General features: G+C 46.7%; 64 protein-coding genes and 4 pseudogenes (2 of these 68 only partly in view). 52 read left to right on the top strand and 16 right to left on the bottom strand.

The features are described 5' to 3' along the window. The 5 genes from AB447_RS08935 to AB447_RS08915 all read left to right on the top strand — a co-directional run. A protein-coding gene (locus AB447_RS08935) for an SIS domain-containing protein (RefSeq protein WP_048353204.1) crosses the window boundary here: on the top strand, nucleotides 1-19 show its 3' end. Its footprint begins 992 nt before the window's first position; the window shows 19 of its 1,011 coding nt (coding positions 993-1,011); its start codon lies beyond the left edge, outside the window; the stop codon is at nucleotides 17-19. 94 nt (nucleotides 20-113) lie between these two features. Then, the gene (locus AB447_RS08930) at nucleotides 114-1,376 is read left to right on the top strand and encodes an ABC transporter substrate-binding protein (protein WP_048353203.1); all 1,263 of its coding nucleotides are present in this window, start codon (nucleotides 114-116) and stop codon (nucleotides 1,374-1,376) included. A 14-nt stretch (nucleotides 1,377-1,390) separates the two neighbouring features. Next, nucleotides 1,391-2,269, top strand: coding sequence for a carbohydrate ABC transporter permease (locus AB447_RS08925; RefSeq protein ID WP_048353319.1), 879 nt, complete (start codon nucleotides 1,391-1,393; stop codon nucleotides 2,267-2,269). Between the two features lie 6 nt (nucleotides 2,270-2,275). Continuing rightward, a complete protein-coding gene (locus AB447_RS08920; protein WP_048353202.1) occupies nucleotides 2,276-3,172 on the top strand; it encodes a carbohydrate ABC transporter permease in 897 nt (298 codons plus the stop codon). A gap of 13 nt (nucleotides 3,173-3,185) precedes the next feature. Then, nucleotides 3,186-4,016: a PfkB family carbohydrate kinase gene (locus AB447_RS08915; RefSeq protein WP_048353201.1), complete on the top strand. Its 831-nt coding sequence runs from the start codon at nucleotides 3,186-3,188 to the stop codon at nucleotides 4,014-4,016. On the opposite strand, the gene AB447_RS08910 is transcribed toward AB447_RS08915, so the two are convergent. Then, a complete protein-coding gene (locus AB447_RS08910) occupies nucleotides 4,007-4,735 on the bottom strand; it encodes a transcriptional regulator FrlR (RefSeq protein WP_048353200.1) in 729 nt (242 codons plus the stop codon). The two genes, AB447_RS08915 and AB447_RS08910, sit on opposite strands and share 10 nt — an antisense overlap. A gap of 110 nt (nucleotides 4,736-4,845) precedes the next feature. Between AB447_RS08910 and AB447_RS08905 the strand changes: the two genes are divergently transcribed. Then, complete coding sequence (locus AB447_RS08905; protein WP_048353199.1) at nucleotides 4,846-5,937, top strand: ABC transporter ATP-binding protein; 1,092 nt, start codon at nucleotides 4,846-4,848, stop codon at nucleotides 5,935-5,937. A gap of 46 nt (nucleotides 5,938-5,983) precedes the next feature. Here the strand turns inward: AB447_RS08905 and AB447_RS08900 are convergent. Then, nucleotides 5,984-6,800: pseudogene (locus tag AB447_RS08900) on the bottom strand (endonuclease I family protein). Nucleotides 6,801-7,222: 422 nt separating this feature from the next. Here AB447_RS08900 and AB447_RS08895 point away from each other — a divergent pair. Then, nucleotides 7,223-8,419, top strand: a complete 1,197-nt coding sequence (locus AB447_RS08895; protein WP_057957526.1) for an MFS transporter — start codon at nucleotides 7,223-7,225, stop codon at nucleotides 8,417-8,419. 146 nt (nucleotides 8,420-8,565) lie between these two features. Here AB447_RS08895 and AB447_RS08890 read toward each other — a convergent pair whose 3' ends face one another. After that, nucleotides 8,566-9,189 carry a TetR/AcrR family transcriptional regulator gene (locus tag AB447_RS08890; RefSeq protein WP_232517708.1) on the bottom strand — a complete coding sequence of 208 codons (624 nt, stop codon included), beginning with the start codon at nucleotides 9,187-9,189 and terminating at the stop codon, nucleotides 8,566-8,568. Between the two features lie 53 nt (nucleotides 9,190-9,242). Here AB447_RS08890 and AB447_RS08885 point away from each other — a divergent pair, with 53 nt between their 5' ends. From AB447_RS08885 to yunB, 6 genes are all read left to right on the top strand, one after another. Beyond that, on the top strand, nucleotides 9,243-9,776 hold the full coding sequence (locus tag AB447_RS08885; RefSeq protein WP_048353198.1) for a hypothetical protein: 534 nt from the start codon (nucleotides 9,243-9,245) through the stop codon (nucleotides 9,774-9,776). A gap of 124 nt (nucleotides 9,777-9,900) precedes the next feature. Beyond that, the gene (locus AB447_RS08880) at nucleotides 9,901-10,752 is read left to right on the top strand and encodes a DUF72 domain-containing protein (RefSeq protein WP_048353197.1); all 852 of its coding nucleotides are present in this window, start codon (nucleotides 9,901-9,903) and stop codon (nucleotides 10,750-10,752) included. Between the two features lie 18 nt (nucleotides 10,753-10,770). Beyond that, entirely contained in the window at nucleotides 10,771-11,589 is an 819-nt protein-coding gene (locus tag AB447_RS08875) for a sulfite exporter TauE/SafE family protein (RefSeq protein WP_048353196.1), read from the top strand. A gap of 24 nt (nucleotides 11,590-11,613) precedes the next feature. Continuing rightward, nucleotides 11,614-12,984, top strand: a complete 1,371-nt coding sequence (locus AB447_RS08870; protein ID WP_048353195.1) for a bifunctional metallophosphatase/5'-nucleotidase — start codon at nucleotides 11,614-11,616, stop codon at nucleotides 12,982-12,984. A 74-nt stretch (nucleotides 12,985-13,058) separates the two neighbouring features. After that, nucleotides 13,059-13,364, top strand: coding sequence for a YunC family protein (locus AB447_RS08865; RefSeq protein ID WP_048353194.1), 306 nt, complete (start codon nucleotides 13,059-13,061; stop codon nucleotides 13,362-13,364). Nucleotides 13,365-13,434: 70 nt separating this feature from the next. Further along, nucleotides 13,435-14,196, top strand: a complete 762-nt coding sequence (gene yunB, locus AB447_RS08860; RefSeq protein WP_048353193.1) for a sporulation protein YunB — start codon at nucleotides 13,435-13,437, stop codon at nucleotides 14,194-14,196. A gap of 27 nt (nucleotides 14,197-14,223) precedes the next feature. On the opposite strand, the gene AB447_RS08855 is transcribed toward yunB, so the two are convergent. Beyond that, complete coding sequence (locus tag AB447_RS08855) at nucleotides 14,224-15,207, bottom strand: M23 family metallopeptidase (RefSeq protein WP_048353192.1); 984 nt, start codon at nucleotides 15,205-15,207, stop codon at nucleotides 14,224-14,226. A 256-nt stretch (nucleotides 15,208-15,463) separates the two neighbouring features. Here AB447_RS08855 and lipA point away from each other — a divergent pair, with 256 nt between their 5' ends. Then, on the top strand, nucleotides 15,464-16,360 hold the full coding sequence (gene lipA, locus AB447_RS08850) for a lipoyl synthase (RefSeq protein WP_046131646.1): 897 nt from the start codon (nucleotides 15,464-15,466) through the stop codon (nucleotides 16,358-16,360). Nucleotides 16,361-16,412: 52 nt separating this feature from the next. On the opposite strand, the gene AB447_RS08845 is transcribed toward lipA, so the two are convergent. Continuing rightward, a complete protein-coding gene (locus AB447_RS08845; RefSeq protein ID WP_048353191.1) occupies nucleotides 16,413-17,012 on the bottom strand; it encodes a YhcN/YlaJ family sporulation lipoprotein in 600 nt (199 codons plus the stop codon). Nucleotides 17,013-17,115: 103 nt separating this feature from the next. Here AB447_RS08845 and AB447_RS08840 point away from each other — a divergent pair, with 103 nt between their 5' ends. From AB447_RS08840 to AB447_RS08830, 3 genes are read left to right on the top strand one after another with little or no spacing between them, the layout of a single operon-like run. Then, nucleotides 17,116-17,391 (top strand): YutD family protein, encoded by a 276-nt coding sequence (locus AB447_RS08840; protein WP_048353190.1) that lies wholly within the window; start codon nucleotides 17,116-17,118, stop codon nucleotides 17,389-17,391. A gap of 24 nt (nucleotides 17,392-17,415) precedes the next feature. After that, nucleotides 17,416-17,856, top strand: a complete 441-nt coding sequence (locus tag AB447_RS08835; RefSeq protein ID WP_046131644.1) for a DUF86 domain-containing protein — start codon at nucleotides 17,416-17,418, stop codon at nucleotides 17,854-17,856. An 18-nt stretch (nucleotides 17,857-17,874) separates the two neighbouring features. Then, nucleotides 17,875-18,645 (top strand): TIGR01457 family HAD-type hydrolase, encoded by a 771-nt coding sequence (locus AB447_RS08830; protein WP_048353189.1) that lies wholly within the window; start codon nucleotides 17,875-17,877, stop codon nucleotides 18,643-18,645. Between the two features lie 45 nt (nucleotides 18,646-18,690). Here AB447_RS08830 and AB447_RS08825 read toward each other — a convergent pair whose 3' ends face one another. Then, entirely contained in the window at nucleotides 18,691-19,191 is a 501-nt protein-coding gene (locus AB447_RS08825; RefSeq protein ID WP_046131642.1) for a phosphatidylglycerophosphatase A family protein, read from the bottom strand. A gap of 135 nt (nucleotides 19,192-19,326) precedes the next feature. On the opposite strand from AB447_RS08825, the gene yutH reads away from it, so the two are divergent. The 6 genes from yutH to AB447_RS08795 all read left to right on the top strand — a co-directional run bounded on the left by yutH (nucleotide 19,327) and on the right by AB447_RS08795 (nucleotide 26,987). Continuing rightward, nucleotides 19,327-20,334 carry a spore coat putative kinase YutH gene (gene yutH, locus AB447_RS08820; RefSeq protein WP_048353188.1) on the top strand — a complete coding sequence of 336 codons (1,008 nt, stop codon included), beginning with the start codon at nucleotides 19,327-19,329 and terminating at the stop codon, nucleotides 20,332-20,334. Between the two features lie 98 nt (nucleotides 20,335-20,432). Further along, nucleotides 20,433-21,395, top strand: coding sequence for a 2-hydroxyacid dehydrogenase (locus tag AB447_RS08815; protein ID WP_048353187.1), 963 nt, complete (start codon nucleotides 20,433-20,435; stop codon nucleotides 21,393-21,395). A 228-nt stretch (nucleotides 21,396-21,623) separates the two neighbouring features. After that, on the top strand, nucleotides 21,624-22,925 hold the full coding sequence (locus AB447_RS08810; protein WP_048353186.1) for a homoserine dehydrogenase: 1,302 nt from the start codon (nucleotides 21,624-21,626) through the stop codon (nucleotides 22,923-22,925). Beyond that, nucleotides 22,925-23,983, top strand: coding sequence for a threonine synthase (gene thrC, locus AB447_RS08805; RefSeq protein WP_048353317.1), 1,059 nt, complete (start codon nucleotides 22,925-22,927; stop codon nucleotides 23,981-23,983). Before AB447_RS08810 ends, thrC begins: the two co-directional genes overlap by 1 nt. Then, a complete protein-coding gene (gene thrB / locus AB447_RS08800) occupies nucleotides 23,980-24,912 on the top strand; it encodes a homoserine kinase (protein WP_048353185.1) in 933 nt (310 codons plus the stop codon). Before thrC ends, thrB begins: the two co-directional genes overlap by 4 nt. A 104-nt stretch (nucleotides 24,913-25,016) precedes the next feature. Further along, nucleotides 25,017-26,987 carry a S9 family peptidase gene (locus AB447_RS08795; RefSeq protein ID WP_048353184.1) on the top strand — a complete coding sequence of 657 codons (1,971 nt, stop codon included), beginning with the start codon at nucleotides 25,017-25,019 and terminating at the stop codon, nucleotides 26,985-26,987. Nucleotides 26,988-27,028: 41 nt separating this feature from the next. Here the strand turns inward: AB447_RS08795 and AB447_RS08790 are convergent. Continuing rightward, nucleotides 27,029-27,291: pseudogene (locus AB447_RS08790) on the bottom strand (NifU family protein). A gap of 158 nt (nucleotides 27,292-27,449) precedes the next feature. Here AB447_RS08790 and AB447_RS08785 point away from each other — a divergent pair. Next, nucleotides 27,450-27,779 (top strand): YuzD family protein, encoded by a 330-nt coding sequence (locus AB447_RS08785; protein ID WP_046131636.1) that lies wholly within the window; start codon nucleotides 27,450-27,452, stop codon nucleotides 27,777-27,779. 94 nt (nucleotides 27,780-27,873) lie between these two features. Further along, nucleotides 27,874-28,146 (top strand): hypothetical protein, encoded by a 273-nt coding sequence (locus AB447_RS08780; protein ID WP_046131661.1) that lies wholly within the window; start codon nucleotides 27,874-27,876, stop codon nucleotides 28,144-28,146. Nucleotides 28,147-28,167: 21 nt separating this feature from the next. Here AB447_RS08780 and AB447_RS08775 read toward each other — a convergent pair whose 3' ends face one another. Further along, entirely contained in the window at nucleotides 28,168-28,656 is a 489-nt protein-coding gene (locus AB447_RS08775; RefSeq protein ID WP_065894769.1) for a phenolic acid decarboxylase, read from the bottom strand. A 244-nt stretch (nucleotides 28,657-28,900) separates the two neighbouring features. On the opposite strand from AB447_RS08775, the pseudogene AB447_RS27400 reads away from it, so the two are divergent. The 3 genes and pseudogenes from AB447_RS27400 (at nucleotide 28,901) to AB447_RS08760 (ending at nucleotide 30,801) form a co-directional block, all read left to right on the top strand. After that, nucleotides 28,901-29,921, top strand: a pseudogene (locus AB447_RS27400) (response regulator aspartate phosphatase). Between the two features lie 5 nt (nucleotides 29,922-29,926). Next, nucleotides 29,927-30,145 carry a hypothetical protein gene (locus AB447_RS08765; protein ID WP_232517726.1) on the top strand — a complete coding sequence of 73 codons (219 nt, stop codon included), beginning with the start codon at nucleotides 29,927-29,929 and terminating at the stop codon, nucleotides 30,143-30,145. 62 nt (nucleotides 30,146-30,207) lie between these two features. Continuing rightward, on the top strand, nucleotides 30,208-30,801 hold the full coding sequence (locus AB447_RS08760) for a dienelactone hydrolase family protein (RefSeq protein ID WP_057957525.1): 594 nt from the start codon (nucleotides 30,208-30,210) through the stop codon (nucleotides 30,799-30,801). A 192-nt stretch (nucleotides 30,802-30,993) separates the two neighbouring features. Here AB447_RS08760 and AB447_RS08755 read toward each other — a convergent pair whose 3' ends face one another. After that, a complete protein-coding gene (locus AB447_RS08755) occupies nucleotides 30,994-32,061 on the bottom strand; it encodes an NAD(P)/FAD-dependent oxidoreductase (protein ID WP_048353181.1) in 1,068 nt (355 codons plus the stop codon). Nucleotides 32,062-32,333: 272 nt separating this feature from the next. Between AB447_RS08755 and AB447_RS08750 the strand changes: the two genes are divergently transcribed. From AB447_RS08750 to AB447_RS08730, 5 genes are all read left to right on the top strand, one after another. Next, nucleotides 32,334-32,570: a YuzB family protein gene (locus AB447_RS08750; RefSeq protein ID WP_048353180.1), complete on the top strand. Its 237-nt coding sequence runs from the start codon at nucleotides 32,334-32,336 to the stop codon at nucleotides 32,568-32,570. Nucleotides 32,571-32,735: 165 nt separating this feature from the next. Continuing rightward, entirely contained in the window at nucleotides 32,736-33,590 is an 855-nt protein-coding gene (gene dapF, locus AB447_RS08745) for a diaminopimelate epimerase (RefSeq protein ID WP_048353316.1), read from the top strand. A gap of 76 nt (nucleotides 33,591-33,666) precedes the next feature. Next, nucleotides 33,667-34,032, top strand: a complete 366-nt coding sequence (locus AB447_RS08740; protein WP_048406980.1) for a HesB/IscA family protein — start codon at nucleotides 33,667-33,669, stop codon at nucleotides 34,030-34,032. 230 nt (nucleotides 34,033-34,262) lie between these two features. After that, nucleotides 34,263-35,294: a tyrosine-type recombinase/integrase gene (locus AB447_RS08735; protein ID WP_048353179.1), complete on the top strand. Its 1,032-nt coding sequence runs from the start codon at nucleotides 34,263-34,265 to the stop codon at nucleotides 35,292-35,294. Nucleotides 35,295-35,453: 159 nt separating this feature from the next. Further along, a complete protein-coding gene (locus tag AB447_RS08730) occupies nucleotides 35,454-36,188 on the top strand; it encodes a helix-turn-helix domain-containing protein (protein ID WP_048353178.1) in 735 nt (244 codons plus the stop codon). A 1,303-nt stretch (nucleotides 36,189-37,491) separates the two neighbouring features. Here the strand turns inward: AB447_RS08730 and AB447_RS08725 are convergent. Both AB447_RS08725 and AB447_RS08720 read right to left on the bottom strand, forming a co-directional pair. Continuing rightward, nucleotides 37,492-37,803 (bottom strand): hypothetical protein, encoded by a 312-nt coding sequence (locus tag AB447_RS08725; RefSeq protein ID WP_048353177.1) that lies wholly within the window; start codon nucleotides 37,801-37,803, stop codon nucleotides 37,492-37,494. Nucleotides 37,804-37,814: 11 nt separating this feature from the next. After that, nucleotides 37,815-39,242, bottom strand: coding sequence for a lipase (locus AB447_RS08720; RefSeq protein ID WP_057957524.1), 1,428 nt, complete (start codon nucleotides 39,240-39,242; stop codon nucleotides 37,815-37,817). A 50-nt stretch (nucleotides 39,243-39,292) separates the two neighbouring features. On the opposite strand from AB447_RS08720, the gene AB447_RS08715 reads away from it, so the two are divergent. Next, nucleotides 39,293-39,634 (top strand): DUF1433 domain-containing protein, encoded by a 342-nt coding sequence (locus tag AB447_RS08715; protein WP_048353176.1) that lies wholly within the window; start codon nucleotides 39,293-39,295, stop codon nucleotides 39,632-39,634. 202 nt (nucleotides 39,635-39,836) lie between these two features. On the opposite strand, the gene AB447_RS08710 is transcribed toward AB447_RS08715, so the two are convergent. Further along, nucleotides 39,837-40,067: a helix-turn-helix domain-containing protein gene (locus AB447_RS08710; RefSeq protein WP_048353175.1), complete on the bottom strand. Its 231-nt coding sequence runs from the start codon at nucleotides 40,065-40,067 to the stop codon at nucleotides 39,837-39,839. Nucleotides 40,068-40,174: 107 nt separating this feature from the next. Here AB447_RS08710 and AB447_RS08705 point away from each other — a divergent pair, with 107 nt between their 5' ends. From AB447_RS08705 to AB447_RS25115, 15 genes and pseudogenes are all read left to right on the top strand, one after another. Continuing rightward, entirely contained in the window at nucleotides 40,175-40,375 is a 201-nt protein-coding gene (locus AB447_RS08705) for a hypothetical protein (RefSeq protein ID WP_048353174.1), read from the top strand. Further along, nucleotides 40,372-40,698 carry a hypothetical protein gene (locus AB447_RS08700; RefSeq protein ID WP_048353173.1) on the top strand — a complete coding sequence of 109 codons (327 nt, stop codon included), beginning with the start codon at nucleotides 40,372-40,374 and terminating at the stop codon, nucleotides 40,696-40,698. The genes AB447_RS08705 and AB447_RS08700 overlap by 4 nt, the downstream gene beginning before the upstream one ends. Nucleotides 40,699-40,712: 14 nt before the next feature. Further along, nucleotides 40,713-41,255, top strand: coding sequence for a hypothetical protein (locus AB447_RS08695; protein WP_048353172.1), 543 nt, complete (start codon nucleotides 40,713-40,715; stop codon nucleotides 41,253-41,255). 1,143 nt (nucleotides 41,256-42,398) lie between these two features. Beyond that, entirely contained in the window at nucleotides 42,399-42,638 is a 240-nt protein-coding gene (locus AB447_RS08685; RefSeq protein WP_241494761.1) for a helix-turn-helix transcriptional regulator, read from the top strand. After that, nucleotides 42,619-43,545, top strand: a complete 927-nt coding sequence (locus tag AB447_RS08680; protein WP_057957523.1) for a hypothetical protein — start codon at nucleotides 42,619-42,621, stop codon at nucleotides 43,543-43,545. The genes AB447_RS08685 and AB447_RS08680 overlap by 20 nt, the downstream gene beginning before the upstream one ends. A 72-nt stretch (nucleotides 43,546-43,617) precedes the next feature. Then, entirely contained in the window at nucleotides 43,618-43,836 is a 219-nt protein-coding gene (locus AB447_RS08675; protein WP_048353169.1) for a hypothetical protein, read from the top strand. Nucleotides 43,837-43,966: 130 nt separating this feature from the next. Next, nucleotides 43,967-44,161 (top strand): hypothetical protein, encoded by a 195-nt coding sequence (locus AB447_RS08670; RefSeq protein WP_048353168.1) that lies wholly within the window; start codon nucleotides 43,967-43,969, stop codon nucleotides 44,159-44,161. Further along, complete coding sequence (locus tag AB447_RS08665) at nucleotides 44,146-44,532, top strand: hypothetical protein (protein ID WP_048353167.1); 387 nt, start codon at nucleotides 44,146-44,148, stop codon at nucleotides 44,530-44,532. The genes AB447_RS08670 and AB447_RS08665 overlap by 16 nt, the downstream gene beginning before the upstream one ends. Next, nucleotides 44,529-44,879 carry a hypothetical protein gene (locus AB447_RS08660; protein WP_048353166.1) on the top strand — a complete coding sequence of 117 codons (351 nt, stop codon included), beginning with the start codon at nucleotides 44,529-44,531 and terminating at the stop codon, nucleotides 44,877-44,879. Before AB447_RS08665 ends, AB447_RS08660 begins: the two co-directional genes overlap by 4 nt. Beyond that, nucleotides 44,876-45,361 (top strand): hypothetical protein, encoded by a 486-nt coding sequence (locus AB447_RS08655; RefSeq protein WP_048353165.1) that lies wholly within the window; start codon nucleotides 44,876-44,878, stop codon nucleotides 45,359-45,361. Before AB447_RS08660 ends, AB447_RS08655 begins: the two co-directional genes overlap by 4 nt. 12 nt (nucleotides 45,362-45,373) lie before the next feature. Then, nucleotides 45,374-46,000 carry a hypothetical protein gene (locus AB447_RS08650; protein WP_048353164.1) on the top strand — a complete coding sequence of 209 codons (627 nt, stop codon included), beginning with the start codon at nucleotides 45,374-45,376 and terminating at the stop codon, nucleotides 45,998-46,000. A gap of 57 nt (nucleotides 46,001-46,057) precedes the next feature. Then, nucleotides 46,058-46,393: a hypothetical protein gene (locus tag AB447_RS08645; protein ID WP_048353163.1), complete on the top strand. Its 336-nt coding sequence runs from the start codon at nucleotides 46,058-46,060 to the stop codon at nucleotides 46,391-46,393. After that, entirely contained in the window at nucleotides 46,393-49,491 is a 3,099-nt protein-coding gene (locus AB447_RS08640) for a phage tail tape measure protein (RefSeq protein WP_048353162.1), read from the top strand. The genes AB447_RS08645 and AB447_RS08640 overlap by 1 nt, the downstream gene beginning before the upstream one ends. Nucleotides 49,492-49,617: 126 nt before the next feature. Further along, nucleotides 49,618-50,073: an SHOCT domain-containing protein gene (locus tag AB447_RS08635; protein ID WP_048353161.1), complete on the top strand. Its 456-nt coding sequence runs from the start codon at nucleotides 49,618-49,620 to the stop codon at nucleotides 50,071-50,073. A 218-nt stretch (nucleotides 50,074-50,291) separates the two neighbouring features. Further along, nucleotides 50,292-50,384: pseudogene (locus AB447_RS25115) on the top strand (iron-sulfur cluster assembly accessory protein); the annotation flags it as partial. A 39-nt stretch (nucleotides 50,385-50,423) separates the two neighbouring features. On the opposite strand, the gene AB447_RS08630 reads toward AB447_RS25115, so the two are convergent. Together AB447_RS08630 and AB447_RS08625 are read right to left on the bottom strand one after the other, a co-directional pair. Further along, complete coding sequence (locus AB447_RS08630; RefSeq protein WP_048353160.1) at nucleotides 50,424-50,735, bottom strand: hypothetical protein; 312 nt, start codon at nucleotides 50,733-50,735, stop codon at nucleotides 50,424-50,426. A gap of 11 nt (nucleotides 50,736-50,746) precedes the next feature. Then, nucleotides 50,747-52,174 (bottom strand): lipase, encoded by a 1,428-nt coding sequence (locus AB447_RS08625; protein ID WP_057957522.1) that lies wholly within the window; start codon nucleotides 52,172-52,174, stop codon nucleotides 50,747-50,749. Nucleotides 52,175-52,284: 110 nt separating this feature from the next. On the opposite strand from AB447_RS08625, the gene AB447_RS08620 reads away from it, so the two are divergent. Beyond that, nucleotides 52,285-52,572 carry a DUF1433 domain-containing protein gene (locus tag AB447_RS08620; protein WP_082142495.1) on the top strand — a complete coding sequence of 96 codons (288 nt, stop codon included), beginning with the start codon at nucleotides 52,285-52,287 and terminating at the stop codon, nucleotides 52,570-52,572. A gap of 512 nt (nucleotides 52,573-53,084) precedes the next feature. Here AB447_RS08620 and AB447_RS25110 read toward each other — a convergent pair. Further along, nucleotides 53,085-53,309: a cold-shock protein gene (locus AB447_RS25110; protein ID WP_082142492.1), complete on the bottom strand. Its 225-nt coding sequence runs from the start codon at nucleotides 53,307-53,309 to the stop codon at nucleotides 53,085-53,087. 144 nt (nucleotides 53,310-53,453) lie between these two features. Between AB447_RS25110 and AB447_RS08610 the strand changes: the two genes are divergently transcribed. Continuing rightward, the gene (locus tag AB447_RS08610) at nucleotides 53,454-53,660 is read left to right on the top strand and encodes a hypothetical protein (RefSeq protein ID WP_046131627.1); all 207 of its coding nucleotides are present in this window, start codon (nucleotides 53,454-53,456) and stop codon (nucleotides 53,658-53,660) included. Between the two features lie 29 nt (nucleotides 53,661-53,689). Here the strand turns inward: AB447_RS08610 and yumC are convergent, their stop codons facing one another. After that, nucleotides 53,690-54,688 carry a ferredoxin--NADP reductase 2 gene (gene yumC / locus AB447_RS08605; RefSeq protein WP_048406722.1) on the bottom strand — a complete coding sequence of 333 codons (999 nt, stop codon included), beginning with the start codon at nucleotides 54,686-54,688 and terminating at the stop codon, nucleotides 53,690-53,692. A 369-nt stretch (nucleotides 54,689-55,057) separates the two neighbouring features. On the opposite strand from yumC, the gene AB447_RS08595 reads away from it, so the two are divergent. Next, a protein-coding gene (locus tag AB447_RS08595) for an NAD(P)/FAD-dependent oxidoreductase (protein ID WP_172796334.1) crosses the window boundary here: on the top strand, nucleotides 55,058-55,573 show its 5' end (the start). 702 nt of this gene lie beyond the right edge of the window; the window shows 516 of its 1,218 coding nt (coding positions 1-516); the start codon lies at nucleotides 55,058-55,060; its stop codon lies off the right edge, out of view.

The raw sequence follows: 55,573 nt of genomic DNA, 5'->3' as shown, positions 1-55,573 counted from the left end.
GTGGAAAGTTGAGTATTGATATAACATTATATAACATCATGAATTTTCCTAAACGGCGTGGCGGCTCCGCGGGTGCCGTCCCGCCTTATCTGTACAAAAGGAGGGGTTTTCATTTGAAAAAGAGGTATGTATTTGTTATCGCCGCTGTCGCTGCCATGCTGCTTGCAAGCGGCTGCTCGGGTTTTCAAAGTTCGGGCTCCGAGTCGGGGAAAGTCACCTTAAAACTGTTTCACCGCTGGCCGAAAGAGCCGGAAAAAAGCTTCTTCGAAGAAGCCGTCAAAGAATATGAAGACAGCCATCCCGGTGTTTCGATACAAACGGAAGCGGTGCTGAACGATTCTTACAAGGATAAGATCAAAGTCATGCTCGGGACAAGCCAGCCTCCGGATATTTATTTTGCCTGGAGCGATGAATTCGCCAGAAAAATCATCAAAGGGGACAGGGCGCTTGATCTCACCTCATATTATAAAGAGGATCAGAAGTGGTCCGGGCAGCTCCTGCAATCACAGATCGAGCCGTTTTCCGCCGGGGGCAAGACATACGGCGTCCCATGGCAGATGGCTTCCAAAGAATTTTTTTATAACAAAGACATTTTCAAAAAGCTGAACCTTTCTCCTCCAAAAACGTGGGACGAGCTCATTCGCGCATCGAAGGTGTTGAAAGAAAACGGCTATATGCCGATCGCATTCGGCGCAAAAGCGACATGGGCGATATCCCATTATATCGGAACGTTGAACCAGAGGCTTGTCGATGCAAAAACGAGAGAGACAGACTATCATACGGAAAATGCCAGTTTTACAGATCAAGGATATGTCGATGCGCTGGCCAAATTGCAGGAGCTCCTTCCTTACTTTACGAAACATGTAAATTCCGTCGATCACGAATATGTGAGACAGCAGTTTAAGAGCGGAAAGGCGGGAATGATCTACGCGGAGACTTCGGAAATTAAGCTTGTCAATGGCAGCGTCAATCTCGGCTTGTTTTCATTTCCCGATATTTCCGGGCAAAAAGGGAGCTCTGATATGTTAGCGGGAGCGCCGGAAGGCTTTATGATCTCATCGAAAACAAAACATCCGAAAGAAGCGATGGCGTTTTTGAAATTTTTGACGTCGAAAAAAATGGGGGAAAAACTAGTGAAAGACGTCGGAAAGTTCAGCCCTGTGAAAGGAACCGCCAATAAGGACAACGCAGATGCGAACCAGCTCGAGGCCGTCGACAGCCTCAATAAGGCAAAGGGGATGGTCGCATGGTTTGACATGGATGTTGACGCGGAAATCGCAGATGCTTATTTAACGAACGTTCAAAAGATGCTCGGGGGCGATATGAGGCCTGAGGAAGTCATGAAAGAGGTGCAAAAAGCGGCAAAATCTAAATGAATGGGGTGAAGTGCTTGGTTAATCGGAGTCGGTGGCTACCCTTTGTCTTTTTGTTTCCGGCTTTGCTGTTTCTTTTGTTCGTTTATATTCCGATATTGCAAAACATTGTGTTGAGCTTTTTTCAATGGAGCACGTTTGAGCCGCAAAAGGCGTTCATCGGTTTCGGCAACTACATCCAGCTGTTTCAAGATCCGGTATTTTTTCAAGCGCTGAAAAACAATGCCCTGTATGCCGCCGTATCCATCGTATTTCAAGTAGGCGGCGGATTGATCACGGCCGCCATCCTTGAGGACCGGCTGCTGAGAAGGAGCTCTCCTTTTTTCAGAACGGTTTTTTTCCTTCCTGTCGTCATTTCCATGACGGTTATCGCTTTATTATTCGATTTCATCTATAACCCCGATACTGGTTTGCTGAATCAGTTCTTGCAGGCCGTCGGACTCGATCAGTGGACGAGAGCCTGGCTCGGTGACAGAGAAACCGCGATGCTCTCCGTCATTTTCGTTTCCCAATGGCAGTCTGTCGGCTATATCGCCATGCTTTATATTGTGGCCATTCAGAAAATCCCGTCCGAGCTTTACGAAGCGGCGCTTCTTGACGGTGCAGGGAAAGTCAGGACGTTTTTTGCGATCACCGTGCCGGGGACGAAAGAGATGTCATTTGTCGCCGTCGTGATGACGCTGACGGGTGCTTTTACCGTATTTAACGAGCCGTATATTTTGACGGGCGGGGGCCCTGGAAATGCCTCAGAGGTGCTAAGCACGTTTTTGTATAAAGCGGCATTTTCAAAAGACATGATGGGCTATGCCTCAGCGATTGCGACCGTGATTTTATTGATAACGCTCAGCCTTTCCATCATCCAGATGAGGCTGTTCAAAACGGGAAAGGGGGACTAAAAAATCATGCTGTCAGAAAAAACGGAGCCGTTTGTTCCTGAAGCTGAGCCGAACAGGGGCGTGAAGACGGGCAGCCGGAGGAAAAAGCGGCATGCCGGAGTGCCCGCCGTATACTTATATTTGCTGCTGTATACGGCAGCCGTCAGCTATCCGTTATTGTGGATGGTGATGAGCTCGCTGAAAAGCTCTGATGATATTTTTGAGCACAGCTGGTCCCTTCCGAAAGAATGGCATTTTGAAAATTATGCGGCCGCCTGGAATCAGGGGATATCGGCTTATTTTATGAACAGCGTCATCGTGACGTTTTTGACATGCGTGATCACCGTATTTGTCAGCGCATGGGCCGCCTACGGTCTCGCGTGGTTTGAATTTAAAGGAAAAACAGCGGTTTTTATTCTTTGTCTCGGCGGGCTGATGCTGACGCCCCAGATCAGCATCGTTCCCCTTTATTCGATCATTCAATCGCTCGGGCTCTACAATACGTATTGGGCGCTGATATTGCCGTATGCGGCGTACCGGATTCCGTTTACGGTCATTTTGATTCGTTCGTATTTTTTGTCGATCCCGAAAGAACTTGAAGAAGCGGCTTATATTGACGGCTGCACAAGCTTCGGCGTATTTTTTAAAATTTTCTTGCCGATGGGTCTGCCGATTATGCTGACATCGGGTATTTTGACGGCTTATCATACATGGAACGAATTTATGTTTGCGATTATTTTTATTGATGATGAGAACTTTAAGACGATCCCTGCCGGACTCATGCAATTCAGGGATGCTCTTTCGACGGATTGGGGCGTGCTGCTCGCCGGGCTGACGATTTCAGCTGCACCGATCGTCATTCTGTTTTTGTTCATGCAAAAGTATTTCGTCCGCGGCATTGCCGGCGGAAGCATAAAAGGCTAAGGGAGGAATGGATGTGCAGCTGCTTGCGATTGGTGACAATGTCGTCGATTATTACGAAGATCAGGATATGTTCTATCCCGGAGGAAATGCGCTAAATGTCGCCGTCCTTTCAAAACGGGCGGGGGCCCGTGCTTCATATATCGGCATCCTTGGCAATGATGAAGCGGGAGATCATGTATTACAGGTTTTGAAGCAGGAGGGAATCAACATCAGCAGAATCCGGCGCGCACACGGACAAAACGGAATGGCCGTCGTCAAGCTGAACGAACACGGCGACAGGGTGTTCGTCCGTTCAAACAAAGGCGGCATCCAGTCTGAGCTCGGTCTGATATTGACCGCAGAAGACGCCGCTTTCATCGCGCGCCACGATGTCGTGCACACGAGCGTGTACAGCCGGATCGAGCACGCGCTTCCCGAACTTTACCGGCTTGCTGCCGTTTCATTCGATTTTTCGACAACGCATGACAGGGAGTACATGAAACGGGTTTGCCCTCATTTGACATATGCTTTCTTCTCGGGGAGCGGTTTGACAAAGGAGGAATGCCTTCTCCTGCTTGAAGACGCAAGCCGGTTTGGCGCTGAGACGGTATGCGTGACAAGGGGAGAAGAGGGCGCTGTTTTGCGCCGGGGAGGAGATATCGCCGAACAGCCTGTCGTTCCGGTGCAGGCGATTGACACGCTCGGGGCGGGGGATTCCTTTATCGCAGGTTTTTTGACGGCTTATATGAACGGGAGCAGCCTGGAAAAGGCTCTTGGCAGAGCAGCCGAAGCCGCGGCAGACACATGTCTGACATACGGGGCTTTCGGCTGCGGACGCCCTTTTTCATTGAAGGATCATGCCTGAGAGCTGTTGATCGTGAATGTGACGCGGTTCGTATGCATCAGAAACAACGAGCAATAAATGGGGGCGTCTTCTGCGCCGTAGGCGACTTTATCAATTTCAAACAGCGCATCCCCGATGTCGCATGCCAAATGCTTGCTGTCTTCCGCTTTGGCAAAGACGACGTTTAACAGCTTTGTATTGTAAGCAGGGCTTACTTGATATACGGTTTTTAAGATGTGGTGCATGGACACGGAGTCGCTGATGAAACGGTCGATATCGGGAAACCGGCTGAGCGGATAGTGCGTGATATCAAATGTGAACGGCATGTCATCGTTGAACAAAATCCGCTTCAGCTCGAGCACAGGACTTTCCGGCGGTAATTGAAGCCTTTTCGCAATGTGCCGGGGGGCTGCTTTTTTCTCAGCGGAAATGACTTTATGCCTCGGAGTTTTCCCGGTTGACATCATATATTCGGAATAGCCGTTTACGGCAACCAGCTCCCGTTTCATTTTCGGGCTTTTTACGAAAGTCCCTTTTCCTTGCTGCCGTGTTAGATAGCCTTCTTCGACAAGATCGGAAATCGCTTTTCTGACGGTAATGCGGCTGACATTATAGATTTCGCAAAGTTCATTTTCAGCGGGCAGCTTTTCCGACGGCGAATAGATGCCCCGCTTGATATCGTCTGATATGATTTGTTTGAGCTGAACATACAGAGGTTTGGAACTATCGTTATTTAACAAAATGAACGTCCTCCTTCACGTATTCACCAATATTATAATGTATTATTACGTTATAATACAATTCGCTGATGACAGAGACGTAAAAATTGCTGCAAAAGGAGAGGGTATACATGGCTTCACTAACGTTTCGCCACGTCCATAAGAAATACGGGCCAGAGCATTACGCTTTAAAAGATTTTCATTTAGAAGTAAAGGATAAAGAATTTCTCGTCATCGTCGGTCCCTCCGGATGCGGAAAATCGACGGCGCTCAGAATGACGGCCGGATTGGAAAAGCTGACAGAAGGAGAGCTTTACCTCGGGAAAGAGCTGATGAATGACGTGCACCCGAAAGACCGCGATATTGCGATGGTCTTCCAAAATTATGCCCTGTATCCGCACATGACCGTGTTTGACAATATGGCGTTCGGCCTGAAGCTGAGGAAGTTTTCAAAAAAGCAAATCGAAAAGCGCGTTAATGAGGCTGCTGAGATCCTGGAGATCGGCCATTTGCTAAAAAGGAAGCCGAAAGCCTTGTCAGGCGGCCAGAGACAACGGGTTGCACTCGGCAGGTCGATCGTCCGCGAGCCCCAGGTATTTTTAATGGATGAGCCCCTGTCCAATTTGGATGCCAAACTGAGAACGGCAATGAGAACGGAAATCAGCAAGCTCCATCAGCGGCTTGAAACAACGGTCATCTATGTTACCCATGATCAGACAGAAGCGATGACGATGGGCGACCGGATTGTCGTGATGTACAACGGGGAAATCCAGCAGGTGGCAACTCCGCACGACATTTATCACCATCCGGCCAATCAGTTTGTCGCAGGCTTTATCGGCTCGCCCGGCATCAATTTTCTAAAGGGAGTCATCGATGAGCAGAACGGTGAGTTGTTTTTCGCCAATTCGGAAATTCGTCTTCATATCCCGAAAGAAAAAAGCGGTCGGTTAAAAAGAAAAGGCTACATCCGGAAGGAAGCGGTTCTCGGTATCCGGCCTGAACATATAAAAGAAGGGCAACCGGACGGGACAGGCTTTCAAGCGAAGGTCGAGTTAAGCGAAAATATGGGGCCTGAACAATTTCTGCACGCCGCAATCGGAGAAGCGCAGTTTGTTGCAAGGCTTGACGGAGAAAGAAGCCTTGCCCCCGGAGAGGTGATCTGTCTGTCCGTCAGCATGGAGCATGCCGTCTTTTTTGATCCCGAAACAGAGGCGTCCATCTAAAAAAGGCGCCGGAAAAGCGCCTTCGTTTGTTCCAAAGCATGCTGCTTTACGCCCCTGGCCCCCAGATTGCTTCGGCCCACTCCGGGTGGTCAATGAACGGATTGCGGTTATGCTGGTAGCGCTCATAGATGATATCGTTTCTTCTCCTTTCCAGGTTATCAACAGGGTCTTCTTTATGCCATTTCAGCAGGACGGCCATTTTGCCGTGGTACGGATTAGAGCCGTTGTTCGTCCTGTCGTTCATTTCCAAGGTTGGGATATCCGTCATCGCCTTCATAGCGGACGTCCATATAAAAAATCATTCTGGCGACATCGCCTTTCACGCGGCTGTTCGGTTCCCATGAATCCCCGTCATAATAATTTCCGGGGGCATCGCGATACTCCGCGCCGCCTTCGTCAAAGTCAAGGTTCCCCCGCGCTGAATTCACTTGTACGTCGCTCGGCCTGATATGGTGCAGGTCTGTTCCGGGACCTTTAGATGTTCCAAATTCGCCGTGCGATTTAGCCCAGACGTGCTCCCGGTTCCAATCCCCCGTACTTCCCCCGCTTTCGTTTTTGGAGCGGGAATCCCCGGAATACAATAAAAGAACGTTGTTCGGGTTGGCCGGATCTTCATCGGTCGTTTTCAGCGCGTCCCATACTTGGCTGTACGTAAGCTGTGTATGATCGTCGATTGCATCGTGAAGCGCCTGTTTCAACGCTTTCCCGGTTTTTCCTTCCGCATCCTCGTAATAATCTTGCGGAGCGGAGGAGCTGTAAGACAATGGTTTCAGCGGAAGCAGGGAAAAAGCCTTCGCCTGTCCGGCAGGCATGCAAAGGAATGACAGCATCAGCATAAACGGCAGCACAGACATTCTGATCATCGAGCGAAAACCTCCTTTTCGTTTCTTTTATTATCCAAATATTTCGTGAAAAAGAAATGTCATTATGTTTACGGTTTTCTTACTGTCTTGTAAATGATATCTAAATCTGTTTTCCCTTGAAGCCGGCGTTCGGCGATCCGGACACTTTTTCGATCGCCGGATTATGCCCGAAAGGCACACTCTCTCTTTTGTTTTTCCGCCGGCTTTCCGAGTTGCCTGCGGCCGCGATAAACTTAACGCCCTCCCTTTATTCCTGAATTCAAAAAAATTAATTATGCATTCATTTGTAAAGAAAAAATATACAAAATAAATAAAATATGAAAAAACTAGACTTTAAACCCACCGCTGGATATACTGATTGAGTAGCAGTTTGACCGTAAATAAAAAGTCCTGTTTTCAAACGAAAAGGAAGGGGTATGCGCATGAAAAATATGGCCAGATTATATATCCTTATGCTGAACGTATTTATCGTCATGCTCGGCATCGGGCTGATCATTCCGCTCATGCCTACATTTATAGAAAAATTCGGCGCCTCGGGAGGGACGCTCGGCCTGTTAATCGCGGCATCCGGTATTACGCAATTGCTGTTTTCGCCTGTCGCAGGGGAAATGACGGATAAATACGGCAGGCGGAAAATGATCATACTCGGCATCGGAGCGTTTGCCGTTTCACAGCTCATTTTTGCCTGGGCCGGCCAGATGTGGCTTCTGTTTGTTTCGCGCCTTTTGGGCGGAGCGGGGGCGGCCTTTTTGGTTCCGGCGATGTTTGCCTATATCGCGGACATCACCTCAGAAAAGGACCGCAGCAAAGGGATGGGGCTGATCAGTGCGGCGATGTCACTCGGATTTGTCATCGGCCCCGGAGCAGGCGGCTATTTGGTGGCGTACGGGCTCGCTTTTCCGTTTTACGTGTCAGCCGGTTTAGCCTGCGTGGCAACAGTACTGTCGCTTTTCGTGCTCCCGGAAACGCTCAGCGAAGAAAAGATGCTTGAAAAGCGGCGGTCCGGCGAGCGGCGCGAACCCCTGCTGAAGCAAATGACGCGGGCGCTGAAATCGCCGTATGCGTTTCTGCTCATTTTGGTGTTTGTTTTGAACTTCGGCATCATGAATTTTGAAGCCGTCTTCAGTTTGTATGTCGATCACAAGCACGGGTTTACACCGGGGGACATCGCGTTTGTCATCACGGCGGCAAGCTTGATCGGCGTGTTTGTGCAAGCCGTCGCCCTTGGGATGCTCACGAACCGCTTCGGTGAAAAGCGTCTGATGAACATCACATTGATCGGCTCGGCTGCAGCGCTCGTCGTCTGTTCGCTGGCCGGATCGTATTGGCTTGTGTTCGGCGCGACGATCGTCTTCTTTATGCTGACATCTATCCTCCGCCCGGCAATCAATACGCTCATTTCGAAAATGGCCGGAGATGAGCAGGGCTTTGCCGCGGGAATGAACAATGCCTTCATGAGCCTTGCCAACATTGTCGGACCTGCCGTTGCGGGGCTGCTGTTCGACGTGAACATCGAAATTCCATACGTGTTTGGCGCGGCTGTTCTTGTATTAAGCTTTTTGGCGGCGGTCGGCTGGGGACGGAAAAAGCAAACCGCTGCAATTCCGGAAAAGGTATAAAGAGGCAGCCTGGGCCATTCCCATTCATGCGCAGCCGCTTTTTATGAAAATCTGTTTAACGATAAGGACGAGGAAAAATCCGGCTTGATTCAACCGCCGGAACGAAAGAAAACAGCCTGAATCCACCATCAGGCTGTTTTTTTTTGTTACATGGCCAAGGACTTTAAATGGCTTGTCAGCACGGAATCGATCACTTCTTGCGACACTTGTCCGGGCTCCAGGACCGAGTGGAGCGCAAGTCCGTCGATAAGGGCGTACAGCCGCTCCGTTTCCATCGGCACATCAATATCCGGATTTCCGGCGGATTGCGCCAGCGCTTCAACAGCCTTTTGGCAGGCTGAATAAATTCCTTCGTTCATCTCCTTTCGTAACGGCCGGAGCTCCGGATCGCTGAGCGATTTCGCCGTAAATGACAGCCATGCTTCCATTTCCAGCTTTCTTTCTTCATCTACGGGCAAAAACTGAAGCAGAAGCTGCTTTACATCGTCGGCAGGCGTTCCCGTCCATGTCATCCGTTCGATGCGGGCCTTCACCCGGTTTGTGACCAGCTGCATAGAATAGATGAACAGCTGGGACTGATTCGGGAAGTAATGGCGCATGGCTCCAGCGGAAAGCCCCGCCTCCTCCGCGATTTTTCTGACGGTGCAATGGTCAAGTCCTTCTCTTTGGATCACCTTCCAGACGACCTCGGCAATTTTTTCTTTTTGTTTTTCGTGATCAACGATTTTTGGCATATATTCATTATAACACACTTGTGCTACTTCATACATCTGTGTTATTATCTTTTTAGCACAAATGTATTAAAAAGGAGCGGGAAACATAGATGATCGGATTGCTGATTATTGCTTGTGAAATCGGATTTTGGGTGTTTATTCTGTTAGGTCTGTTTTTTCGATATATTGCCGGTATGAAAAAAATCGGCTTGTTGTTTCTAGCCGCAACGCCTGTACTCGATTTGCTGCTGCTTATAGCGACGGCCGCCGATTTGTACAATGGGGCAAAAGCGGATACTCTGCATGCGCTGGCTGCCGTCTACATCGGGGTCAGCGTCGCATTCGGCAGCCGGATGATCAAATGGGCGGATGTCCGGTTCGCCCATCGCTTTGCCGGAGGTCCGAAGCCTGACAAAAGGCCGCTGTACGGAAAGGTACACGCCAAAAAAGAGCGGGCAGGCTGGCTTCGTCATTTTGCCGCCTGGGCGATCGGGGCGGCGCTTTTAGGTGGATTGCACTTGTTTATCGGTGATTTTGACAGAACCGAAGCTTTAATCCGTACTGCTGCTTTATGGTCCGTCATTCTCGCCATCGATTTTCTCTATAGCTTCAGCTTTACCTTTTTTCCGAAGAAAACGCCTTAAGGAGCCGGCTGTGCCGGCTTCTTTTTTATGATAAAGATTCGGGAGAAGGAAATGCTAACATGCAGGCCGAAATAAAGGATTCTCGAAAAAACCTGTGATAAACTAAAAAGAGAGGTGAACGAGATTGATTTATATCGGATTAACCGGATGGGGGGATCATGACAGCCTGTATCCGCCCAAGACAAACAGCCAAAAAAAGCTGATACACTATTCGTCCCATTTTCCGATCGTCGAGCTTGATGCAAGCTTTTACGCAATCCAGCCGAAAAAAAACAACGAAAAATGGGTAAAAGAAACGCCGGAGTCCTTTCAATTTATCATAAAAGCCTATCAGGGAATGACCGGCCATCAGCGCGGCGACATTCCCTTTGATTCAAAGGATGAGATGTTTGACGCCTTTAAACTGTCGCTCGCCCCTTACATAAAGGCTGGAAAGCTAGCGATGGTTCTCTTCCAGTTTCCGCCCTGGTTTGACTGCAGAAAAGAAAACGTCAATTACTTAAGGTGGTGCAGGGAGAAAATGGGGGACGTCCCGTGTGCGCTTGAATTCAGGCACAGGTCATGGTTCATGCCCCAATTTCACGATAAGACGCTTGCCTTTATGAAAGAACAAGGCTGGATACACAGCATTTGCGATGAACCGCAGATCGGGGAAGGGAGCGTTCCGACCGTTCTTCATGCGACAGACAGCGAAAAGACGCTCGTCCGTTTTCACGGCCGCAATAAGGAAGGCTGGGCTCGTCCGTCTTCAGGGCAAAACTGGCGGGAAGTCAGGTATTTGTATTTATATAATGAACAGGAATTGAAAGATTGGACGAAAAACCTGGAACTTTTAAAGCGGCAGTCGAAAGACCTTTACGTGCTGTTCAACAACAATTCAGGCGGCGACGCGGCCGCGAACGGAAAACAAATGATGGAGCTGCTCGGCCTTGAATATCAAGGGCTTACGCCAAGGCAGCTCGATTTATTCAGCTAATGAAAGAAGGACTTATTCATGGAATATTTTATACTGATCATACTCGGTTTGATCGCGGGAACCATCGGCAGTCTCGTCGGCCTTGGAGGCGGGATCGTCATCGTTCCTTCTTTGCTTTTTTTATCGGGCTTTACGGGGCTATTTCACCACGTTACACCGCAAATGGCGGTGGGCACTTCGCTTTTTGTCATCATATTTACGGGCCTGTCTTCAACGATCGCTTATATGAAATACAAAACCGTCGATTATAAGAGCGGGCTTATTTTTTTTATCGGGTCCGGGCCGGGAAGCCTTATCGGCGCCCATGTGTCAAAATATTTCAGCACGGATTCGTTTTCCCTCTGGTTTGGAATATTTATGATTTTGATATCTTTGTCGCTCATGATCAAGAAAAAAGCGAAGCAGTTGGACAAAAAGCACACCGGCATCATCAGAACGTTTAAAGATGACGAGGGGAACGATTACACGTATTCCTACCAGCCTTGGGCAGGAATCGCAATCGCGTGTTTCGTCGGCTTCCTTGGCGGTTTATTCGGGATCGGCGGAGGCTCTTTAATGGTGCCGGCGATGATGCTCCTGTTTTTATTTCCGACGCGGGTCGCAGTCGCCACATCGATGTTTATCATTTTCCTTTCTTCGATTGCAGGATCTGTCGGCCACGTTGTGAGCGGCCATGTCAACTGGCTTTATGCTTTGGCGCTCATACCGGGCGCCTGGTTCGGGGGGCAGCTCGGCGCTTTTATCAATAAAAAGATGCAATCGAAAACGATCGTTTTCATCATGAGGCTCGTTCTGATTCTGGTCGGACTCAGACTCATCTATCAAAGCGCATTTTAGTTTATACGTTAGGGAGAGATTTGCATGCGGGAAAAGCTCCATATCTATCATACAAATGATCTGCACAGCCATTTTGAAAACTGGCCGGCCATCGTTGATTACATCGGGAAACAAAGGCAAAAACACACAGCGGAAGATGAGGAAGTGCTTCTGTTTGATATCGGCGACCATGTCGACAGGTTTCACCCGATATCTGAAGCGACCTTCGGAAAAGCGAATGTGGAGCTCTTGAATCGTCTGCGCTATGACGCGGTCACGATTGGCAACAACGAAGGAATCACGCTCCCGCACGAAGAGCTCGATGCGCTCTATCGTCAAGCGGAATTTCCGGTCATCGTTTCCAACCTGTTTGATACAAGCGGAATCAGACCGTCATGGGCAGAGCCGTATTGGATCAAAACGCTAAAAAGCGGCATCACGATCGCCGTACTCGGCGTAACGGTCCCGTATTATCCGATCTATGCACAGCTCGATTGGAAGGTAACCGACGCCTTTGAAAGCATCGCCCGGGTGCTGAAAGAAGTCAAAGGAAAAGCCGACATCACGATCCTTCTTTCTCATTTGGGCATCCTGGACGATCAAAAGGCAGCGGAGCGGTTTCCCGAAATCGATTTGATCCTCGGTTCCCACACGCACCATTTGCTGGAGGACGGCATGATGAAAAACGGCGTTTTGCTCGCTTGCGCCGAAAAGTATGGAAACTATGCCAGCCATGTCGAACTGACTTTTGATCTTGACAGGAGGACCGTTTCCGAAAAAAAAGCGAGTGTACAGAAGACTTCAGATTGGAACGGAGAATCGGAGGAAACATCTGCTTTCCTCATGGAAAAAATGGAGCAGGCCCGGGCTGTGCTTCGGGAGGAAGTGGCTCAATTGGATCATCCGCTTACAGCCGAATGGTTCCAAGCTTCAGCTCTGCCTCAAATGCTGGCCGATGCGCTAAAGAAATGGTGTGATGCCGATATCGGCATGGTCAATGCCGGAATTCTGCTCGGCTCCCTTTCAGCCGGACCGGTGACAAGAGGCGACATCCACCGCATCTGTCCGCACCCGATCAACCCGGTCAAAGTAAAACTGACGGGAGATGAGTTGAAGGAAATCGTCCTCCAGGCTTCAGCTGAGGAAATGGAGCAGCTTCATATCAAAGGGCTCGGCTTCCGGGGAAAGGTGATGGGAAAAATGATGTACTCCGCTCTTGATGCAGAAAAGCTCACAGTCGCCGGAGCCGAAATCGAGCCGGGCCGCACGTATACGCTCGCAACCATTGACATGTTTACGCTCGGAACCCTTTTCCCGGCGATTCGTGATGCCGGTGACATTGAATATTTCATGCCGGAATTCCTGCGGGATCTGTTGGCCTGGAAGCTGGAACAGACATGCCGGGCCGATCGTTGAGAAAGCTTCTTCTGGTAAACGGGAACAAGTCCCCCGCTTTTGCCATACATTAATGGTAAAGGGGGGATTTGAAAGTGGTGAATGTAACTCCGATTATGATAGAAGACCGGCCGTTCATCGCTGTGACCGTCAAACTGCCGAAAACGAACTTTATGGCGGTAACGAACGATCATGGATATATTATGTGCGGAGCGCTTGATGTCGCCCTGCTGAATGATAAATTAAAGGAACGGAAAATCGTCGCCGCAAGAGCGGTCGGGGTCCGAACGATCGACGAGCTTCTCAGCGCCCCGCTCGAATCGGTTACAGACGCGGCCAAAGAACTCGGCATAAACGCCGGCATGAGCGGCAAAGAGGCGCTTTTAAAAATGGCGGAGTAAAAGTTGTCTGTTTGAAGCGTATATCCTCTCTTACAAGCATACACATTGTGATGTAAGGGGGGATTTTGCATTGCGGAGATTTCGCGGCCCTCTTTCTAAAAGAGGACCTTTGCCTTTTCGGTATGTCATGCTCCTTTCTTTTGTGATATTTATATTTTCAACAACGGTCAGCTTATTGATCATCAACTCCTCGATCAAGCCGACGCTTTTGAACATTGCGGAAATGGAAACGAACAGAATTGCAACGCATGTCATCCAGGAAGCGGTCGAAAGCTATATTAGCAAAGACAAAAATGTACAGAACATGATCGAGATGAAAACAAGCGAAAACGGAAAAGTAACGACGGTCGATTTTAATTCACACGTTGTCACGGATATGAAAAATAAAATTACACATGCGCTTCACGACAATCTGAAAGAAACCGAAACGGAAGAATTTAATTCTTCTGCAAAAACGACAGAAGGCCGGGATGACGGCGTCATTTATCAAATTCCCCTCGGCCAGACCACCGGCAACTCGCTGCTCGGAAACCTCGGTCCAAAAATTCCCGTGCGCCTCAACATCGTCGGCGACGTCTTTACAGATGTGAAAGAAAGCGTCAAGCCTTACGGGATTAATAACGCCTTAATTAACATCGGCGTGCTTGTCGAAGTAAAGGTGCGGGTCGTCATTCCGTTTGCGACAAAGACGGCGGTTGTCAAAAATACGATACCGGCGACGATTCAGGCGATACACGGAGATGTGCCCGATTTCTACAGCGGCAGCGGAAGCCGGACGTCCCCGTCGATCCAAATTCCGTCCAAAGACGAAAAAGCCGAAGAAAAAGAGTAAAAACATCCCGGGGGAAACGGGATGTTTTTATTTTTTCTTCTGCCTGAGCTCTTTTCGCTCCCATGCTTTTAAATAAGGATACGGATCAAATGACCACTCGCTTCTGCCGTTGTCCTTGTACATGCCATAGTGGAGATGGGGCGGAAATTTTCCCGACGTGCCCGGAGGCCCGTATCCGGTGTTTCCGACGGAGCCGATCACCTGGCCGGGCTCGACGATCTGCCCGACTTTTAAACCTTTGCTGAATCCGTTCAGATGGGCGAAGTAGTGATACGTATTATGGATGTCCCTGATTCCGATTCTCCAGCCGCCAAAGCGGTTCCAGCCTTTCATTTCGATGATTCCGTAGCATGTCGACCGAACAGGAACTCCGTGATGGGCAAACAGGTCGGTTCCTTCGTGAATGCGTCTGCCCCCGAAGCCGCGGGCGTCTCCCCATGTGCTTCTGTAGCTGTAATCCGACCGGATGGGGAGGGGAAACGCGTGCGCGCCTAAATCAATGTGGCCGTATTTGCGAAAAAGTTTGATAAATCCCGTAATGATGCCGACCGACTGATCCCTTTCGTAAAACTCCCAAAGCCCGATGCGGATGTTTGCAAGATCGTTTCCATATGTCGTTAAATATTTGCCGAACGTATACAGGACATCGTCGTCATTATCAGCTTCCGCCCGGCCGTCTCCATTGCCGTCCATTCCGATTCCGTCAAACACCTTAATGCTGAGCGGAGATGTATCATTTTGGTTTGGATTTTCAGGACCGCTCCAGATGTCCTGCGGAATGTAGATCCCGGTATATCCCTTTTTTTTCGGCAGGTCTTTGCGGTTCTTGCGAATGTTGATTTCGTATTGATCAACGGCAGCGAAAACGTACCAGGGGATTTGGGTCGCAGCTTCCGCCCTATGGTAAAGCGCCATCCTTTTTTTTAGAACTGACGCTGTATGTTCCTTTCCCAAAGCGCAAGGCTGAACGATGGCTAAAAGGAGAATGAGAACGGATAATACGACTTTCACAATATCATTGGCTCCTTTCCGTTTAATTGTGTATAGTGTGCGACAAACGGTAGAAACGATAATAAGAAAATGTTAGCAATTCTATATTGAAAAAAACCAATGTCTTGTCCGCAAATCTGTCGTATGTTAAAGTGACTAAAGACAAGTTTTTAAGTTTTTTAAGCGGTTCCAACAGGCAAGGGACGAAATCCATCGCCTAAGTCCTTACATTTTCGTAGCAAAACATGATTACTATCCACGAGTGGAGTTGATGGAATTGGCAAAGAAAGACGAGCACCTCAGAAAGCCCGAATGGCTGAAAATAAAGCTTAATACGAATAAAAACTATACGGGCCTAAAGAAATTAATGAGAGAAAACAACCTGCATACGGTGTGCGAAGAGGCGAAATGTCCGAATATTCATGAATGCTGGGCGGTCAGACGGACTGCAACGTTTATGATTCTCGGATCCGTCTGTACGAGAGCCTGCCGCTTCTGTGCGGTGAAAACCGGCTTGCCGACAGAGCTTGATTTGCAAGAACCGGAACGCGTCGCGGATTCCGTCAGCCTCATGAATCTGAAGCATGCGGTCATTACAGCCGTCGCCCGGGACGATTTGAAGGACGGAGGAGCTGGCGTTTTCGCAGAAACCGTGCGCGCCGTCCGGAGAAAAAATCCTTTTACGACAATTGAAGTTCTTCCTTCCGATATGGGCGGAGACTACGATAATTTAAAAATGCTTATGGATGCCCGGCCGGACATTTTGAACCACAACATTGAGACGGTCCGCAGGCTGACGCCGAGAGTCCGTGCAAGAGCTACATATGAACGTTCTTTGGAATTTTTGCGCCGCGCCAAAGAAATGCAGCCTGATATCCCGACGAAATCGAGCATCATGATCGGCCTTGGCGAAACAAAAGAAGAAATCATTGAAACGATGGATGACCTGCTGGCCAACAACGTCGACATTATGGCAATCGGCCAATATTTGCAGCCGTCCAAAAAGCATTTGAAAGTGCAGAAATACTACCACCCTGATGAATTTGCCGAACTGAAAGAGATCGCCATGGAAAAAGGCTTCAGCCACTGTGAGGCAGGGCCTCTTGTCCGTTCTTCCTACCATGCCGATGAACAGGTCAATGAAGCGTCCAAAAAACGGCAGGCCAATGCCTGATTGCCGAAGGACAAATTGAAAACGCCAGAATGTCTGGCGTTTTTTTCGTGTCCTAGAATTCGGTTTTTTTTCCCTTTCCGTCCGTCGAAACGTTTCCTTGAGGTGATTTTTTCATTTCCTCGATCGTATCGGCCATCAGCTGATCGACGTTTCTTGAATTGGAGCCGAGCGAGCTGAAGTTGGCGATGGACTGCATTAAATTCGGATTATCCGATATATAGATATGGTAGTACCTCGGAACGACGGAGGCCGCCGTTTTTTTCACCTGATCAGCGGTTTCCTCACGCTGCTTCGAACCTGTCCGGTAGACGACAAGCGCCTCTTCATCCGTTACAAGCGCCGAGGCATCTTGAATATTGGGAAGCTGAACCGTTAAACTAGATATAATATGAGCCATTTCTTCCCGGTTGATTTTTGGGGCCTGTGTTTTATCTTTGTTTTTAACAGGGGTTGCCTGATGGCGCGCATAACCGAACCTGCCTTTTCGATCATCGTTTCTGAAGCTTTGGTTGTACTGGCGGTTCCGATCTGCGACGTGGACGGTATTGCCGTCTTCATCATAAATATCATTGTGATTCTTATCGTTTAAAGCCTGCTGGCATCCGGACAGCGGAGCCAGCAGCAAAATAGTTAAAAGCATTTTTGTTTTCATCCTGCATTTCCTCCTTATCTATAGCTTTTCCAAAGAGGAAGATTTATTCTTAGCAATTGATGGCGGCTGGTGTTTGAATTATCATATAAAAGAGGTGAAAAGAATGATTGTCGTTCAGAACGCTGCATTTGAAGTCGTCAAAGATGTGAAAAACGGATTTAATGAAGACGCGTTTAAAGCAAGATACTCTGATATTTTAAATAAATACGACTACATTGTCGGGGACTGGGGGTACAGCCAGCTGAGGCTGAAAGGCTTTTTTGATGATCAAAATCAAAAGGCGACCTTTGATACAAAAATCAGCACCCTTGATGAATATATTTACGAATACTGCAATTTCGGCTGCGCGTATTTTGTGTTAAAACGCTTGCGAAAATAATCGGTCATAAAAGGGGATGCCGCTATGTATTTTGTCGATCGAAACAAAATTGAAAACACGCTGAATTTTTTTGAAGAACAGCTCCGGCTGTTTCACAAGCAGACTGAATGGGCGTCAGACATCGAAAAAAAGGCGCTTGAGAGGATCGGCCATACGCTGATCGAAAGTATATTGGACGTAGGAAACGATATGATTGACGGCTTCATTATGAGAGATCCGGGAAGCTATGACGACATCATGGATATACTGGCTGATGAGAAGGTCGTCAGCCAAACGGAAGGCGAAGATCTGAAACAGCTGATCGCCTGCCGGAAAGCGCTCGTTCAGGATTATTTAAATGTCAGCCACGGGGAATTGGAAAACTTGCTGAAAACGCACGCGGAAGCGCTTGAGGCATTTCCCGTCCGGATCCGCGATTATTTAAACAATGAGCTCGGTCCTGTATCCGCATTTAAACCGCATTAATAAACTGGAGTGTAACACATGAAAACATACAAAGGATATTTAATCGACTTAGACGGAACAATGTACAAAGGAACGGAAAAAATCGAAGAAGCCTGCGAATTCGTGAAAAAGCTGAAGGAGCGGAACATTCCATACTTATTCGTGACGAACAATTCTTCGCGCACGCCGAAGCAGGTGGCGGACAAGCTTGTATCTTTTGATATTCCGGCAACGGAAGAGCAGGTGTTTACGACAAGCATGGCGACGGCAAACTTCATCGCCGAGAAAAAGCCGGGTGCTTCCGTATATGTGATCGGAGAAGAAGGAATCCGCAGGGCCATTGAAGAAAAAGGCCTGACGTTCGGCGGGGAAAACGCCGACTTTGTCGTCGTCGGCATCGACCGCGGCATTACATACGAAAAGCTTGCCGTCGGCTGTCTGGCGATTCGGAATGGAGCGACGTTTATTTCGACGAACGGCGATATCGCGATTCCGACCGAAAGAGGCCTTTTGCCTGGAAACGGGTCATTGACGTCAGTATTGACCGTGTCAACGCGCACAGAGCCGATTTTTATCGGAAAGCCTGAGCCGATCATTATGGAGCAGGCGATGAAGGTTCTCGGAACTGACATCAGCGAGACGCTGATGGTGGGCGACAACTATGATACCGATATTATGGCCGGCGTGAATGCCGGAATGGATACGCTTCTTGTCCACACAGGAGTGACGAAAAAAGAACACCTTGAAGCTTACGCCAAAAAGCCGACTTACACGATCGATTCGCTGACAGAATGGATGGACCGCATCTAAAAACGAAAACACTTGCCCCCGCGTGAAGGCAAGTGTTTTTTTGCTTTATTCGGCGTCTTTCGCCCGGTGCGCGAGCCTGCTTGAGGCCGCGGCTGCAATGGCGCCGACGATGTCGTCCAAAAAGGTATGGCATTCCCCGGTTGATTTATCGTTTAAGCGGGCGAGCACCCCGGGCTTTATTTTATCGATATAGCCGTAATTGGTATAACCGATCGAGCCGTACAAATTGATGATCGAAAATGACAGAATTTCATCGACGCCATAAAGGCTTTCATCTGTCTCAATTAAGGATTGCAGAGGCTCCAACAGCTTTTTCTGCTCTCCCAGCATATCGAGCTGAATACCGGTAAGCACGGCGTTTTGAACCTCGCGCTTCTTCAAGACCCGGCTGACATTCGCTTCACATTCTTCTTTTGTAATGTCAGGATGATATTTCTTTTGTAAAAGGTAGACAAGATCCGCAATCTCGGAAATCTTGACGCCCCGTTTTTCCAGCCACTCTTTTGCTGCCGATTCTATTTTGTGCATGCTGTTGTTTTCCGGCATCGTATTCACCCAATCTTTTTTACTTAGTGTATACAAACGTCCTGCAAAACGTAACGATTTTAGAACGTTTTCACTCATAAATGGCTTCTTGATGGATTACGATGTGTAGAAGGCCATTTTTTAAAGGAGTGTTGTATGGTGAAGGATTTGATCAAAGAAAAATTCGGAATCTACATTCGCGAACTTTCGTCATATCTCTCCTACCAGACCTTTCAAACACCCAACTCCATGTTTTTGATCGCCCCGGTTTCCCATTTAAGCCAAGCCGAACTCGCGGAGCTGTATTACATGAGTCAGTATTTGCAAGAACAGCGCGACCCATACGTTTCCTCTTTTTTGTTCACAAAGGACGGGGAGATGACTTTTAGGGACGGAAAAACGGCATATGTGCTGCTTCAGGCGGTGCCCCGTTTTACGAACCGGTCTTTTCCGTTCGGTACGGAGCTCGCCGAATTTCATCAAAAGGGGAGAGGCTATCCTTATGAAGTAAAAGAAACGACAAGGATCGGCCAGTGGAAAGAATTGTGGGGGAAACGCCTCGACCAGCTCGAGCAGTTCTGGATTCAAAAATCGCAGTCACAGCCATTGCAGCCTTTTGAAAAACGGTTTATCGAATCGTTCCCTTATTATCTCGGCTTAACGGAAAACGCTATTCAATATTTGGCAGATACCGAATTGGATGATCAGCCCCAGGCTGCTGATTCCGGGACGATCTGCCAGCAGCGCCTCACCTGTGAGACATGGAAGCAGGAGCCTTTGGTCAAGGTTCCCGTAGAATGGGTGTTTGATCATGCTGCGCGCGATCTCGCAGAATACGCCAGAAGCCTGTTTCAGCAAAAAGGCGATCTCAATGAGGTGATGTTATTTCTTCAGCAATATGAACAGGTCAGCCCGCTTTCTTCCTTTTCAAAGCGGCTCATGTACAGCAGGCTCCTGTTTCCGCTTCATTACTTTGAAACGGTTGAAGGCTATTATATCTCTCCGGAATCAGAGCACCATTATTATGAGAACAAACTCGACCATCTATTGTCCCAGGTACCGGCGTATGAACGGTTTCTGAGCGGATTTCAGGAGATGGTCAGCATAAGATCAGGAGGATTGGCTGTCATGCCTTCTGTCAATTGGCTGAAAAGGACACCTTAAGGCCTGGGTGTTCTTTCTTAGTCGCATGAGGCTCTTAACTTTTGCCACTTTTTTCGATATGCTAAAAGAAATCAGCTCTTAGAAAGGAATGTGGCACAATGGACAAACCGTTTGTATACGTGACGAGGAAATTATCCGAAGAACAGCTTTCTCCATTAAAAGAACTGGCTGATATCGAGATGTGGGAAAAAGAGGATGAGCCGTGTCCGAGGGACGTCCTGCTTGAAAAAGCAAAAACGGCCGACGGGCTTTTGACCATGCTGTCGGACCGGATCGATGCGGAGCTATTGCAAAAAGCCACCCGCTTAAAAGCGGTCGCCAACTTGGCGGTCGGATTTGACAATATCGATGTGGAAGCCGCAAGAAAACAGGGCGTGATCTGCTGCAATACGCCGGATGTATTGACGGAGTCCACCGCCGATTTAACCTTTGCATTGTTGCTTGCGGCAGCGCGCAGAATCATTGAGGCGAGCGAATGGATCAAGCAGGGGAAATGGACGGGCTGGGGACCGCTTTTGCTGGCAGGCGCCGATGTGCATCATAAAACGATCGGCATCGTCGGCATGGGAAGCATCGGACGGGCTGTGGCAAGGCGGGCAAAAGGCTTTGGCATGAATATTTTGTACCACAACCGGAAACGAAATCCCGAAGCTGAAAAAGAACTGGGCGCTTCCTACGCATCGTTTGATGACCTCATTGGACAAGCCGACTTTGTCGTGTGCCTGACGCCGCTGACAGAGGAAACGAAACACCTGTTTAACCGTTCAGCTTTTCAAAAGATGAAGAAAAGCGCAATTTTCATCAATGTTTCAAGAGGACGGGTCGTCGATGAACGGGATCTGTATGACGCGCTTGTTCACAACGAAATCGCCGGTGCAGGCCTTGATGTCTTTGCCGAAGAGCCGATTTCAAAGGAACATCCGCTCGCCGGTCTCCCGCAGGTGACCGCACTTCCTCACATCGGAAGCGCAAGCAGAGAAACGAGGGAAGAAATGATGAGGCTTTGTGCGGAAAATATTGCGCTCGTCCTGAGCGGCAAACCGGCGAAAACGGAGATTTAGCCCTCCGCTTCCGGCCTTTTTAGTCCGGAAGATTTTCTTACAAAAATATTTCTGAATTTATAGAATCTTATTATATCAACAACTCAAGCGTTTACAATCGCTTTTTTCAGCAATCGTCATCTTGTCAAAACAAAAATCCCCCATTATAATGTTTGTAACTTAAATGTCTGCGTTATGTTTACAAATGTCCTTTCGTAATGGACGATCAGATAGAAAGGTGGAATTTTAGTGAAGGCAATACGAGTCGGGCTTCTAGGTTTAGGAACAGTCGGGAGCGGAGTGGTGAAAATCATCCAGGATCATCAGGACAAACTGGTGCATCAGGTCGGATGCCCTGTCACCATCCAAAAAGTGCTAGTTAAAGATAAAGATAAAAAAAGAGATGTCGAGCTTCCCAGAGAGGCTTTGACGACGGAAGCCTATGACGTGATAGAAGATCCGGAAGTGGATGTCATCATCGAGGTCATCGGGGGCATCGAACAGACGAGGCGGTATTTGCTTGACGCTCTCCGCGCAAAAAAACACGTCGTGACGGCGAATAAGGATTTGATTGCCCTTTACGGGTCAGAGCTTTTAGCCGCGGCAAAGGAAAACGGCTGCGATCTTTATTTTGAGGCGAGCGTTGCCGGAGGAATCCCGATTTTACGGACGCTTGAAGACGGCCTTGCTTCAGACAGAATCACAAAAATGATGGGAATCGTCAACGGAACAACCAACTTCATCCTGACGAAGATGAACAAAGAAAAGGCCCCGTACGAAGAGGTGCTGAAGGAAGCGCAGCGGCTCGGCTTCGCGGAAGCTGATCCGACCGCCGATGTGGAAGGCCTTGATGCCGCAAGGAAAATGGCAATTTTGGCAAGGCTCGGCTTTTCCATGAATGTCGACCTTGAAGACGTGAAAGTAAAGGGGATTTCCCAGGTATCTGATGAAGACATCAACTTCAGCAAACGGCTGGGCTATACGATGAAGCTGATCGGCATCGCCCAGCGCGACGGCCAAAAAGTCGAAGTCAGCGTTCAGCCGACATTGCTTCCTGATCATCACCCGCTGTCATCGGTTCACAACGAATTCAATGCGGTCTACGTATACGGGGAAGCTGTCGGAGAGACGATGTTTTACGGACCGGGGGCGGGCAGCATGCCGACTGCAACCGCCGTTGTCTCAGATTTGGTGTCCGTCATGAAAAACATGCGCCTCGGTGTGAACGGCCGCAGCTTTGTCGATCCGCAGTTTGAGAAAAAAATGAAGTCGCCCGCTGAAGTTTTTGCCCAGCAATTTTTAAGAATCCATGTCAAAGATCAGGTCGGCTCATTTTCAAGAATCACCGCGATTTTTTCGGAAAGAGGCGTCAGCTTTGAAAAGATCCTGCAGCTTCCGATCAAAGACAATGACGACCTGGCTGAAATCGTCATCGTCACGCATCATACGTCTGAAGAAGATTTCGCAGACATTTTGAAAAAGCTGGACGATCTTGAAGTCGTTCATCAGGTCAAAAGCACTTATCGAGTAGAAGGGAACGGTTGGAGCTAATGTGGAAAGGACTCATTCACCAATATAAAGACTATCTGCCTGTAACAGACAAGACGCCGGAGCTGACATTGAACGAAGGAAACACGCCGCTCATTCACTTGAAAAACTTATCTGCAAAGCTCGGCATCGAGCTTTATGTGAAAACCGAAGGCGTCAACCCGACAGGTTCCTTCAAAGACCGCGGGATGGTGATGGCTGTTGCTAAAGCGAAGGAAGAGGGCAATGATACGATCATGTGCGCCTCGACGGGAAACACGTCAGCTGCCGCTGCGGCGTATGCGGCCCGCGCCAATATGAAGTGCATCGTCATCATTCCGGACGGAAAAATCGCCTTTGGAAAATTGGCTCAAGCCGTCATGTACGGGGCTGAAATCATCGCGATCGACGGTAACTTTGACGATGCCTTGAAAATGGTCCGCAGCATTTGTGAAAAAGAGCCGATTGCATTGGTGAACTCCGTAAACCCTTACCGGATCGAAGGGCAAAAAACGGCTTCGTTCGAAATCTGCGAGCAGCTTGGCGCCGCCCCTGATATCCTTGCGATTCCGGTGGGGAATGCGGGAAATATTACGGCATACTGGAAAGGTTTTAAAGAATACCATGAAAAACACGGCACAGGTCTGCCCGTCATGCGCGGCTTTCAGGCGGAAGGCGCTGCTCCGATCGTAAAAAACAGGGTGATAGAAAATCCGGAAACCGTTGCGACGGCGATTCGAATCGGAAATCCGGCAAGCTGGGACAAGGCGGTCAATGCCGCAAACGAATCAAACGGAAAAATCGATGAAGTATCAGATGAGGAAATCCTCTCCGCATACCGGCTGTTGGCGAGGGAAGAGGGCGTATTCGCCGAGCCGGGCTCCTGCGCGTCAGTCGCCGGCGTGCTGAAGCAGCTGAGAACGAAAGAAATTCAGCAGGGGGCAAAAGTCGTTGCCGTCTTAACCGGAAACGGCCTGAAAGATCCAAATACAGCCATCGATGTCTCAAACATCAAACCGGTCACACTGCCGACTGATGAGGAAAAAATTCTTGAGCACTTAAAAGGAGCCGCACGTGTATGACAGAGGCTGACATGCTGTTTTCCATTACGGTTCCGGCAAGTACTGCCAATCTGGGTCCGGGTTTTGATTCAGTCGGAATGGCGCTATCACGCTATTTAAAGCTGTCTGTTTTTCCTTGTGACGAGTGGCGGTTTGAAGCTGAAACAGACGTCGTGGCAGGTATACCCGCCGGAACGGAAAATTTGATTTATCAAGTAGCCAAGCGGACTGCCGCCCATTTTGGAAAAGAGCTTCCGCCGTGCCTTGTCAAAGTGTGGAGCGACATCCCGCTTGCCCGCGGGCTCGGCAGCAGTGCGGCTGCGATTGCCGCTGCCGTGGAGCTTGCAAACGAACTGGCTGACTTAAAGCTGTCTGTACGCGATAAACTGCATTTTGCAAGCCTTGAAGAAGGACATCCCGACAATGCCGGGGCTTCGCTTTCAGGAGGCCTTGTCATCGGACTTCACGAGAAGGACGAGACACAGCTTGTCTCGATCAAGGACGTAGACATCGATGTCGTCGTTGTCATTCCTTTTTACGAAGTTCTGACAAAAGATGCGCGGGACGTTCTTCCGGAAAGCCTCACGTTTTCAAAAGCGGTCGAGGCAAGTGCAGTCAGCAATCTGCTTGTGGCCGGGCTCATGTCAAAGGACTGGCACCTCGTCGGACACATGATGAAAAAAGACCTTTTTCATCAGCCGTACAGGAGGGCGCTCGTTCCCGAACTTGCCAAGGTCGAGCATGAAGCCGGGTTGTGCGGCGCATATGGAACGGCTTTGAGCGGCGCGGGACCGACGATTCTCTCCTTTATTGAAAAAGGAAAAGGAGAAGAACTGAAAGCCAGGCTCGCGTCAAAGTTTCCGCATTGTGAAGTCGACTGCCTCCATGTGCCGGACACAGGAGCAGCCGTCGAAAGAAAACCGGTGAAAAGCGCATCCCCAGCCGACTAAAAAGAGCTTTTACAGGCTCTTTTTTAGTTTGCCGGGAAAACAAGGATTTTTATTTAGGAAGTCGAAATAGAGTATAGACACTGAACAAGAGAGGAGAATCGCGATTGAAGCAGCTCATAATGGAAGCAGACATTACGAGGCTCGCATCGGTTACAGATCCCCAATATTCGCCTGACGGCAAAAAACTCGCTTATGTACAAACAAAAGTGAACAAAAAACAAGATTCGTATGATGCGCACATCATGGTCTTTGATACCGAAACAGAGGAAACGGCGCAATGGACGTTCGGAACAGGAAGAAATCAGCATCCGCGATGGTCGCCTGACGGCAGGATGCTCGCATTTACATCAAACCGGGATGATTCGTCACAGGTATATGTGATCCATACGGCTGGAGGCGAAGCGAAAAAAGTGACAGACATTCCTTATGACGTCGTGCAGCCTGAATGGTCGCCCGACGGAAACTACTTGCTTTGCTCTGTCAAGCTGACGAAAACCGAAAGCGTCAAAGACGAAAAAAAGCCCGAAATCGAAGACTACGAACCATTGGAAGTCGATTCTTTAACATATAAAGCAGACGGGCAGGGCTTTAAAAGGGGGAAATATACGCAGCTTGTCTTCGTCCAGATCGAAACGGGGGACATGAAGCAAATCACCGCATGCGAAAGGGATCATGTCAGCCATGCGTTTTCACCTTGCGGGGAGAAAATCGCTTTTTGCGCCAATTTGACCGAAGAAGATGACAACCGTGTAAACGACGTCTACTTGATGACGCTGTCAAGCGGAGAGCTCAAACGCCTGACGGGACAAAACGGGATCTTTTCATCCCTGTCTTTTTCTCCTGACGGAAAACGCCTTGCCTTTTTAGGGCACGAAAAGGAGTTCCAAAATGCGACGCTTGATAAAGCCTGGATGTACGATTTTGAAAAAGACGAGCTGACATGCCTAACCGAGATGCTTGACGTTCATTTAAACGATGCGGTCGCAGGGGACAGCCTTGTCGGAGGTGTACTGCCAAAACCGGCCTGGACGAAGGATGGCAACGGTTTTTACGTGATCGGGACCGATCAGGGATCAACGGGCATTTATTACATATCGACAGAAGGCCTCGCCTACCCGGTCCGCCTGGAAAAAGAGCATCTGAACGGATTCAGCCTCCGCCCGGATGAAACGGGGTTTGCCGCTTCGATCGCCCTGCCCGTTTGGCCGAGTGAGCTGTATGATATTGCATTGGGCGAAGATAAAGCGAAGCGCCTGACGGATGCCAATGAGGATTTCGTTAAGGAGCACATCATCTCAACACCTGAAGAATTTCAATTTGAGACGGCCGACGGCTTAACGGTGCACGGGTGGCTGATGAAGCCGGCCGGCTTTGAGGAAGGAAAAAAATATCCGCTCATTTTAGAGGTTCACGGCGGACCGCACGCGATGTATGCGAACGCCTATTTTCACGAATTTCAAGTGCTTGCCGCCAAAGGCAGCGCAGTCGTCTATGTCAATCCTAGGGGAAGCCACGGCTATGGCCAGGACTTCGTCAACAAAGTGAGAGGCGACTACGGAGGCGGAGACTTCGACGATGTCATGGCAGCCGTTGACCATGTTCACGCGCATCACGATTTTATTGATCAGGACAGACTCGGAATCACAGGCGGAAGCTACGGCGGCTTTATGACAAACTGGGCCGTCGGCCATACGAACCGCTTTAAAGCCGCGGTGACGCAGAGGTCGATTTCCAACTGGGTCAGCTTTTACGGCGTAAGCGACATCGGCTACTTTTTCACGGATTGGCAGCTTGGAGCAGACCTTTTTGAAGACCCGGACAAACTGTGGGATCGTTCGCCGCTGAAATATGCCGAAAGGGTTGAAACCCCGCTTTTGATCCTTCACGGCGAACGCGATGACAGATGTCCGATTGAACAGGCTGAACAGCTGTTTACAGCGCTGAAAAAAATGGGGAAGAACGTAAAGCTTGTCAGATTTCCGAACGCGTCCCACGACTTGTCGCGAAGCGGCCACCCGAAGCAGCGCATCAAGCGGCTGCAATATATCGCCGGATGGTTTGACAGCCACTTGTAAATAAAAAAGGCTGCCACTTTTGTTTGGCAGCCTTTTTGCTATTAAAATACTTGTTCTACTTCAATAACGCCCGGAACTTCTTCCAAGAGCGCGCGCTCAATTCCGGCTTTAAGCGTGATCGTGGAACTCGGGCAGCTTCCGCATGCGCCGAGAAGACGAAGCTTTACGATGCCGTCTTCAACGTCGACAAGCTCGCAGTCACCGCCGTCACGAAGCAAAAACGGACGAAGTTTGTCCAGCACTTCCTGCACCTGTTCTTTCATTTCGACTTCTGTCGCCATTCATATCGCTCCTTTCAAATCATACAACCATTATATTCAGTCGAACAATAAAAAGCTATTGTTTAGTTTCAGCGTTTTCCCACCTATTATATCATATTTGCCCCCAAAGACAAAAAACGATTTTTATGGAGAGCGGGGCGAAAATAGACTAAAATAAAAAAAGGGAAAGGAGCGTGTTGATATGACAAAACAAGCCGAACTTTTTGTTTACGGCGCAGATGTTCTTTGTCCGAGCTGTGTGAACCTTCCGTCATCAAAAGAAACGTACGAATGGCTCGAAGCCGCACTCAAAAGAAAGTATCCCGGCCAGCCGTTCACGATTACGTACATCGATATTCATCAGCCTCCTGAGAACGATCCGAAAAAACTGGAGATAACGCAAAAAATATTAAATGACGAATACTTCTATCCGTTGGTCCTCGTCGGTGACCAAGTCGTCGGCGAAGGAAATCCGAAGCTGAAGGACGTGTATAAGGAAATGGAAAAGCAGGGATATAAGCCGGCGATATAAAAAACAGCAAGGGTGTCATAACCTTGCTGTTTTTTTATGGCTCTTTTTTGAGAAAAACGGGCAAACTGATGAAAAACGTGCAGGAGTGGTACACATGTCTTTCATCGAAGGGCAGATCGTCTCCGGTGATTTTGATCAGGAGATGAACGTCTTTTCTCTTAAAAAAGTTAAGCAGTTCCACACGCAGACCAGTTTAAAGGAAAACCAGCTTGAAGCCTTGCAGCAATATTTGAAGCAGCATGAAGATGAAGCAGACGGGCAGATCATCACACTTTACGACCAAATGCTTGTACCTTTGTCACAGGCGGACATTAAAGCGCTGCTGAACGATTTGTCAAAAGTCCAGTCCTTATATAAAAAAGGCTGAAGGAATCCTTCAGCCTCATGTTTACACCCGTTTTCCGGCGCGAATGTCATCCGTCATTCCTGGATACGGCGCTTTGGAAATCAGTTCTTCATTATTTGCGCCTGCGTTTTCCATAAACGTGATGTCCGCAAACTCAGGAACGACGTATTTTGGATATGTCTCATATTTTTCACGGGACTCTTCCATTAAATCAATATAATCGTTTTGGTAGCAGACGGTAATGTCCGGGCGTTCGTGAACCCATTTTGGAAAGAAAATGATGCCGTGCATGCGTTTTTCTTTTGGCATAAAGTTCAGCGAAACATCAGTGCCTGTCGGTTCTGTCCAAGATACCTTGTACACGCCTTCAGTAAGTTTGACGAGGTTGACTTCCTGATCCCGGACCCAGCGGCCTGCAACCATGCCGCTGTGAATGCGGTAATCGATCGTATGATCATTTTTAATGTAAATTTCGTACTCCCAGCCGTTTTCATAAGTATAGATCATGTGGCTTCCGACAAAATCTTGCACATCCTGATTCATATGAACAGCTCCTTTTTAATGTAAATATAAACATGTAACAATTTACATATATAATTTTAAGACATTGCTAATGATATTGTCAAAAATTAAGTGATGGAAAAGAATTATAAGTGATATTAGGAAATTTTGCTAATATTTAGAAAAATGCATTGTCAAAAAATGCTCGATTCTGTAAAATGAAAAACAACCCATAAAAAGGAAAATGAATCAGGAAGAAGGGAATGATAATCGATTGAAAACAAAAATTGCGTATGAAGAAGTCGCCAAAATGCTGAATCAATGGTACGTCATGATCAAGCGCCATGAAATATCCCAAGCGGTCTCCATAAAGTATGACATCGAGAATCAGCTTCCGAACATGGAGGAAAATCAAGATTTGCTGCTCTATTTTAACCTTTTAGACTATCGGCATAAACTGCTGACAGAAGAATTTGCCGCTTCAAACAGGTTGTTTGAAGACATTCAGCATCTAAAAGCAGATATGCAAAGTACAGACGACATGATCGAATACTATTTTTTCTTTTTTGCCGGTATGTACGAATTTCATAAAAAGGACTATACAAATGCGATCAATTATTACAAACTCGCAGAGAACAAGCTCAGAAAAATCCCCGATCAGATCGAAAATGCCGAATTCCACTACAAAATGGCGGTCGCCTACTACCAAATCAAACAAAATTTCTTCTCCTTAAACCACGCGACAGCTGCCTTAAAAACCTTCAAAACGCATGATGACTATATTCAAAAAGCGATAAGCAGCGAAATGATTTTAGGTGCGAATAAACTCGACTTATTTCGTTTTGACGAAGCGGAAAAACACTACAAGCAGGCTTTAAAAGACGCAATGCAGATCGAAAATAACACCGCTTCGCCTGCAAGATCATGAAGAATCTGTATACGGAATCCACTCCATATTTGAATTGACGCATGTCCTGTACAAATCAGAACGTTTTCATGAAGCGCGCGAATGGTATAAAAAAGGTTTTTCTCGTGCAAAAAAAGCAGGAGAAAGGGAATATTTGTCGAAATTTAGACTTATCCATGCTCTGTATGATGAACACGATTCGCTTACAGTCGAACATGCTTTAGAATATCTCAAAACGATTAATCTTTGGACGGATATAGCAGAATTAACATTGGACATTGCGCTTTTCTATAAAAAAAATGGTGATGCAAAACATGCGGCCGAATACTTTGAAGAGTCTCATCATGCAAGAGACCAAATCCTGAAAAGAACGGAGGAGTTAAAGTGAAGAAGATGTTTGCCGCCGTGTCAGCGGCCGTTGTCGCCAGCCTTGCCGCAGCCAGCTTTGTGCCTCAGCCAAAAGGAGACGCCGAGTTTGCCGGACGAGCCATTTTTCTTGAGCATTCATCCGCAAAGCAGCTTGCAGGAAGAGCGATATTTCTCGATCGCTTCACAGGAACTGCATCAGCCGATCCTGTCAAAGAAAAAACTGCAAAACCGGCGTTAAGCTGACGCCGTCCAATTTGTGGCGCCTTCACGGCGCCTTTTTTTGAGGTAACGGGAGGCTTTTACATATGATACATTTCCGGAAAAATTCCGATTCAGCCATCATCGTACTGCACGAAATATACGGCTTGAACAGGCATATAGTGGATTTTGGGCGAGCGCTTTCTGATTATGGCTTTGACGTGTTTTGCCCGAGTGTATACAATCAGGAAAAGACATTCGATTATGCCGACGAGGAGGCCGCATACAAGCATTTCACGGAGAATGTCGGTTTTTTTGACGCCTCTCAAGAAATAAAAACGATCATCAGTCAATTGAAAAACAGGTATCAAAAAGTGATTATCATCGGTTTCAGCGTGGGGGCGACGGCAGCCTGGCTGTGCAGTGAAGAAGACCATGTCAGCGGAATCGTCGGATACTACGGCTCCCGTATTAGAGATTACATGGACATGGCGCCTGCATGTCCGGTGATGCTGTTTTTTCCAGAAGAAGAGCGGTCATTTCGCGTCGATGAATTGCGAGCGGCGTTAAAAGAAAAAGGGATAGAGACGCACAAATTAGCGGGCTTGCACGGATTTGCCGACCCGTATTCGATGAGATACAATCGGCAGTCTGCACAAACCGCCTTCAGGCACATGATGCGCTTTTTAAAGGGATTGTGAGAGAAGATTTATTTGAATGGATTGATATAAAAAAACTGAATATGCGAGCCGTGTTTAGCGCTGATCGGTGCTGAGGCAGGATATAAACTTTAGAATGATTGAAGGGAAAGAGCCGCTGAACGGCCTGCAAAATGAGAAAAGCTCATCATGACAGATGAGCTTTTTTTGCCTGAATTAAAAATTCGCGAAACCTTAACCGTTATGATGCTTATACATCCACAGCAGCCCGGATTTCAACAAGCGCGGAACCCTTCCGATCAGCGGGCGTTCAGCTACCAATCCGAAGCCGGCTTTTTTCCCGAGCGAGCCGAGGACGCCTTTCAGCTTGAATTTCGGCATTGTTTCAGGAAGAGCTTCCCCTTTCCAGCGCCATTCGAGAACCTGGACGATTTGCTCCGCTTGTGCCTCGGCAAGCTGTGCGCTTGGGGCGTGCGGAAGGCTTGCGCAATCGCCGACGACATAGACGTGCTCATCTCCCGGTAAATTGTGGTGCGGCGTCAGGACGACGCGGCCCTGTGCATCCTGTTCCACGTCAAGGTCGCGGACGATCTGATTCGGCTGGATGCCGGCGGTCCAGACAATTACATCGGCGCGAATCGGATCATCGTGGTTGTAAACGAAGCCTTCCTCCACCTTTGTAATGTTGGCGCGGTTAATAATGTTGACGCCGTGCTCTTCGAACCAGCTTTGAACATATTTGCTGAGCCGGGTAGGGAAGCTGGACAAAATAAATTCCCCTCGGTCAAAGAGGATGATGTTCAAGTCCTCCCGGCTTTCTCTCAATTCGCTTGCAAGTTCCACGCCGCTAAGACCTGCCCCGACGATAGCAACGGTCGCTTCAGCGCATAAATTGTTGAGCGCCTGGTACGTGCTGCGGGATTGGTCGATCGTTTGAATGCTGTACGTATATTCAGCCGCTCCGGGAACATTGTGATATTTATCCTCACAGCCGAGGCCGATCACTGCATCGTCGTAGGAAATCGGCTCTCTGTCATGAAACAGCACTTTTTTTTGCTTCAAATCGACAGCGGAAATATCGCCGTATTCAATCTTCAATTTAGGGTGATCCGGGAAGGACACTCTGATATGATGATCAGAAATCGTTCCTGCAGCAAGCGCATAATACTCCGTTTTTAAACAATGGTAAGGGTTTTTGTCAATTAAGGTGATCATCACATCATCAGGCAGCTGATTTGGCAACAGGCGGTGCATGACGCGCATATTGCCGTAACCGCCGCCAAGCAAGACTAAGTTTCTCATGCTAATTCCCCTTTTCCCCTCAGATTCAAGTAAGTTATCTTTTTACATTGCAAAAATAAAAAACTACGTAAATACCCTCTAGAATTATATCTAATTTGATGCAAAATCACAATATTTCTCGGAAAATAACCTACGAATACACCATGAGAACAGAATTAGTAAAACTTTTTTATGGAATTGATATGTTACAAAAGCTTTATTCATCAGCTCAATGTTTTGACTAACCGGAGAGGATTAGGGTACGATAAAAATGCGATGTGAGGTGAATGATAGTGTTTCCAATTGTTGAATTTTGCGTCAGCAATCTTGCCCAAGGCTCTCAAAAGGCAAAAGAAATATTGGAGAAAGACCCGAATTTAGATGTTATCGAGTACGGCTGTCTAAGTTATTGCGGTCAATGCATGCAGACATTATTCGCCCTTGTAAACGGGGAAATGGTCTCAGGGGATAATCCGGCCGAACTGGTCGAAAACATATATAAATTCATCGAAGAAAATGAAATTATCTAAGCGGGATCAAAAGGCGATCCCGTTTTCTCATGTTGCCGGCATGATAAAAGCTCCCTGCTCATGGAAGCAGAGAGCTTTTATGTATGAAAAACGGGGGATAATCATATTGTGTCCGATCCTTTCAGCTTTTATACTAAAAGAAATAAAAAAATGTTGGAGGCCGCTATGTATTTTTTTCGCTTCACCAAAATGCACGGTTTAGGAAACAGTTATATATATGTTAACCAATTTGAAGAAAAACTTCCTGAGGAGATGCTGCCGGAGCTTGCCGTCAAAGTATCCTCGGTTTACACGGGCATCGGTTCGGACGGGATGATTTTGATCTGCCCTTCTGACAAAGCGCCCGTTAAAATGCGGATTTTCAACAGCGACGGGTCTGAAGGCAAAAATTGCGGAAACGGATTGCGCTGTGTCGCAAAATATGCTTATGAACATAAACTTGTAAAAGAGAAGACGTTTTTCATTGAAACTCTGTCAGGTCTTGTGACAGCCGAAGTCGAGGTAAAAGACGGAAAAGTCGTTTCGGCTACGGTCGATATGGGTGAGCCGCGCCTCCGCAAATCCGATCTGCCGATGCTCGGAGACGGCGATTCTGACACGATCAACGAACCGATGGAATTCGGCGGCCGGGAAATGAGAGGAACCGCTGTTTCGATGGGGAATCCGCATATCGTCTTTTATTTGAACGATATCGAGGAGGCACCGCTTAATACGATGGGACCCGTGATCGAAAAAGACGAAAGGTTTCCGGAAGGCGTCAATGTTGAATTTGTCGAAGTGGAGAATGAAAACGAGCTGCACTTCCGTGTATGGGAACGGGGCTCAGGGATCACCCAGGCCTGCGGAACAGGGGCCTGTGCGGCGGCGGTCGCTTCAATATTAAACGGATTTGCCAAAAGGGAAACGGACATTACCGTCCACCTTGCCGGAGGCGACCTCGTCATCAATTGGAAGCACGACGGCCGCGTCATGATGACGGGCCCGGCGGAAACGGTGTGTGAAGGCGTATTTTACGTTTGAAAACAGCCTGTTTGAGAAATAAATGATGGCCCTTTATAATAGAGGTGCACATGACATCCGGAGGAGGTGCTAATTCATGAGCGAAAAAACGATTACAATTACGGAAGCGGCTGCCCTTCATATAAAAGATATGATGAAAGAGCATGAAGAGGAAAATGCTTTTTTGAGAATCGGCGTGAAAGGCGGCGGATGCAGCGGTCTTTCATACGGAATGGGATTTGAACACGAAAAAAACGACGATGACAATGAATTCGTTCAGCATGGGATCACCGTGCTGATCGAGCAGGAAAGCCTCGATATCATGAACGGAACGGTCATTGACTTCAAACAATCCATGATGGGCGGGGGCTTTACGATCGACAACCCGAACGCCATCGCATCGTGCGGCTGCGGCTCTTCATTCCGGACGGCGGCGAACGCCGGGAAGCCGGAAGAGTGCTGACGTTTAAAACTGGATAAACCAACGTTTACAAGACGTCGGTTTACCGATGATATGTTTCGATCATCTAAATCGGAAACTGACACATAGGATTGTTAATTGCGCCGGAAAATCCGCGATTAACCGTCATTGTTCGAAATAAAAACGACCCTAATTTTAGGTCGTTGTGGTTGTTAATAACGCCTTTCTTAGCGATGTATCTTAATACATTCGTTAGGGGAGGCGTTTTTATTGTGGCGTTAAAAAAGAAGCGCAAAAGGGCGACAAGGGTTTCGGGATCTGAAAAGGGGTATCCCCGTTTGCTACTTAACGAAGCCCTAGAGATCGCATTAGCCGGGAAAAGAACGGAAGGGTTGCGCGACAGGACACTTATTGATTACAGAAAGACATGGCGGTATTTTACCGATTGGCTAAACGACAACTATGAAATTACATACATTGACGAGATAACGACGGAAATATTACGGAACTATATAAATTACATGAAATACGATAAGCCGCGTTATCATGGACACAAATTTATAAAATCGGACGATAATCGCTTAGGACTAGCCGACACGACGATTAATATTAATTTGCGAACTATAAAAGCGTTGTTTAATTACCTGGATCGCGAAGAGTTGATCGAGGTAAATCCGACCGAACGCGTTAAATTGATTCGGCAGGACATAGACCTTAAGAACTGTTTTACGGACGACGAGATCAAGGCGATATTACGGCAACCGAATTTAAGGGATTATGTAGGATTCCGTGATTATTGCGCTATGAGCTGCCTATTAGACTCCGGACTTCGCATCGAGGAATTGTTGAGTCTTCGCGAAAGGGATATCGACTTCAGAAGCCGGTTCATTACAGTTAATGCCGACGTAAGCAAAAACAGAAAACACCGCCTAGTGCCTATATCCGCACATTGCGTAAAACTGTTGTTGCAACTTATTAGCGAAAATAAATTACACTTTACGACGGACCGCATTTTCTTGTCGAGTTACGGTGAACCTCTAGGCGCGAATCACTTTAATAAACGTTTAAAGTACTATGCAGAAAAAGCAGGAGTTAAAGATAAGAAGGTTACTGCGCACGTATACCGTCATACATGGGCCAAAACAATGATTTTAAATGGCTGTGATCCATTCACCTTACAGAAAATCGGGGGATGGGCCGATATAAGAACAATGCGCCGTTATATACAGATGGATACCAAGGAAATGCGAAGAAGTCACGACGATTTTTCGCCGTTGACATCGATAAAAAAGAAAAGAACCTAAAACAAAAAAAAAAGACGACCATCCGTCGGAAATAAATCCGATAGATAGAACGTCCTAACCCTACGTCTATCATATCGGAAAAAAGCGTTCAAGTCAACGCTTATTTGAGTGTGCCTAATTTTCCGATAGGTCGGTACGTCTCCAAGGGGAGAAAACCGAATGTATACGAAAGAATCCGCTAAAATGGCGTCATTCTGTTCTGTGGACGAGCTTAACGACGCCATCCGCACGCATATCTACCGCAATAAATCAGCCCTAACGCCTGCCGCTATCGAGGTTCTCAAGGTGTTGTCGCGCCATGCCTGCAAAACGCCGGGCGTCGCGTATTTGAAGCTGCAATCGATCGCGGACCTGATCGGCCGACACCGCACCACAGTCATCCGGGCAATTAAGCGACTAGTAGCTTGCGGCATCATTCGCAAGGAAACGAAATTCAGGCCGGTTTCCGGCGGCAACGGCGCCAATATGTACGTGATTTTACCGGCTGACAACGACGATGCTACTCCGCAAATGCAACCCCGTTCAACATCGGACAAGCCAACGGAGACAACGGCCGCCGTGCCGAAAAGCGCAAGCGAAACTGTTATTCCTAAAAGCGTAAATAAATTACTACGTAATACGTATAGTGCGTTCAAAGCTGCGGCCGAATCGTTTGTAAGCGATCGGAAGCTGACAAACAAACTATACGGCATCTACCTCGCACATACGTCGTATTTAAAGGGCGCCTATGATTCCGAGACGCTAGAAGAAATCGGCCGGGAAGCTGTACGTTATACGTTCGTTGCGACAAAGCGCAAGCACATTCGGAATCTTGCCGGCTATTATAACGGTGTGCTGGACCGGATGTTAGACCGGTTATATGAAACGCGTTTTGATGAGTTGACGCGTTCCTAACCGGTAAACAGAAGGACAGGACGTCGTTTCGGTTCGGTTGACTCTGCGGATGGGCGTGCGATTTCATACGTTAGTGAGACGGGGAGGTCTTCGAGTAAGATCTGTTCGTCGCAATTTGCGACAATCAATTCATAGCGTTGTATTAATCGATTGGCTTGTTCCTTACTCATGCCTATGTGCTGAAGCCACTTATCAAACATACCATTATACTGGTTTGTTCCCGAGAGCCTATCTCTCGCTTCCGGCAAGCCGCATGGACGGTAAAAGCCCGTGAAAATCGTGTGAAAAACGTTGGGCTATTGGCGGAGTTCGAAACGTTCCTTGAGTCAAAAGTGTGTTTGATTGTCGCACCGTGCGACGATTAAATCCTTTTTATACGGAGATCAGGTCGGCTAGGCCTGTGAGATCCAGTACTGGCGGAATTGGGTGACGGAATAGATTTGCTCATCGCAATTTGCGAAGACCAAACGCATCAGTGCGTACGATTTTTATTTTACGAAAGCTCATAACAAAATGTGATGACCGATTTGCCCATAATCACAAGCTGAAACCTCACCGCGTGCGACCCCTCAAACACTTTACGATTCTTGACGTTTTGACCGCGTTGTAACATCGAAAGGGCCGCGGACAATATAATAGAAGAAAAGCGGAATAATTACGATTTATTATGTCTCGAAATGTTACGCATGTAAAGTTCGGTAGTCTTTGCGCCAATACTTCACCCAGTTAAATATATGCAATAATTTACCGGACTAAAGCGATTGTGAAACGGCTAGAACCCGCACCAGTATTGCGATGTATAAAATCGTGCATAGTCGAGAAAATTACGAAGTTCACAAACGCAGTAATTACGCGGTTTATAGGATATGTCTACTTCCTATAGTGGGAATTATGTAAACTAGAAACGAATATAAGATACATCGATATACAGAAATCGGAGTAAATATCGTAATAGTGGACGGGGTGTGTAGAAGGAGAAAAGCGGCTCCGGACTTCCGATCATTTCTTGCAAAATTTTAAAGTCGGAGGATAAAAAGAGGGGGCGGGATCTCAAAAACTGAGCCGGCGCTCCAGGCGGTTTTTAGATCCGCGTTTCAAAAAATCACTTTGGCTTTTGATGTAACGGGATAAAATTCGGAGGGTCATGACGGTTTAGGACGTCAAAATCAACGTTCGAATATGAATATAGCTTTCCCTTCGATTCTGCATTTGAAAAGCCCGTTAAATCAGCGTTTCTAAGCGTCTAAATCGTCACGGAGATCCATGTTGTTGTGCAAAAAGAAAGACGCCTATTTTGGCGCCTCTATCTCGTCTTAAATCCGTTCACAAAGCTCTCTCCGTCCTTTTCTGTCGCGATAAGCTGCTGGGCGCTTTGGCTGATGCGCTGTGCGAGCGCCTGCTGCGCTTTTCCTTGGAAGCTGTAGAGAAGCGAGGAATAGACGGTGTTCATTTCCTTTTGAATGTTGTCTACCTTAAATTTCGGTCTGAGGGTATTTCGAACAGATTCAAGCTTGGTTCCGGCCACGCCTCTCATACCCGTTTTTAGTAAAGCAAGCTGCCTGCGCTTTTCCATTGGGTCGTTTTGTTTTTTGATCAGTTTATCTAACGTATCCATTTATTACACTCCTAAAGCTTTAGCCATCTTGCCAGCATTTTGTCTTTTGATTTAAAATCTTTTGCGATTTGCGCAAGATAGCCGCTGATTTCTTCTAAATCTGAAATCGTGTCTTGTAATGATGAGATATAGGCCGCTTCGGCATCGACATCGTAAAACAGCGGATTCCCTTTTTTATCGAACGACTGCGCCAAATCATTCAGCGTATTGTTTACATCATCGAGCGTAAGCTGATCGTATAAGCCGTGGCCGACTTGGCGATAGGTATCGTATTTCAGATCGTTTATCGCGGCATCATGTTCCTGATAGGCGTTCTCCGCCTCTCGTTTCATCGTCCGCAGATCGTTAATGATCGCATTTACTTTTTCCGCAAGCTGTTTAGCGGCTTCGGGGGTGACTTTAATCGCTCCGCTTCCGGAAACGACTTCAGCCGGAAGCATCGCTTTTAAGTTTTTGTCATAGACGAGCTTATTGCCGTCTATATTCTTAATATTACCGTTTTCATCGAAGGCGAAGTTATCGTTGCCGACCCAGTGTGTATCAGGATTATGCAAGAGAAAAGTTTTGATAAAGTATCCAGCATTTTTGCCAACTTGCTGAACCCAGTTCCCATCCATTCTCTCCTCTCGATTGGCTCGTGCTACAGAAGGATCTTTCGTGTAGATCGTTGTTCCATTGTGGCGTTCGAATTCATCCCACCAACCGGCACCGACCATGTCTTCCGGATTAACAAACGATTTTATATACAGATCATATTTACCGTTGTTGATTTCCTTTTGCTTTTCTTCTGAATGCAGTTTTACAATCGATGGGCTGTTAAATGAAACAGCGTAAATATCATTGTTGACCGCGCTGTATTCTGCCTCTGCGCCACCAAGCGAGTGTCCGGTCGTTGAAACAATCGTCGACGTTCCTTTATACTTTTGTTTGACTTCTCGTACAAGTTTATCAGCCTGGTCGATTTGAGACGTTTTGGTAATCAGTTTATAGTCTCCGGATTCAAGCATTGCGGTTTGTTCCATCGATCCAGTATATCTCCCTAGCGTCTTGGAAGTATCTTTCACGTCTTTTTTAACGACGTAGTATGTTTTCTCTTTCGGATTGTTTCCTAAAACAATGTTATTGACGTCTGCTTGTTCTCCGTCACCTAACGGATCTTTTCCTAAATCTGTTCCCGCAAAAGCTACGACGACGTTTTTCGGGTTATCTGATTTGACCCACTTGCCGTTTTTCTTTTCGGCTTGTAACAGAACAACGGAATCAAGTCCGGTATCCTCATCGTTTTGAACGCGCTCAACGTACCAACCAATCTTGTTTTCTGTTACAATTGGCGTGTTACTTTTTAATTTTTCTTTAAGTTGATCATACTTATACGCATTTCTGCTTAATGAATAATATGTGCTATCCGACAAATTTGGAATTTTTATGTTTTCACTCATACAAAACCTCGCAAATTTAGTGTAAAATGGTCTTGAAAGGATGAATTGTTTTGAAAAAATACCTTATTATTCTAGCTTTAGTAATTATAGCAGTCGGAGGTTTTATTGTGAAGAACAACGCACAACATAATGAAGAAATTGAAGAGTTTAAAACTGCGAAAATACATATGGAAAAATTCTTGAAGGCAAATTATGAAGGGATAGACAGTGTTCAGTTCGAGGATAGATATGAAATAGATCCAATGGGCGGTGTGCAAGTGTTTGGGTATTATAATCAGGACAAAACCAACAAATTTGATGGTATATACGACCCGACAAATAATAAGATAATGAGCCATAGTGTTGATGCAGTTATGAAAAAAGAGTGCAGAGACAAAGATTGCGAATACTAAAAATAGACGCCAACTAAGGCGTCTTTATTTATTCATAATGAATGCAATAGCTTCCGCAATAGTTGACCACTTTTCAAGGCCGCTAGCTATGTATGTACCTTTTCCGACAATCGATGCATGAACCTCATAGTTAAAATTAACTTTGAATACTCGGACATTTTACTTTCTTTCTTTAAAAAGAATCCACTCTTGTTTTTCCTCTTTAAACATCATTCTCTTCTTCTGCCTCAACTAAACTTATAATTTCATTGATATCTTCAATGTTAAAAGTGTTAGCAATTCGCTCAATATGCCCAAAATTAATATTTTGCCTTTTCCCATTAATCAGTTCACTAAGTGCTGCGTGCCTGATTCCGCATTTGTCAGCAAGGCTTCTAAGTGAGAGGTTTTCTTTTTCCAAGATATATCCGATATTCACACTGACTTTTTTCATTTTCATCCTCCAAGTGAATTTTTTCTTGACTTTACGTAATAGCGTACCATATAATCCTAACTATAGTGGTACTCAAAAGCGTAACAAAATTTCAAGGGGGAATACAAATGCAAATTCGTTATGTTCGAACCGTTGTGGGATGGTTCAATGTGTACATTTCAGGCTCAGACGATCAATTCGTCAATTTAAACCCGGAGGAATTTTTTGCACTCTTACCCCAAGTATCTCGGCGAGCATTTGCAGGCTGTGCCGAGATCGGCGTTACGGCAGCGCGAGAGCTGTTCGGTAAGGAGGTGCGGCCGGCATGAGGGGTAAATTTCAACCGCAGGCAGTAAAGCTGCACTATCACGGCCTAACATTCGACACAAAACAAGAAATACATGAAATCTTTGACGCCTGGTTAATTGGGACCGATATTATTGGAATGTACTCGGATGACAACGAGCTTACCTTTTACGAGACTGATCGGTTAGAGAAGAAGGACGACGGCTACCATTTGTACGAGGACGATCACCCGCGGTTTTTCATGTTAGGGACGTCGAAGGGTGGCGCGTACCTTAACCAGATCGACTTTCCTAAACTCGCAAATATGTCTTTTACGGATTTCATTCGGATTGGTTTTTCACTATAAAGGGAGGGTTCTCTATGAAACAATTTCAAGTCTCTAAAGCGGCAGTTAAAAAAGCAACGGTCCGCCTCGGCCTTTCAAAAGCGCAGGCACAAAACGTATTACCGAAGTATGCTCAAGGCGCTTCGTTCGTCTGGACACTCGACTCTACAAGCGGCAGCCAGTCCGTTTATGATAATCCTCGCGAACATGTACGCCTGGTCATTGCGGAAAATGGCACGATTTTAGACGTTTTCCCGGCAGATTACGCGCTCCGGTGGCCGCACGCTTTGTCTGATGACGTCCTGCAATCGTTGAAAGAGACGACACGTAACGCCTTAATTGCGGAAAGAGACGCAGTTCATCGCAAATGGTGCGAGGTTGAGGTGGATTTCCATGCAAACAGTTATGAGATCGCTAAGGTGCGGCTTGCCTTGATAGACGCGGCGGACCATGAACAGGCGGAATTAAGCAGGAAATTGGCGCAACTCTGCACCGAAAACAAACGGCTGCACATTGAACGGTCCGAACTGAGGAAGGAAAGAACCGAGATAGAACGCGCACTTGTACCGTACATCTAAACCGGTATGTGCCAATCTGAAAGTGTATTCGTAGTTAATAATGAGGGGGTAATTGCCGATGTTTAGAGTAGGTGAAAAAGTGTGTTATTGGGGAACGCAATCTAACGGACTGACCTGGCTTTCATCAATGGCGATAGTTGGCCGGATTAAAGGACGAAACGGCAACGACTATATTATAGAGGGGCAATCTGGGACTACGCATGTAGTTCCGGGGAGTCTCATCGATGGTATGACGCTGAGAAGTAAGACCTAGCGTCCAACTTCGCCACTTAAACCGTGGCTCCGTTGTCCGCAGATATTCATTTATTTTCTATCGCGATTAATATCTTTTAAAAATAATGGCGCGTCCGAATGAGCGTTAGCGAATGAGGGCGCTAGGTTTTGAGTCCCTATCTGTATCCTCTTGTTGCGTTTTGTTTTCGATAAGTAATATGACTGATATACATATCCTAGATCAAACAAAAATGGCTGCGTCCGTTGGTGCTCTAAGGGTTATGAGTGATTTGATGCGCACCGAAAAAGCAGGGTAAATAGCCAAAAAAGCACTGAAAAAGCAGGGTATTTATTTTGTTGTAAAATCTGCTCTTAGTTGGCTATACATTATGAAAAGAAAATTTACTTAGACCATGTAAAAAATGTCCGTAGTTATCTATGTATTGTGAGGACCTGTAACATAGGGGCTTCCGCTTTTTCCTGTGCAGTTGTCTATACGTATTGAGAGAGGGAATATGACGTATAACCATATAAAATACATCAACTTTTATATCCGTAGTTATCTATGCGTAATAGAAGGGTGTTGGGACTTCCGCTTTTGCCTTCGAATGCTGTCTTACGTAGTAGAAGGTTACAAAACATGCTCATATGCTGTCTTACGTTATAGAAGGATTGAGCATTGTGTCAACTTTTCTCCACTCAGCTGTCTATACGTTATGAAAACAATAAAATACAGAAACTTAACGAAGTATAGTGACTTTTAACACCTTAGTTATCTATGTATTGTGAGGACCTGTAACATAGGGGCTTCCGCTTTTTCCTGTGCAGTTATCTATGTATTATGAGAAGGATTCTGCACCACTCAATTTGGGTGGGGTGCATTTTTTATTTGCCGAATATGTGTCCAAATGAAAACAAATAGAAGGGAAGATGAAAATGACTCCAAATACTATACGGATGATTCGTCTCGCTTATGGGATGACGCAAAACGAATTTGCTGACCGCTTGGGCTGTTCGCGCCAATTGATTACTATGATCGAGAGGGAAGAAAGAAGTGTCACTGATAGGACTATTAAAAAAATGAGTGAAGCGTTTTCGTTAGACGATCAAAAGATGGAAACCATTCAACTATTAAGGGGGATGTTCGTAGATGGGAAGTCTGCTGGATGAACAAAGAGCATGGAAAGGACTAACACCGAGGTCAAAAAAACGTTTTTTTGACTTGAAAGAGAACGGAAAGCTCGAAGATGGGAGAATTTACGACAGAGAAGGGAACGACGTCTCGGATTACTTTGAGGTGGCCCCTAAAACATCAGGACGCTCGAATGAGGGCTATAGAATTACAAGAAATGCGGGAGGGCATGACGCTGAGAATGGCGGCTTTACGTGGGCTTTTTATAAAACATGCAAATCGTTCCTGGACGATTATACAACTGTCAAAGAGCCGGACCTTGCACGCCTGATGTTCATCGCTACATTTGTCGGTTTTGAAAGTCAGCAACTTTCTCATGACAACGGTCGTAAGATCGATAAGTCCGGCCTCCAAAAGATTCTCGGTTTGAGCGCTAATAATTTTCGAGATTTTTATAAGAGGATGACGGCGGCCGAGATTCTCAAAGAAAACAATGAAGGGGTTATCGAGTTGACTCCTTTTCTATTCCATCGCGGAAAAGTCCGAGGAAAGTCTGCGGAAACTTCCCGAATAAAGATGTACCGAAAGACAATCCGAGAGCTATACGAAAATTATAGCGGCCGGGCGGCAAAAAAGTTATCTATTGTCTATATGGTACTTCCGTTTTTGAATCTGAAAACAAATATTGTATGTTTTAATCCAGATGAGACGGACACGGAACGACTTAACAAAATGCACTTAGATAAACTAGCCGCCTTACTTGATTATAAAGATTCCAATAAATTAAGACAGACCTTAGAGAGTGTTAAGCTGAACGGTAAGCCGGTTTTTTGGTTGCCGCCCGATCCTAACGACAGAAGAAAAAAGATTGTGATTGTTAATCCTAACGTTGTTTTTGGTGGTCCAGCAAAAGAGTTAGACTCCATAAAGGTACTGTTCAAATAAATAACTTTAACAAGACATCCGATGATGCTCGTTACCAGGGCGGAGGATGTCTTTTTATTTGGAGGTTTTATGATGACGAATAATGAACTTTGGAAGGCCGGCAAGGGGTGGCTATTCGGTTACACGGAAGACAAGGAATTGATTCGGCGTGTGAAGCGATATAAAAAGGATTGGGGCATCGTAGCCGACTATTTTAAAAACGATAGGCTCGTAGGCATCCAGTTTAAAATCCCGATTGAACAGCGCCGAGCAGCCGAGAGAATGTTCGATGTTCGCGTATCAAGTTTTTAACGAAATCGAAGGATTTAAGCGGTATTTATTCCGATGTGACTATTCCTATTAAGACTAGATTTCGAGGGCTTGTTTCGTTTCATTTTCAACGAATATCTGTTCATTACACCTACTTCTAGGGGGTATTTGCTTGTATGACGTATTTATCTATGTAAAACCGTCAGAGGCGATCACAGTTAAAGCAGAAACCGGGGAAATCATCCGCCGATCATCCGGCCGCACCCGTGACCTAAACGTCTCGCGGGCGGTGCTAGAATGTCGAGCTTACGAAGAAGAAGCAACGATCGTTTGCGAAAAGGGGGAACCGGCATGTTCTGCGTCTTAAAAATGTTCGATCATTACGGAGATTACGGCACCGCAGAAACGACATATATTCGCGAGCCAAAAAGCGGCGGCTTTACGGACCTATTGCCCGGTGGTGTCGCTTTTATCAAACTTGACCTAGAAAAAGGCACATATAAGGTGACGGACCGTGACGACTCCCTGATCGTGTTTTCGACCGTAAGCCACGACGACGGGTTGACCGATCTCGAATTTCGCCGAGAGCTGTTTAATTCGGCGACAGATTCGGCCTATCATTACGGGGCAAAGGACGCGTTTGTAATAGAGGGGCCGGTAAAAACGCCGGTTGACGAATATGAGGCCGAACTATTGAAAGAAGAAAGAGCGATCAGAAATGAGGGGGATTTCGAATGAGTGAATGGAAAGAAAAAAGGGCAGAGCTGGAACGGCAGCTAATTGATGCAAAACAAACGGTGATCAAATACGAAGGGACACTAAAACCTTCTCGTACAATTACCGAATCCGAGTACCGGGAAGCCAAGCGAGCCGTCATAGACCTGGCTTCACAAATTTCAAACGGCGATTACGAGGCCGGCCGACCTTCAGATCCATACGAAGGGATGACCGCGCAGGAACTCCGAAGTTTGTACGAGGAAAAGAAAGCGAATTACAGGGGATACGCCGGATCAGGTCGTGAGGCGGCGGAATTGATGCGAATCGACACACGTATCCAGGCGTTAGAAAGTAGGGAAGCCGAATGAACTACACGCTTTATTTAACACAGGTCAGCGACGGCCGTGAGACGGTCTTTTCCTATACGCTTCACAACTTCGAAGGCGAGAAGACAGCCGGCACATTTCTCGCATTAGGGAAACGACGTAACGACATGTCTTACTGCGGACATATCGCGCTTCAAAGGGCGCTGAGATCGGTGGCTAAGAACGAGGGTGTAATATCGCTAAAGGTAATCGTCGACCATCCTTTGTTACAGCCGATTGTCTTTGAAACGATGGGAATCGATGAGCCGATACACCCGACATTATGTCAGACGACAAACAGGATGCTGAAACGGTTCGCATCTCACGAGCTGGCCTCTGCGGATTTCAGCGGCGATGACGCGACATGGCAGGAAGTATCAACATTGGACAATGCGTTAGATTCACTCGAACAAAATAAGACGGTCAAAGGGAGATGGCAGATATTTCGCGATCTCTTTTTTAATTCTCAAAAAATCATTCGATAAGGAGACGGTTAGGTGAAATTTTCTAAGCAGCTACAGGAAAAAATAACGGAATTGAAGGCGCTAGAAGAAAAGGCGGCAAGCAGCTCGGAGAAAATTCGCGGGCATAATGCAAAAGTGGCGGATGAATTGACGGAAGCTGAGACCGAGCTAAAGGCAGCTATTGCGGAACTGGCGGACAATCCTTCTGATGCGAACAGGACGAAAGAAAGAGAAGCACGTCGGAGGGTTGCCGAGTTACAGCTAGAGTTAAACGGGGCTAAGGAGCGCGAAAATGTCGTTTTCGGATTGAATAGTGGTAAAACAAGCAGCCTTAAACTTGAAATTTTAGAGATGGCCCGAGATGAAATTCGAGCAAACAGAGACGCTAATGAGGAAAAGGTGCTGAAACGTATTGCAAAGGCGAAGCAAGAATATCTTGAGGCGGCCAAGTCGTACTATGACCTTTTAATTACCGACGGTCAGAAAAAATATTATGACCTTGTACAGGAGATAGATGTACCCGACCACATTGCGCAGCAAAATGAACCGGGCCTATCAGTCCATCATCCGATCTATACTTATCGAGATAACGGGCCAAACAAATATGGAATTTTTGAGGATGAAGTAAAACGAGCATGGGAACGCGGGAGAATCGAATAATGCACGAAGCACCTCTAACCAGGGTGCTTTTTTTATTTAGAAGGGGGAATCGGGTAAATGAATAATCTTCGTCAGGCGAATTTGATTGCACTGAAAGTAACAGAGAAATTCGAACAAGAAATTAAACCGAAATTGGAGAAATTGGGATATGGCCAGGCTTTCCTTAACGAAATGAAACGCGCAAGAAATCTGGCAAATCGGCACGCTCGCAAACTTAAACGAATGACTTTTAAAGAAAACGATCAGGAACCGGTTAATTTGTTGATCGCGTATCTCGAAACAGTTGGCGAAGCCTTCGACCATCTTTACCGCAGAGAAAACGCAGAGGCACAACGGTTAGAGGCAGAGGCCGCACGCATTTACAGCGAGTTCGAGAGAAGGTTTGGTGAATAATGGCGGACCATTCTATTAATGTCCGAATAGGCGCCACAATTACGGATCTGACTCGCTCTTTGTCTGAGGCACAATCGCGGATATCTTCTTTTGGACAAGAAATATCAGGTTTTTCGCGATCAATGGCGCTAGGTTTTGGGGCCGCGGCTACCGGAATGGCTGCCGGCCTTTCCGCAACCGTCGCGAAATCAGCCGAATTTGATACGGCTATGCGAAAAGCTGGAGCGATCGCTGGGGCTACCAGTAGTGAGTTACAGGAGATGCGGGCTTCAGCGTTAGAACTAGGCGCTTCGACTACGCAGACATCGTCCCAGGTCGCGGAAGCTATGACGGAACTTGCTGCAAAAGGCTTCGATGCCAATAAGATCATTGGAGCCATGCCTGGCATTATAGCCGCCGCAGAAGCCAGCGGCGAGGATCTTGCTTTGACGAGTGACACGATTACATCAGCCTTAAATGCTTTTAATCTGAAAGCGACCGAATCCGGAAGAATTGCGGACGTTCTGGCGATGACTGCGAACAAGTCAGCAGCGGGCATGACATCACTACAATACGCTTTCAAATACGCAGCGGGACCGGCGGCGCAGCTCGGTATATCATTAGAGGAACTTTCCGCCGCAACCGGTATCATGGTTGACGCAGGACTCGCAGGCGAGCAGGCGGGAACGACGCTACGATCTGCTTTACTGCGGCTGGTTGATCCGCCAAAGCGGGCGGCTAATACATTGGAGGATCTTGGTGTAACGACAGTCGATCAAAAGGGTAATTTCCGGTCATTAAAAGACATTATCGGCCAGCTACAAAAAGGTATGGCGGGCATGACAGACGCTCAGAAATCAGCGGCTCTCGCAAGCATATTCGGTACTGAAGCAGTTACCGGAATGATGGCGGTTGTTTCGAAGGGGCCTGACGCGTTGGGCGAGTTTACGAAAGAGCTAGAAAACTCCAGCGGTGCAGCAGCGAAAACCGCGAAACAAATGAAAGAAGGAATCGGCGGTTCTCTTGAGCATTTGAGCGGTGCGTTCGAATCTTTCGCAACAACAATAGGGGATCAGCTTGCGCCTTACGTTTCGGCTGCGGCTGACAAGATCGCTGATTTAACTGAGCGCTTCAATAAACTGAGTGATGGTACGAAGAAATTCATCGCTGTGACTGCGGCCGTTGTTACCGGATTAGTAGCCTTTATAGCGATTTCCGCAGCGTCAGTAACGGCAGTCGCTTCTTTCTCGTCCAGTCTCGGTGTACTCGCCACCGTACTCAACACAACTCGAAAAGCACTCTTGTTAACGATGTTTCAGTTCACGCTGGGAATAGGCGCCGTTATCGCATTAGCGGCAGCATTCGCCTACGTCAATAAGAATAGCGACATGATCCGCGAAAAACTTCAGGATTTAGGAAACAAACTAGGGCAGAAGGTAACTCCGGTAGTAAAAAACCTGACCGCCCTATTCAAAGGACTAGCGGAAACGTTGACCGGAGACTTTACGCAAGGATCGATCGCGCTGCACAACCTCCTGCCGCCTTCTGTTGCGAATGTTGTCGTCAAAGGAGTCGCAATCATCCGAGGTGCATTCGAGGATCTGAAGAAGACGATCACCGACGCATTTAACGGGGATTTTTCAGGATTAGCGGAATTCATTCCGAATATCATCGGAATCATTATCGGCGGTATTCCGGGATTGATGGTCGCAGGATCGAAATACCTACCGGCCATCGCGAAGGGCATCGAGCAGAATATGCCGGCCATTCTCGAAACAGCGACTAAAGCCGTTGATTCTTTCGTCAACATGATCGTAAAGAATCTCCCTATTCTCCTACAAGCGGGTATTCAGATTATCCAAGGTTTGCTAGACGGATTTACTCAATCACTACCTAGTATTCTAGCGGCCGTAACGCAGCTTATCGATTCGCTTGTCCAGACGATCGTCACTTTATTACCCGCGTTGATCGGTGCCGGCATTTTGATCTTGACTTCGCTAATCGAAGGAATAGTCGAGGCGCTGCCGCAAATCATCCAGGCGGCGACAACAATGCTGACGACGCTGATTAATACGATCGTAACGCTTATGCCGATGATTATCCAGGCCGGAATACAAATTTTAAATGCGTTAATTTCTGGGATTATCCAGGTTCTTCCACAACTGATCGAAGCGGCGTTACAGTTAATTCTCGCACTTGCAAACGCGATCCTTGAAAATTTACCAACGATCATTAACGCAGGGATTCAAATTTTAACTAGTTTGATTGACGGCATCATTCAAATTCTTCCGCAGCTCATCGAAATGGCGATTTATCTAGTCGTTACTGTAGCGCAAGCGTTAATCGAAAATCTACCGAAAATCATCGATGCCGGAATTCAGTTATTGCTTGCTCTTATTGACGGGATTCTCCAAAACCTACCGCAATTAATTGAGGCAGCGATAGAGCTCATCTTTGCTATTGCGCAGGCCTTGATAGAACATCTTCCTGAAATACTGGATGCCGGGATGCAGATCCTCATGGCGGTAGTTGATGGGATCATGCAAATGCTGCCGGAATTATTTTCAGTGGGTATGGAAATTGTCGGTGAAATTGCCGGCGCAATTATAGATAACAGCGGCCAAATTTTTGATGTAGGCGCTGATATAGTCAACGGTTTATGGGAAGGTATAGATTCGATGAAAGGGTGGCTTAATACCCAAATCGGCGGATTCGTAGACAGCGTTACGGGCTCCTTTAAATCCTTCTTCGGAATTCACTCGCCGTCACGTCTATTCCGTGATGAAATCGGTAAATTCCTTCCGATGGGGCTTGCGTTAGGTATCCAACGGAATATCGGCGTTGTCAAAGCGGCTGCAAACGAAATGGCAAATGCTGCGCTGATCAATCCGCAATCTTACGCAGTTAATCCGAGCATGGCGCTTGCCGGCGGAACTCTCGGAACGGTTAAATACGCGGTTGAGTCCGGAAACGGAGTAGATCCGAAACAACAGCAGCCGATTGTTATCGAATCTGTATTCGTGGTTGATAGCGAAGAACTTGGCCGTATGACAGAGAGCGCAGTCAGCGCCGAACAAGGCAAGAAAATAACGATTACAAACTATATGCGAGGTGAATGAGGTTGAGTACGAGGGAGGGCGGCGGCATGCCGCCTTTTGCCTTCGTTTTAAAAAATCCGGAAACCCCTTGCGCAGTAGTACGTATAACCGATATAAAGGATATAGGAACTTTTAGGGGGCGATAAAATGGAGGAAGGGAAAACTTTTGAATCTAACACGGGATCGATCACGGTTTCGCGGTCAAAGGTAATCATTAAACACAAACGCGGAACATACCACGGGGGCAAAGAAAAAGAAATCCAAATAAAATCGATCTCCGCTGTCGAAATGAAAAAGCCTGGTAAAATACTCGCCGGCTATATTTCGTTTATATTCAGCGGCAGCAAGGAAGCGTCAGGAAAATGGGTAATTGACGCGGCCAAGAACGAAAATACGCTGATGATAGGGAAAAAACAATATCCGGATTTCTTAAAATGCAAAGAGTTGATCGATCAATACATAGAGGAAGCGCAGTCCTCTTCGTCTGCGGCCGTGTCGAGCGATGCCGACGAGCTTATGAAATGGGTCGCGCTAAAAGAATCGGGAGCCATAACGGAAGAGGAATACGAGAAGAAAAAACGGGAAATACTCGAAGCGAAATAACATACCGCCCTGTCCATAATCGGATGGGGCGCTTTTTTTCGTTAAATTACGCATAGCAACGCTTGCCAGACCGGGGAAGTTTGGGTATCATGTTGTTAACGAGATCCGTCGCTACGAAAGAGCGGCATTAACAACCATTTCGAACAATAACAATCGTATAAATCGTTTATAAACGTTGATATGGCGGGGTTTTCATCTATCGGAAACTGATCGAATGATTTACGATCGACAACCCGAACGCCATCGCATCGTGCGGCTGCGGCTCTTCATTCCGGACGGCGGCGAACGCCGGGAAGCCGGAAGAGTGCTGACAGTGTATTAATGTTTTTAAGACGCCGATTTGGCGTCTTTTATCTTGGCTTAAACCCATTCACAAAGCTTTCTCCGTCCTGCTCCGTATGAATAAGCTTCTGAGCGCTTTGGCTGATCCGCTGTGCGAGCGCCTGCTGCGCTTTTCCTTGGAAGCTGTAGAGAAGCGAGGAATAGACGGTGTTCATTTCCTTTTGAATGTCGTCCACCTTAAATTTCGGTCTGAGGGTATTTTGAACAGATTCAAGCTTGGTTCCGGCCACACCCCTCATACCCGTTTTCAGCATAGCAAGCTGCCTGCGCTTTTCCATTGGGTCGTTCTGCTTTTTGATTATTTGATCTAACGTATCCATTTACTCATCTCCTATAACTTTAACCAGTTTGCGAGCATCTTGTCTTTTGATTTAAAATCTTTTGCGATTTGCGCCAGATAACCGCTGATCTCCTCTAAATCTGAAATCGTATCCTGCAATGACGCGATATAGGCCGCTTCGGCATCGACATCGTAAAACAGCGGATTCCCTTTTTTATCAAACGACTGCGCCAAATCATTCAGCGTATTGTTTACATCACCGAGCGTAAGCTGATCGTATAAGCCGTGACCGACCTGGCGATAGGTATCGTATTTCAGATCGCTTATCGCAGCGTCATGTTCCTGGTAGGCGTTTTCCGCTTCTCTTTTCATCGTACGCAGGTCGTTTATAATCGCATTTACTTTTTCCGCAAGCTGCTTAGCGACTTCGGGGGTGACTTTAATCGCGCCGCTCCCGGAAACGACTTCAGCCGGAAGCATTGCTTTTAAATTTTTATCGTAGACGAGTTCATCGCCTTCAACATTTTGAACGTTGCCGTCTTCGTCGAATACAAAGTTTCCTTTATTGAGGCCATGAGTATCCGGGTTTTGGAAGATCAGCGTATTCGCGAAATACATGAGGTTTCTTCCGACCTGTTGGAGCTTATTGCCGTCAAGCCTTTTCTCGCGATTAGACGTTGCGATGGAAGGGTCTTTTGTGTAGATGGTTGTCCCGTTGTGGCGATCAAATTCGTCCCACCAGCCGGAACCAACCATGTCGTCCGGATTGATGATCGATTTTACATAAGAGTTATATTCCCCGTTATTGATTTGCCTCTGTTTTTCTTCTGTATGAAGCTTTACGATAGACGGACTGTTGAATGCTACTGCATAAACATTATTGTTGACTGCGCTGTATTCTGCCTCAGCACCTCCGAGCGAGTGTCCTGTCGTTGAAACGATCGTCGAAGTGCCTTTATACTTTTGTTTAATTTCTCTAACCAATTGATCGGCTTGATCGATTTGAGTTGTCTTTGTAATCACTTTATAGTTTCCAGACTCCATCATCTGGAGCTGCTCCATTGATCGAGTATATACCCCAAGCGTTTTTGACGTATCTTTTGCGTCTTTTTCGACAATATATTCTGTCTGCTGTTTAGGGTCTAATCCAATAGTGACATTTTCAATATCTGCTTTTGCACCGTCTGCTTCCGGATCTTTTAAGAGATCAGTGCCTGCGAAAGCTACGACGACATTTTTCGGGTGATCCGATTTTATCCACTTGCCGTTTTTATTTTCGGCTTGTTCTAATACAACTGCATCGAGCCCTGTATCGTCATCCGACTTTATTTGGTTAACGTACCATCTAGAAGAAGAATTTAATTTTAGTGGTTTCTGTGTTTCTAAGTGATTCTTAAGGGTTTCGTAATCATAAGATAATTGACTTATGTAAAAATATTCTCGATCACTGACTTTTGGCACGTCAATGTTTTTAGACATGTACAACACCTCAGAGTTGATGTAACATTAATTTAAGAAAGGATGAGTTTATGAAAAAATACATAATTATCCTAATCTCTGTAGTAATTATAGCATTAGGGGGTATTTACATGAAGTACCAAGATGATAAAAAAGAAGCAGAACAAGAACTTTTTAACCGAGCGAAAGATAAAATGGAAAGCTATATAAAAGCCAATTACAACGATATAGAGCAGATTACATACTATAATGATTATAAAATAAATCCTATGGGCGGCATTTCCGTGGAAGGATACTTGAATGGTAATAAGGAAAAAGAGTTCTATGGACTTTATGACAAAACTAATGATGAGATAGGAGTATCGTCAGTCGATGCGGAAGAAAAGCCTGAATGTCAGGAGAAAGAATGTGAGTACTAAAAAGTAAAGACGCCTTTGTCGGCGTCTTTATTCTTTATTTATAATGCCTTTTATAGCGTCAGATACCTGTAGACCATTTATCTAAGCTGCGATCTGTGTATGCTCCTTTACATCAAATGAAATTCTGGTTCATAGGGTAGATCTCTCTGCAAACACTATAAAAGTTAACTTCCTTTCTTTATGAAGGAGTCTATCCTTGGTTTCAAGCGAGGATATTTTGAGTTTTTGCTCGAATGGGGAAAAGCTCTTTTTTACGAAACAAATAGGTTGGGAAAAAAGATTGAGACTATTATAAGAGCACTCACGTACGGACGCGTCTCTGTATTATGGACAGCGGCGAACACCGGAAGAGGCCGGTAATAAACTAACGAAAAATGCACCTTTCTTCCATCGCGAAGAAAGGCGTATTTTTTTCTGCTCACATGGCGACCCTTACATATGCATGCGAAAGCTCCGGTCCGCTCAAAATGCACGCAAAACCCTTCTGCAGAGAGCGGGCCGGAAAGGGTGTTTTATTTTCGGTTGAAGAGGCGGTGAAGGTTGCTTGTATTGTTGGTGATCGACGTCAAGAAGCGGGTTCCGCTTACCATTTCCTGATTGCAAAGAGGACATAAAGGACGCTCGCTGCTTGTAAAGTTTTTCCTCATCCATCCGTTGCAGTCTTCTGCCGTACACTCCCACGTATTGACATCTTCTTTCGGCAAAGGTTCTTGATTACGATTGTTGTAGTAAGACATAACGTCACTTCCTCACAAGGGTTTTTATGGAGCATGTAAGAATATTTTGTGAATCCTAAGACATTCTATTCGTTCATTTGTTATTCTATACTGGACAAGTTTCCTTTTGGAACTTAAGCCCGACATTTGAAAAGGAGTGCAACCATGGAAGAAAAGATCAAGTGCAGACATTGCGATCAGCTGATCCCGTACAGTTCAAAAGTATGCGAAGCGTGCGGCGGCAAGGATCCTCTGCCAAAAGCTGATAAAATCAAAGACCGCATCATCCTAGGTACTGCAGGCATTGTTGGCGTGCTGACGGTTGTCCTGATTTTAGGGACGATCTTTTCGTATATAAGACTGTTGAAATAAAAAGGAGCCGGTGGTCAGGCTCCTTTTTATTATTTATTTTCAAACATACTTGTCGAATGAAGCGGCTGAACGCGCGCTTTCGGGTCCATATAAGCTTTTGCATTGTTGACGGCTGTCGGTGCTTCACCGAATCCGCTGGCAATCAGCTTGACCTTCCCATCGTATGTGCAGATGTCGCCGGCGGCATAGAAGCCGGGGATGTTCGTTTCCATCGTGGATTTGACTTTGATGGAGTTTTTCTCGATTTCAAGCCCCCAGTTTTTGATCGGGCCGAGGGATGAGACAAATCCGAAGTTGACAATGACATCATCCACGTCAAGGATTTCCTTTCTTTCCCCTTTGACTTCCTCAATGACGATCTGTTCAATGTTTGTTTCGCCGATCAACTCGGTCGGAACAAACGGGGTCAGCACGTTGACTTTTGAGTTGTGCAGATTTTCTACGCTGTGCTCATGAGCGCGGAATTTGTCGCGGCGGTGAATGATGGACACTTCTTTCGCGATCGGTTCAAGCATGAGCGCCCAGTCCACGGCAGAGTCTCCGCCTCCCAATACGGCGACGCGCTTGCCGGCGAATTTGTTCAAATCATCGATAAAGTAGTGCAGGTTCGCACCTTCAAAACGTTCCGCTGATTCGAGTTCAAGCTTTCTCGGCTTGAATGCGCCGTTTCCGGCAGTAATGATCACCGTTTTTGAATAATGGATTTCTTCGTTTGTAACGAGCTTAAAGATTCCGTCTGCCTGTTTTTCGACGCTTTCAACTGCTTGCTCGAGACAAACGGTTTGGTCGAATTTAGCCATCTGCTCCTTTAAATTGTCGACGAGTTCCTGTGCGCGGATTTTAGGGAAGCCGGCTACATCATATATATATTTTTCCGGATATAAAGCGGACAGCTGGCCGCCGAGCTGCGGCAGGCTTTCGATAATTTTGACGCTCGCTTGCCGCATTCCGCCGTAAAACGCGGTGAACAAGCCGACAGGGCCGCCTCCGATGATTGTAATATCATATACTTTTGAGTCTTCACGCATGAAAATGATGCCCCCTAAATGAAAAATGTTCTTAATTATATCATATCACATAAAATAAATACGAGCGTGCGGGATTTTTCCGAGGATCTTTGTAAGAAAATCTTACCGAGTTTGATCAACCCGAACGTTTTATCAAGCATATCGAACCTTGAAAAAACAAATATGAATCGTTATGATGTAGTTGTGAATAAATTGTTACATCTTTATGAAACTTTTACGTCGATTAGATGGACAGCATTCAGCTTTTTGGTGTTCTTAAAGTGAAGGATTTCACAAACTTTTTTTGATAAAAAGCCGGCATCTTGTTGAAAATAACCCAAAGGCTATTTTTATCCGGCTTGCCAGTAAAATATAGAAAAGGTGGATGTGATTCCGTTGAATAAGCCAAAAGTAGTAGTGTTAGGTGCAGGTTATGGAGGATTAATGACTGTCACAAGACTCGTCAGGAAAATCGGCGTTAACGAAGCAGAAATCACGCTTGTCAATAAGCACAACTATCATTATGAAACAACATGGATGCACGAGGCGAGCGCAGGGACGCTTCATCATGACAGATGCCGCTATCCGATCAAAGACGTCATCAACCAATCGCGTGTCCGCTTTGTAAAGGATACGGTAACGAAAATTAATAAAGAAGAAAACAAGGTCGTCCTCGAAACCGGAGAGCTGTCATACGACTACCTGGTCGTTGCGCTGGGGGCTATCCCTGAGACGTTTGGAATTTCCGGTTTGCGGGAGCATGCTTTCCCGATTGCGAATATCAACACGTCCCGCCAGCTTCGCGAGCATATTGAATATCAGTTTGCAACATATAACACAGAAGCAGAAAAACGTCCTGAGCGCCTGACGATCGTCGTCGGAGGGGCGGGCTTTACCGGGATTGAA

This window comes from Bacillus glycinifermentans, assembly GCF_001042475.2.
Lineage (GTDB): Bacteria > Bacillota > Bacilli > Bacillales > Bacillaceae > Bacillus > Bacillus glycinifermentans.
Note: the sequence above shows the minus strand (reverse complement) of the source record. Positions and strands in the feature narration are given on the sequence as shown.

What these genes read in the sequence shown, in the direction of transcription:
- AB447_RS08920 (WP_048353202.1), top strand. Translation starts at nt 2,276, where the DNA reads ATGCTGTCAGAAAAAACGGAGCCGTTTGTTCCTGAAGCTGAGCCGAAC.
- AB447_RS08905 (WP_048353199.1), top strand. Translation starts at nt 4,846, where the DNA reads ATGGCTTCACTAACGTTTCGCCACGTCCATAAGAAATACGGGCCAGAG.
- AB447_RS08895 (WP_057957526.1), top strand. Translation starts at nt 7,223, where the DNA reads ATGAAAAATATGGCCAGATTATATATCCTTATGCTGAACGTATTTATC.
- AB447_RS08890 (WP_232517708.1), bottom strand. Translation starts at nt 9,189, where the DNA reads ATGTATGAAGTAGCACAAGTGTGTTATAATGAATATATGCCAAAAATC.
- AB447_RS08885 (WP_048353198.1), top strand. Translation starts at nt 9,243, where the DNA reads ATGATCGGATTGCTGATTATTGCTTGTGAAATCGGATTTTGGGTGTTT.
- AB447_RS08875 (WP_048353196.1), top strand. Translation starts at nt 10,771, where the DNA reads ATGGAATATTTTATACTGATCATACTCGGTTTGATCGCGGGAACCATC.
- AB447_RS08870 (WP_048353195.1), top strand. Translation starts at nt 11,614, where the DNA reads ATGCGGGAAAAGCTCCATATCTATCATACAAATGATCTGCACAGCCAT.
- AB447_RS08845 (WP_048353191.1), bottom strand. Translation starts at nt 17,012, where the DNA reads ATGAAAACAAAAATGCTTTTAACTATTTTGCTGCTGGCTCCGCTGTCC.
- AB447_RS08840 (WP_048353190.1), top strand. Translation starts at nt 17,116, where the DNA reads ATGATTGTCGTTCAGAACGCTGCATTTGAAGTCGTCAAAGATGTGAAA.
- AB447_RS08835 (WP_046131644.1), top strand. Translation starts at nt 17,416, where the DNA reads ATGTATTTTGTCGATCGAAACAAAATTGAAAACACGCTGAATTTTTTT.
- AB447_RS08830 (WP_048353189.1), top strand. Translation starts at nt 17,875, where the DNA reads ATGAAAACATACAAAGGATATTTAATCGACTTAGACGGAACAATGTAC.
- AB447_RS08825 (WP_046131642.1), bottom strand. Translation starts at nt 19,191, where the DNA reads ATGCCGGAAAACAACAGCATGCACAAAATAGAATCGGCAGCAAAAGAG.
- yutH (WP_048353188.1), top strand. Translation starts at nt 19,327, where the DNA reads ATGGTGAAGGATTTGATCAAAGAAAAATTCGGAATCTACATTCGCGAA.
- AB447_RS08815 (WP_048353187.1), top strand. Translation starts at nt 20,433, where the DNA reads ATGGACAAACCGTTTGTATACGTGACGAGGAAATTATCCGAAGAACAG.
- thrC (WP_048353317.1), top strand. Translation starts at nt 22,925, where the DNA reads ATGTGGAAAGGACTCATTCACCAATATAAAGACTATCTGCCTGTAACA.
- thrB (WP_048353185.1), top strand. Translation starts at nt 23,980, where the DNA reads ATGACAGAGGCTGACATGCTGTTTTCCATTACGGTTCCGGCAAGTACT.
- AB447_RS08785 (WP_046131636.1), top strand. Translation starts at nt 27,450, where the DNA reads ATGACAAAACAAGCCGAACTTTTTGTTTACGGCGCAGATGTTCTTTGT.
- AB447_RS08780 (WP_046131661.1), top strand. Translation starts at nt 27,874, where the DNA reads ATGTCTTTCATCGAAGGGCAGATCGTCTCCGGTGATTTTGATCAGGAG.
- AB447_RS08765 (WP_232517726.1), top strand. Translation starts at nt 29,927, where the DNA reads ATGTTTGCCGCCGTGTCAGCGGCCGTTGTCGCCAGCCTTGCCGCAGCC.
- AB447_RS08760 (WP_057957525.1), top strand. Translation starts at nt 30,208, where the DNA reads ATGATACATTTCCGGAAAAATTCCGATTCAGCCATCATCGTACTGCAC.
- AB447_RS08755 (WP_048353181.1), bottom strand. Translation starts at nt 32,061, where the DNA reads ATGAGAAACTTAGTCTTGCTTGGCGGCGGTTACGGCAATATGCGCGTC.
- dapF (WP_048353316.1), top strand. Translation starts at nt 32,736, where the DNA reads ATGTATTTTTTTCGCTTCACCAAAATGCACGGTTTAGGAAACAGTTAT.
- AB447_RS08740 (WP_048406980.1), top strand. Translation starts at nt 33,667, where the DNA reads ATGAGCGAAAAAACGATTACAATTACGGAAGCGGCTGCCCTTCATATA.
- AB447_RS08730 (WP_048353178.1), top strand. Translation starts at nt 35,454, where the DNA reads ATGTATACGAAAGAATCCGCTAAAATGGCGTCATTCTGTTCTGTGGAC.
- AB447_RS08725 (WP_048353177.1), bottom strand. Translation starts at nt 37,803, where the DNA reads ATGGATACGTTAGATAAACTGATCAAAAAACAAAACGACCCAATGGAA.
- AB447_RS08720 (WP_057957524.1), bottom strand. Translation starts at nt 39,242, where the DNA reads ATGAGTGAAAACATAAAAATTCCAAATTTGTCGGATAGCACATATTAT.
- AB447_RS08710 (WP_048353175.1), bottom strand. Translation starts at nt 40,067, where the DNA reads ATGAAAAAAGTCAGTGTGAATATCGGATATATCTTGGAAAAAGAAAAC.
- AB447_RS08705 (WP_048353174.1), top strand. Translation starts at nt 40,175, where the DNA reads ATGCAAATTCGTTATGTTCGAACCGTTGTGGGATGGTTCAATGTGTAC.
- AB447_RS08700 (WP_048353173.1), top strand. Translation starts at nt 40,372, where the DNA reads ATGAGGGGTAAATTTCAACCGCAGGCAGTAAAGCTGCACTATCACGGC.
- AB447_RS08695 (WP_048353172.1), top strand. Translation starts at nt 40,713, where the DNA reads ATGAAACAATTTCAAGTCTCTAAAGCGGCAGTTAAAAAAGCAACGGTC.
- AB447_RS08685 (WP_241494761.1), top strand. Translation starts at nt 42,399, where the DNA reads ATGAAAATGACTCCAAATACTATACGGATGATTCGTCTCGCTTATGGG.
- AB447_RS08680 (WP_057957523.1), top strand. Translation starts at nt 42,619, where the DNA reads ATGGGAAGTCTGCTGGATGAACAAAGAGCATGGAAAGGACTAACACCG.
- AB447_RS08675 (WP_048353169.1), top strand. Translation starts at nt 43,618, where the DNA reads ATGACGAATAATGAACTTTGGAAGGCCGGCAAGGGGTGGCTATTCGGT.
- AB447_RS08665 (WP_048353167.1), top strand. Translation starts at nt 44,146, where the DNA reads ATGTTCTGCGTCTTAAAAATGTTCGATCATTACGGAGATTACGGCACC.
- AB447_RS08660 (WP_048353166.1), top strand. Translation starts at nt 44,529, where the DNA reads ATGAGTGAATGGAAAGAAAAAAGGGCAGAGCTGGAACGGCAGCTAATT.
- AB447_RS08655 (WP_048353165.1), top strand. Translation starts at nt 44,876, where the DNA reads ATGAACTACACGCTTTATTTAACACAGGTCAGCGACGGCCGTGAGACG.
- AB447_RS08645 (WP_048353163.1), top strand. Translation starts at nt 46,058, where the DNA reads ATGAATAATCTTCGTCAGGCGAATTTGATTGCACTGAAAGTAACAGAG.
- AB447_RS08640 (WP_048353162.1), top strand. Translation starts at nt 46,393, where the DNA reads ATGGCGGACCATTCTATTAATGTCCGAATAGGCGCCACAATTACGGAT.
- AB447_RS08635 (WP_048353161.1), top strand. Translation starts at nt 49,618, where the DNA reads ATGGAGGAAGGGAAAACTTTTGAATCTAACACGGGATCGATCACGGTT.
- AB447_RS08630 (WP_048353160.1), bottom strand. Translation starts at nt 50,735, where the DNA reads ATGGATACGTTAGATCAAATAATCAAAAAGCAGAACGACCCAATGGAA.
- AB447_RS08625 (WP_057957522.1), bottom strand. Translation starts at nt 52,174, where the DNA reads ATGTCTAAAAACATTGACGTGCCAAAAGTCAGTGATCGAGAATATTTT.
- AB447_RS08620 (WP_082142495.1), top strand. Translation starts at nt 52,285, where the DNA reads ATGAAGTACCAAGATGATAAAAAAGAAGCAGAACAAGAACTTTTTAAC.
- AB447_RS25110 (WP_082142492.1), bottom strand. Translation starts at nt 53,309, where the DNA reads ATGTCTTACTACAACAATCGTAATCAAGAACCTTTGCCGAAAGAAGAT.
- AB447_RS08610 (WP_046131627.1), top strand. Translation starts at nt 53,454, where the DNA reads ATGGAAGAAAAGATCAAGTGCAGACATTGCGATCAGCTGATCCCGTAC.
- yumC (WP_048406722.1), bottom strand. Translation starts at nt 54,688, where the DNA reads ATGCGTGAAGACTCAAAAGTATATGATATTACAATCATCGGAGGCGGC.